Here is a 56234-nt window from a genome sequence, read left to right on the forward strand (position 1 = left end):
CGCCAGCGGTGCGCTGTGGATCAGGTGGTAACGGTCGAAACGGTACTTGTCGAATTTGTGCAAATACACGTTGTTCAGGCTGGCGCCGCTGTACAGCACGCTGTCGTCGATCACAAAGCCCTTGAGGTGCAACACGCCGAACAGTTCGCGGGTCTGCACCGGCACGCCGTAGACCGGCACCTCGGTGGCATGGCTTTGGGTCATGGCCTGGTACCAGGCGCTGTTGCCCGGCTGTTTACCGGCGCCGATCAGCCCGCGCTGGGCGCGCAGCCAATCGACCAGCACCACGATGTCCAGCTCCGGGCGTGCGGCCTTGGCGGCGTGCAAGGCGTCGTAGATCTCCTGCCCCGCCTCGTCCTGCTGCAAGTACAGCGCGACGATATAGATGCGTTGGGTGGCCTGGGAAATTTTCTCCAGCAGGCAACGACGAAACGCCGCGGCGCCGGACAGCACCTCAATCGCCTCGGTGGAGAGTGGGAAACTGCGCAGTTTGGGCAACAGGGAACGTTTGAAGAACGACGGCATAAGGCTCGCAATGGGTCGAATCCGAAGAGGCCCAGAGCTTACACCATGGGGGTGCTCAGGTCTCGTGGCCAGTCAGTGAAAAACCTTGTTGCGAAAGAAGAACGATCGTTCTACTGTATGGCACATGAACGATATTACCCGCAACATTATCCTCGACGTCACCGAGAAGCTGATCTATCGCCACGGCATCGCCGCCACTGGCATGGACTTCCTGGTGAAAACCGCCGGTGTCTCCCGAAAGAGCATCTACCGCTATTTCGCCAATAAGGACGAACTGGTGATCGCGGCCCTGCAACGTCGCGACGCGCGCTGGATGCACTGGCTGCGGGCCGAGGTGGAACGCCGTGAAGACAGCGGCGAGCGCCTGCTCGCAGTGTTCGACGCGCTCAAGGCCTGGTTCGGTTCGGCGGACTTTCGCGGCTGCGCATTCATCAACACCAGCGGCGAAACCGGCGACCCGCAAGCCCCGGTACGCCTGCTGGCGAAGGCGCATAAACACAAACTCTTCGAGTACCTGCTCGAACTGTGTCAAGCCCATGGCACGCCCGAGCCGCAACGGCAGGCCGCGCAACTGCTGATCCTGATCGATGGCGCCATTACCGTGGCCCTGGTGACGGGCGATGCAATCGCGGCGGATACGGCGCAATCCATGGCACGAACGCTATTGGGACTTTAAACCCACAGGCATCGCAACTTTCGATCAACCCTTATTGTTTTAAGGAGCCGCCCAATGTCATCCCCTGCAGAAACCCGCCCACCTCTGCCGCCGTTTACCCGCGAGTCGGCCATCGAAAAAGTCCGCCTGGCCGAAGACGGCTGGAACTCCCGCGACCCGCATCGGGTGTCCCTGGCCTACACCCTGGACACCAAGTGGCGTAACCGCGCTGAATTCGCCTACAACCGCGAACAAGCCAAAGACTTCCTCAGCCGCAAATGGGCCAAGGAGTTGGATTACCGGTTGATCAAGGAATTGTGGGCGTTCAGCGATAACCGTATCGCGGTGCGCTATGCCTATGAGTGGCACGACGACTCGGGTAACTGGTTCCGTTCCTACGGCAACGAAAACTGGGAATTTGACCAGCACGGCCTGATGGCCAACCGTTTTGCCTGCATCAACGACATGCCGATCAAGGACAGCGAGCGCAAGTTCCATTGGCCGTTGGGACGGCGTCCGGACGATCATCCGGGGCTGTCGGAGTTGGGACTCTAGCCTGTAGCCGCAAGCGTGAAGCTTGCGGCTTATTGCTCAATCCTGGTTCAGACCCACTCGGTACAACACCCCATCATCCTCATCGGTCAATACATACAAAAAGCCATCCGGCCCTTGCCGCACGTCGCGAATCCGCGCATTCAAGCCGCCGAGCAAGCGCTCTTCATGGATCGCCTTGTCGCCGTCGAACTGCAGGCGAATCAGCTCCCGGCTGGCCAGTGCGCCAATGAACAGATTGTGCTGCCATGCCTGGAAACGGTCGGCATCGTAGAATGCCATGCCACTGATCGCCGGGGATTTCTCCCACACATGGTGCGGCGCCACAGTACCGTCCACCACCTTGCCCTTGGCCTCGGGGATCGGTGTCAGCGAATAGTTGATGCCATGAGTCGCCATGGGCCAGCCGTAGTTCTTGCCGCGTTCGATGATGTTGATTTCATCTCCGCCACGCGGCCCGTGCTCGTTTTCCCAGAGCGTGCCGTTCCACGGGTTCAACGCCAGCCCCTGCGGATTGCGCTGGCCGTAGGACCAGATTTCGGGGCGCACGCCCGGCTGCCCGACAAAGGGGTTGTCATCCGGCACGCGGCCGTCCGGGTAGATCCGCACCACCTTGCCTTGCAGCTTGTCCAGGTCCTGGGCGGTGGGTCGGTCGTTGTTTTCACCCAGGGTGACGAACAGGTAGCCGTCGCGATCAAAGGCCAGGCGCGAGCCGAAATGATTGCCGGTGGAGAGCTTGGGCTCCTGGCGCAGGATCACCTTGAAGTCGCGCAAACCGCTCAGGTCATCCGCCAACCGCCCGCGACCGACCGCAGTGCCGGCTGTGCCGCCCTTGCCGCCGCCTTCGGCATATGACAGGTACACCAGGCGGTCCTGTTTGAAGTCCGGCGACAGCACCACATCGAGCAAACCACCCTGGCCCTTGGCCCAGACCTCAGGCACGCCGGTCAGCGGCGCCGACAATTTGCCATCCGGGCTGACGACCCGCAGGTGGCCGGGACGCTCGGTGACGAGGTAGCCCTGTTTGTCCGGTAAAAACGCCACGGCCCACGGATGATCCAGGCCTTTGGCGATCGGCGTGGCGCTGATGCTGCCTTGTTCGCTGGGAAACTGCTGGGCTTCGGCGGCATACAGCGTTGTCAGCGGCAATAAGGCGCTTGCGCAACACGCGGCAAGCAGGGTTTTGCGTAGAGACATAAGACGGGGTCCTTACCGGCGCTCAAGGCCGGCGATTGCCGTTGGCGTCAACCGTGGGGGCTTTGGTTTCCGTCGCCGGGCGGCTAGGCGCAGCCTGGCGTTGCGGATAGCGATTGCCGATGCCGCCGTTTTCCAGGGTCGGCGTGCGCGTGGTCGGCCCGGTCTGGATGCCGCGAATCGCCGGCGCATTGGGCTGGGTGCCCTGCATACTGTTGGGATTGGCCCGGTGGATCGGGCTATTGTTGGCGTCATTGCTGCCGGGCAGGTTTTGCGCCTGGGCACTGGCGCAAAGCGCCAGGCCTAGCGCCAATGCTGCAAGGTGTCGAACACAGGTGATCATGACAAAGCCTCTTGGGACGAGGAGTACGTGCTTTCGATACCACGCTACGCTTTGGGTTCGCCTTTGGTAACTAAATAGTTTCTCATTAGATGTAACACGTTCTGTCCGAGCATCCGCGCACCGCAACTTCCACGCCAGCGATCGCACGGATGCCAGGTGTGTAAAAAGCCAGCGAAAAGGCCTCTTGAGCCGACCAAGATAGGGAGCACGATATGGCAAAGCCCCTGAGCGAATACAACCGCAAACGCGACTTCAAGATCACCGCCGAACCTTCCGGCGCCGCATCGGGCGCGCAGCGCAATGCATCGGCGCTGACGTTCGTGATCCAGAAGCACGACGCACGCAATCTGCACTACGATTTGCGCCTTGAGCTCGATGGCGTGCTCAAGAGCTGGGCGGTGCCCAAGGGCCCCAGCCTCGACCCCAGCCAGAAACGCCTGGCGGTGCAAGTCGAAGACCACCCTTTGAGCTACGGCAGTTTCGAAGGCAGCATTCCGGCCGGCCAATACGGCGCCGGCGATGTGATCGTCTGGGACCGTGGCATTTGGCACCCCCACGACGATCCACAAACCGCCTACGCCGCCGGCAAACTGGAATTCACCCTGGCCGGCGAAAAACTCTCAGGCGATTGGGCCTTGGTACGCACCCACCTCAAAGGCAGCAGCGACAAGGAACGGTGGCTGCTGATCAAGGAAAATGACCGGCACGCCCGCCCGGCCAGCGACTACGACATCACCGAAGCCCAGCCGCAAAGCGTGCTCAGCGGTGCCTGCGTGGGGAACGCCAGGCCCACGCCTGCGCCGCAAAAGACCGCCGCGTCGGTCACCCTCGCCGGTGTGCAGATCACCCATGCCGAGCGCGTCATCGATCTCGCCAGCGGCACCCGCAAGCTGCAACTGGCGCAGTTTTACCAGAGCATCAGCGAATGGCTGCTGCCCTTCCTGCGTCACCGCCCCGTTTCCTTGCTGAGGGCGCCGGAGGGCATCGACGGCGAGCAATTTTTCCAGAAGCACTCGGAGCACCTGGCGATTCCCCATATCAAGCAACTGGACCAGCGCCTGGACCCTGACCATGCGCGCCTGATGCAGATCGACAGCCTCGCCGCCCTGATCGGTGCGGTGCAGATGGGTACCGTCGAACTGCACACCTGGGGTGCCACCTCGGACAAGATCGAAACTCCGGACCTGTTCGTCCTCGACCTCGACCCCGATCCGGCCCTGCCGTGGAAAGCCATGCTGGAGGCGGCGCAGTTGACCTTGTCGGTGCTCGACGAGTTGGGCCTGCAAGCCTTCGTCAAGACCAGCGGCGGCAAAGGCCTGCACCTGATGATCCCGCTGGCGCGCCGCGATGATTGGGCCACCGTGAAAGCCTTCGCCAAAGCGATCGCCCAGTTCATGACCCAACGCCTGCCGGAACGCTTCACCGCCACCTCCGGGCCGAAGAATCGACAGGGCAAGATCTTCATCGATTACCTGCGTAACGCGCGCGGTGCCAGTACGGTGGCGGCCTATTCAGTGCGCGCACGCCCCGGCCTGCCGGTGTCGGTGCCAGTCAGTCGCGAGGAGTTGAAGGGGTTGCGCGGCGCCCAGCAGTGGACGGTCGCCAACCTGCAACAGCGGTTGCAGGGTTTGAAGGGCGACCCGTGGGCGGGTTATGCCAACAGGCAGAGGCTCAGCAAACAGATGTGGGACACGTTGGGCGCGACGCCACCGCAGTGAGTCGCGCCACGTCGAGGTTCAGATCAGGATGAAGATCAGCGCAAGCACCGCGAAGATCGCCCACTTTTCCAGGTAGTAGCGCGTGCGGTTACGCTTCTTGAGTTCCTTGCCGCGCAGGCGGATTTTGTACAAGCGGCTAAACGCACGGTTCAGCCCGCCGGTCTTGTCGCCCGCGTCGTTCGGCGCGCCGGCGGCGGCCATCACCGTGCGGCTGAACCAGCGGTTGAACGCGGCCGCCCAGCGGTACTTCATCGGCCGCTCGACGTCACAGAACAGAATGATGCGGTTCTTCTGGGTGGCGTTTTCTGCGTAGTGGATATAGGTCTCGTCGAACATCACCGGTTCGCCGTCGCGCCAGGAGTAGTTCTCGCCGTCCACATTGATGTAGCACCCCGGATCGTTGGGGGTATCCAGGCCCAAGTGGTAGCGATAGGAACCGGCGTAAGGGTCGCGGTGGCGCACCAGCTTGGAGCCCGGCGGCAACTCGGCGAACATCGCGGCCTTGACCGAGCCGATGCTCTGCAGCAACTCGGTGGTGCGCGGGCACAGCTTCATCGCCGAGGGGTGGCTGTCGCCATACCATTTCAGGTAGAAGCGCTTCCAACCCGACTTGAAGAACGAGTTGAAACCAACGTCGTCGTATTGGTCCGAACGCTTGATCGCGCCCGCCTGCATCAGGGTATGGGCTTCCTGGCGGATTTCTTCCCAATGCTCCTGCAGTGGGCTCAGGTCCGGGAAGTCACTGGGTGAGAGATACGGTCGGCTGGGTAGCTTGGAGAACAGGTAGAGAAAGCAGTTGATCGGCGCCAGGAACGTAGAGTGATCGCTGAGCTGGCGTCTCAGTTTATGCCGAACCCGGCCACGCAGGTGGACATACGCAATAGAGGCAACGTAGAGGAAAACAATAATGAGTTTCAATGGATTTCGTCACAAGTCAGGAGAAAACAGGCTGCTCCTGCGGGCCCACGACGGCCGAGGTTGGATAGCAGCACATGAAATCACAATTCACATACAGGCGGCACGACCGGCGGATAGCCCTTCGGTTCATAACCATCGCCCGATATTTAGCCACAATTTGTAACTAAAGGTTAACTAAGAATTGTGAAAAGCTGTCCACTGATTGTAATTGGAGGGGGCACGGGGGCTTGTCATGGGACAAGCCCTTTCGCATTAAACGTTACGGCAGCGGCTGATCATCCTTGCGCTCACGCCGGGAAAAGCGCCCGTCTTACGGTTCAGTCGGCCTATTCAGCCTATGAACTCCAACAAAAAGGAATTTGTATGACATCCATTTCCGACTCGGACTACCAAGCCCTGCAGGGCGAATGGCAGCAGGTCTCGCTCGAAGACAGCGGCGTGCTCAACCCGCCCGACGCCCACAGCGCCCCCGGTGCAATCACCACCATTACCGACGACCACTTTGAAGTGCTCACCGTTGATGGCAAACGACTACTGGCCGGCCGATTCTTCCTGGACAGCACCACCCATCCCAAAAGCATCACCTGGATCGATGCCATGGGTGATGACGCGGGCAAGCTGCTGCCGGCCAGCTACCGCCTGGAAGGAGACGAGTTCGTATTCATCGCGGCGGATGAAGGCATGCCGCGACCGTGTGTATTCAGCACCGGCCCCGGGCAGACAATGCGTACATTCGTGCGTCGATCCTGAGCCCCGCGCCCATCTGAACTTGCGACGGGATTTTCACAAAGCATTCACCTTCCGGTCTATAGGGTGAAGCCTACCTACTCCAGTGAATCCCTTAGCCCGCCTCCCCCGGCGGGCTTTTTTTACGCGCAAAACAGCTCAGGGCAGGCGCTTGGTCGCCGTCAGGGTAAAACACAGCGGCAACTGGGCCGTCTGATCCTCGTACTGGTCGTAGAGTTCTTCGCGATTTGAATGCGGGTATTCTTGCAGATGAGCGATCTGCAACCGCGCCGCAATCGCTGCGCTGACCACACTGCCCAGCGTGTGTACAAACCAGTAGGACGTCGGCCCCGCGACCGCGCTCTGCCCTTCATAGACGATCGACTCTTGCAGCACAAAAGGCTCACGCTGGAAGTACGAACTGGCAGGCAGCAGCGGATTGGCTGCCAGCGGGTCGAACACTTCCAGGAACGGGTGGGTTTCGTACATCACCAGGGTGCCGCCGGGCTTCAGCGTTGTGGCGACCTGGCGCATGAACCGCGCCACATCCGGCATCCAGCCCAATACGCCGATGGTCACCAGGGCGATATCGAAGCGTGCGTGCAAGCGCTCGGGCAAATGGTGGATCTCGGTTTCGATGAATTCCGGGCTGTAGGGTGAGAGTGCCGCCAGTTCCCGAGCCTGATCGAGAAAGGCACGGGATTGGTCCACGCCGACGACCGTGCGTGCGCCCAGGCCGAATAACGACAAGCTTTCGCGGCCGTTGTTGCAACACAGTTGCACCACGTCTTTGCCGGCAACACCGACATCTTGCAACAAGGCGGTGAGAGTCGGGTCCAGGCACGAAAAACCCGGTTCGGCGACCGAGGCCAGCAGCGCCCTCCAGGTGTCCGTGTCTTTGTGCAGTTGGGCGGATTCGTCCCAGGCGTCCTTGTTGCTGGCAATCGCCTGCTGGGCTGAGGGCATGTCCATTGCGTCTCCAGAAAGTCGGTTACAGTGAGCTACGGAAAATAAGCCAATTGCCCGTCAGATGAAACCCTCGCCTGCGGCCGAACTTATCTCCCGGCCCAGGTCACCAAACCGCCGACCTCGGTCATCTTCGTACCCTCACAGGCACAGACGACGGGTCAGGTCATTCAACAACCATCGGCCTGCGTTGCCTAAATATGGGATCTAACGGACACCCCGCTGACCTTCGTGACAGCCCCCTGGTTACAGGCTTACTTCACCCCCGCCCCCCAACATTCGCCTGAAATGAAAGCGGTGTTGCAACTATCCGATGAACTTGCGGCCGAGTTGCTGGAAACCGATCACTTGGTTATTTCAACACCCGTCTACAACTATAACGTCCCTGCGGCACTCAAGGCCTGGGTCGATCATGTGGTGCGTAAAGGCCTGACCCTGGGCGTTGATGGCAAAGGACTGGTGACCGGTAAAAAAGCAACAGTGCTGCTCGCCTCGGGAGGTGTATATACCGACGACTCGCCGATTAAAGACCGTGACATTGCGACCCACTATTTGAAACTGATCCTGAACGTCCTGGGTATCACTGACATAACCTTTATCGCGGCCGGCGGCGCTAAAACCGTAGATCTCGGAGAACTCAGCATGCACGACTTTCTAGAGACATTTGATCATCAAATTCAAAAGTCGCTGGTTTAGACGGCTGTTTTCCTTAGCCATACGACTCTGCTCGATCGACTACGTGTGGTTAAACGGGGATTCACTTATGCGGCAGCAACTGAGCGGTACGCGTTTCGCTCTGCCCAAAAAGTTGCGACTCCGACTGGACCTTTTATCCGACTTGAAAATGCCGTTGATTTTCTCGCCACCGACGCACTCGGAGTGCGTGAAGCAGACGACCGACCTGCACCGTAGTGGGTTCCAACACCGAAAGTGTTGAACATCCGTCGTCGACCGCCATACAACTGTCGTCACACCTATGCGACAATATGCAGTATGTCTGGCATGAACCCCGCCTTCATTTCCCAGCAGCTCGGCCATCGTGCGCAGATGCTGCTCTCGACTTATGCGCGTTGGATCAACCCAAGCTCGGACTGGAGCGAATCGGAAGAGCTCCAGATTGGTCCCAAATTGGTCCCAGCTCAAATAAGCGCACCCTAAGCTATTGATAGGTAAAGTAATTGATCTCCACAGCTAACATCACCATGCAGTTCGGCGCCAAGCCGCTCTTCGAGAATGTCTCGGTCAAATTCGGCGCCGGTAACCGTTATGGTTTGATCGGTGCCAACGGTTGCGGCAAGTCGACCTTCATGAAAATCCTCGGTGGCGACCTGGACCCGTCCGGCGGCCAGGTCATGCTGGAACCGAATGTGCGCCTGGGTAAACTGCGCCAGGACCAGTTCGCCTACGAAGAATTCACCGTGCTCGACACCGTGATCATGGGTCACGAAGAACTGTGGAAGGTCAAGGCCGAGCGCGATCGCATCTACTCGCTGCCGGAAATGAGCGAAGACGACGGCATGGCCGTGGCCGAGCTGGAAACCGAGTTCGCCGAGATGGACGGCTACACCGCCGAATCCCGCGCCGGTGAACTGCTGCTGGGCCTGGGTATTCCCCTGGAACAGCACTTCGGCCCGATGAGCGAAGTGTCCCCCGGCTGGAAACTGCGCGTATTGCTGGCCCAGGCGCTGTTCTCCGACCCTGAAGTGCTGTTGCTCGACGAACCGACCAACCACTTGGACATCAACACCATCCGCTGGCTGGAAAACATCCTGACCCAGCGCTCCAGCCTGATGATCATCATCTCTCACGACCGTCACTTCCTGAACAGCGTATGTACCCACATGGCTGACCTGGACTACGGCGAGTTGCGCCTGTTCCCGGGCAACTACGACGAGTACATGACCGTGGCGACCCAGTCCCGCGAGCAACTGCTGTCGGACAACGCCAAGAAAAAAGCGCAGATCTCCGAACTGCAATCCTTCGTCAGCCGCTTCTCGGCCAACGCCTCGAAAGCCAAGCAGGCCACTTCCCGTGCCAAGGCGATCGACAAGATCCAGCTGGCCGAGGTCAAGCCTTCGAGCCGTGTGAGCCCGTTCATCCGTTTCGAACAAACCAAAAAGCTGCACCGCCAGGCGGTCATCGTCGATCGCATGGCCAAAGGCTTCGACGGCAAGCCGCTGTTCAAGGACTTCAGCTTTCAGGTTGAAGCCGGCGAGCGCGTGGCAATCATCGGCCCGAACGGTATCGGCAAGACCACCCTGCTGCGCACCCTGGTCAACGAACTGACGCCGGATGCCGGCAGCATCAAGTGGACCGACGCCGCCGAACTGGGCTACTACGCCCAGGACCACGCCCACGACTTCGAAGACGACATGAGCCTGTTCGACTGGATGGGCCAGTGGACACAGGGCGAGCAAGTGATCCGCGGCACCCTGGGGCGCATGCTGTTTTCCAACGACGAGATCCTCAAGTCGGTCAAGGTCATCTCCGGTGGCGAACAAGGCCGCATGCTGTTCGGCAAGCTGATCCTGCAAAAGCCGAACGTGCTGATCATGGACGAACCGACCAACCACTTGGACATGGAATCCATCGAAGCGCTGAACCTGGCACTGGAAAACTACCCGGGCACGCTGATCTTCGTCAGCCACGACCGTGAGTTCGTATCGTCCCTGGCCACCCGCATCATCGAGTTGAGCGCCAACGGCGTGATCGACTTCAGCGGCACCTATGACGACTACCTGCGCAGCCAAGGCGTGGTCTTCTAAGCACCGCGAGCAGCTGTTAGCGACAAGAAAAAGCCCCGTCCACTGCGACGGGGCTTTTTGTATCTGTCGGTCAGCCGGGTTGATAGTTAGGGTGCTTTCTTTTCCCCCGAGCCCTTGCGATGATGCCCTCACCGCCCGCCCGCGAACGAGTGCTCATGTCTGCTGCCGCCCCGAGTTCACTGTCGATCACCCTGCAGATCGTCTCGATCGTCTTCTACACCTTTATTGCCTTTATCTGCATCGGCCTGCCGATCGCGGTGATCCCAGGCTACGTACACGAGCAATTGGGTTTCAGTGCGGTGGTGGCCGGGCTGACCATCGGTTCGCAATACCTCGCCACCCTGCTCAGCCGCCCCATGGCCGGGCGCATGTCCGATAGCGTGGGCACCAAACGTGCAATCGTGCTCGGCCTGGGCGGCATCCTGGCCAGCGGCGGGCTGACGCTGCTGGCAACACTGCTGCAAAGCCTGCCGCTGTTGAGCCTGGGCATCCTGATCGTCGCTCGTTTGTTGCTCGGCGTGGCCCAGGGCCTGATTGGCGTGGGCACCATCAGTTGGTGCATGGGCCAGGTCGGCGCCGAGCATACGGGGCGCTCGATTTCCTGGAACGGCATTGCGTCCTACGGCGCCATCGCGATTGGCGCGCCGCTGGGCGTGGTAATGGTCGCCGAATACGGCTACAACAGCCTTGGCATCGCCCTGTCGGTGCTGGCGGCGCTGGGCTTGGTGCTGATCCGCAATAAACCGTCCGTGCCGGTGGTCCGCGGCGAGCGCCTGCCGTTCTGGGCGGTGTTCGGGCGTATCGCCCCGTTTGGCGCCAGCCTGTGCCTGGCGTCCATCGGCTACGGCACCCTGACCACCTTTATCACCCTGTATTACCTCAATCGCGGCTGGGCTGGCGCGGCCTATTGCCTGACGGTATTTGGCGTGTGTTTCATCGTTTCGCGCCTGGTGTTTATCTCGGCCATCAGCCGCTTTGGCGGCTTCCGCGCGGCGATTGGGTGCATGATCATCGAGACCCTGGGCCTGACGCTGTTGTGGCTCGCGCCGTCTACCGGCGTGGCATTGATCGGTGCAGGGATGACCGGCTTCGGTTTGTCGCTGGTGTACCCGGCGCTGGGCGTGGAAGCGATCAAGCAGGTGCCCAACAGCAGCCGTGGCGCGGGGCTGAGTGCCTACGCCGTGTTTTTCGACCTGGCCCTGGCGATTGCCGGGCCCTTGATGGGGGCGGTGGCGTTGAACCTCGGCTACGGCTGGATCTTCTTCTGCGCCGCACTGCTGTCGCTCAGCGCCTTGGGCGTGACTTTGCTGCTCAAACGTCGCGCTTACTGATCCGCCGTCTGCAGGCCGGCACGGGTGGATCGCCCGAGGGTGTGAGCGAAAAAGCGCCCGGCTTCGGAGGTCAGATCGCGGTGAATGCCTTCGCGGTCGACGCCATCGGCATCGGTGCAGATCGCCGGCATCAGCGCCAGTTGATCGCTGTCGCAGGGCGCCATGAACACGAAATGCCCGGCCCCGGCCAGCAATTTGAAGTCCGGCGGTTCGGGCAGCTTGCGCGCCAGGGCGGCGGCGTTCTTGTCCACCGCCACCAGCTTGTCGCCATCACCGCTATAGAGCAGCACCGGCACATGGACGTCGGCCAGGGTGTGGCGGCCGAACATCAAGCTCAGCGGTGCCATCAACATCAACGCGTGAATGCGTGGGTCGGCTTGTGGCTGCAAGTCATCACGGTCCACCACCAGCTCGCCTTTGGTGGTGCAGGCGTCGCGGTCTTCCGGACGCTCCTGGCAATAGCGGCGCAGGCGGTCGAAATCGGGCTTGGCGCCCGCCAGGATCAACGCGGTTTCGCCACCGGCCGAGTAGCCGATGACACCCACTTGGTCGACGTTGACGAACGGTGACAGCATCGAGTCGCCCAGGGTCGCGGTGATCGCTTCGGAAATCTGGATCGGCCGCCCATACAGGTTGCTCAACGTGCCCAGGCGGCTGTGATCCTTGTAGTTGTCGCCAGGGTGCAGCACCGCCACGACTACAAAGCCCTTGCGCGCCAGGGAGGTCGCCAGGTCATGCAGGGCCAGCGGCGTTCCTGTGTTGCCGTGGGACAGCATCAGCATCGGGAAACGGCCGATAGCGATCTTCGAATCTTCCGTGGCGGCCACGTGATATCCACCCACCCGGGTGGTGTGCTCAACGTCGGTGGACGGATAGAACGCGATGGCATTCATCGGCTGCAGATCCAGCGGGTCGAGAAAACTCATGCGGTGGAAGCCCACACTCCAATGCGGGTGCGGCGCAGGCGCGGCGTGCACTGAAACCAGGCCGCCAAGCAGGGAAAGAACCAAAACAGCACAAAGACGCATCATGAGGATGTCCACCTTTGCTGCGCGATAACCGGCATGTCTATTCAAGATGTCCATGGTTCAAGGTACTCGCACCGAGTGATAAACCCATGCGTGCATAACCTGGGCCAAAGTAAAGACAGCGGGCCAACGAAAAAACTCCGTACTCCGGTCGCGTTCAGGCGAGCAGAATACAGAGTTTAGGCGCCCGGCTTCAGATTGAAACCGAGCAACAGCGAATTTTACACAAGCCTTACGCGGCGGCGAACAATTGTTCGTTGATGACAACGTTGGCGTCGCTCAGGGACTTGCTGCGGAACTCATCGCCATACGCCAGGCCCTGGGCGCGGACGAATTCGATGTCGGTGATGCCGAGGAAGCCCAGCATGACTTTCAAGTATTCCTCGTGGGCCACGCCGGTTGCCTGGCCAACATGCAGGCCGCCGGACGTGGAGACGATGATGACTTTCTTGTTGCCGCACAGGCCTTCCGGGCCGGCTTCGGTGTAACGGAAGGTCTGGCCGGCCACTGCAATGCGGTCGATCCAGGCCTTGAGCTGGGACGGGATGGTGAAGTTGTACATCGGCGCGCCCAGCACCACGGCGTCGGCGGCGAGGAACTCAGCCAGGGTCGACGCGCTGAGGTCGGCTTCGTGCTGCTGCGCGGCATCGCGCAGTTCGGTCGGCGTGCCCAGCGCAGCCAGGGTGGCGCCGGAGAAGTGGTTGATGCCTTCGCTGGCCAGGTCACGGTAAGTCACTTCCACACCCGGCTCGGCCGCTTGCCAGGCCTTGACCACGCCGGCACTGAGCTGGCGCGAAGCCGAGTTGTCGCCGAGGATGCTGGAATCGATGTGCAACAGTTTCATGGGTAAGCTCCAAATAAGATCAGCGGTGCGAATTAGATGGTGTTAAGCCTACGCATGAAACCAATAGCCGATAAGGTAGTTGAAATGCGATAGTTCGTCCTACTGACAGGACAATAGGCCGAGCATGCAAGACCTCAATGACCTCTACTATTTCGCCAAAGTCGTGGAAGCCGGCGGCTTCGCGGCGGCCGGGCGCCTGCTGGGGATTCCCAAGTCACGCCTGTCGCGGCGGATCGCCGAGCTGGAAGAACGCCTTGGCGCGCGCCTGCTGCAGCGCACCACCCGGCAACTGACCCTGACCGCCGTCGGCGAGCGTTACCTGCGCCATTGCCAGGCGATGCTGCTGGAAGCGGAAATGGCCGATGAAGCCGTGGCCAGCATGTCCAGCGAACCCCGCGGGCGGCTGCGGGTCAGTTGCCCGGTGGGCATGGCCCAGCACATCCTGCCGGAGCTGGTCGCCGGGTTTCTCGCCGCCCACCCCCAGGTGCAGCTGGAAATGACCCTGGTCAACCGCCGCGTCGACCTGGTGGCCGAAGGCATTGACGTGGCGTTGCGTGTGCGCGAGCTCGGCGATGAAGACCCGCTGCTGGTCACCAAGCGCCTGCGCCAGGCCCAGACGCTGCTGGTCGCCAGCCCGGACTTCATGCGCGGCCGACAGGTCGACAACCTCGACGACCTCAAACAATTGCCGGTACTCGGCGCCCTGGAAGCCGACCGCATGGTCCACCTGCGCCTGCTCGACCCCCAAGGCAACGCCGAAGACCTGGTGATGGAAGCCCGCCTGGGCATCGATGATTTCATCGTGCGCAAAGCCAGCGCACTCAAGGGCCTGGGCTTCACCGTGCTGCCGATGATGTATTGCGAAGAAGAACTGGCCAGCGGCCAACTGGTGCAACTGCTGCCGCAATGGTCGCTGCCGGGGGGCTGGTTGCAGGCCGTGTACCCGCATCGCCGTGGCGTGCTGCCGGCGATTCGCGCGTGGATCGATTACCTGGAAGAAGGTTTTAAAAGCTGTGGAGACCGCCTGTTATGAGCATGACCGAAGAACAAGTCGCGCACTTCTGCCTGAGCCTGCCCGGCGCGCGGGAAGACTATAAATGGGGTGGCGTGCGAGTGTTTTCGATTGCCGGCAACAAGATGTTCGCCTTGCAGAACCTGCGGGGTGACTCGTTGGCGTTCAAGGTCGACAAGGAACTGTTCCTCGGCCATGTGGACCGCCCGGGCATCCACCCGGCGCCGTACCTGGCGCGCGCGCAGTGGATCATCATGAACACGCCCTACCCGCTGGGCACCGAGGAGTTGCGTGGCCTGTTGCAGCGCTCTCACCAGTTGGTGGTGAGCAAGTTGCCCAAGCGCACGCAGATCGGGTTGTTGCTAGAGGACTGACCCCAGCGTGCCGCTGAGGAACAACTGGTCAAGCCAGAACACCTGATGCAACAGCACGATTGCCCAGAACAGCACCTGATACGAGACCTTGCGCGTCTTGTGCCGGAACACCTGCTGGGCAATCAGCGCCCCCGGCCATCCGCCCGCCAGCTCGACGGCGTGCAGGATGTTTTCGGGAATGCGCCGAGCGTCGGTGCGCGCCTTGTGCTTGTCGCTCCAGTACAGCAAAAACGCAATCACGCTGACCACGCCATAGACCGCCAGCGGCAGCACGGTCTCGCCGCGATGCCACACCAATACCGAGCCCAATAACGGCGCCGCGCACAACAGCGCAAAGATCAGCGCCTTCAGGCGTGGGTGCTGAATCATCATGCCTTGGCCGCAGACCAATCGATCCAGCCGAACTGCCAGGTCGCCAGGATCAGCAAGCCGAATGCAATCCGATACCAGGCAAATGCCGCATAGCTATGGCTGGCGATGAACTTGAGCAGGCCCTTGACCGCAATCATCGCGAAGATGAACGAGGTGACAAACCCGATGGCAAACACCGGCAGGTCAGCCGGCTGGAACAGGTCGCGGTACTTGTAGCCCGAATACACCGCCGCACCGACCATGGTCGGCATGGCCAGGAAGAACGAAAACTCGGTGGCAGCCTTACGCGACAGGCCGAACAGCAGGCCGCCGATAATGGTCGAGCCCGAGCGCGAGGTGCCCGGGATCATCGCCAGGCACTGGGCAAAACCGACCTTGAGCGCGTCCTTCCAGCTGATCTCATCGACGCTCTCGGCATGCACTTCATGCTCGCGCCGCTCGGCCCACAACATCACGATGCCGCCCACCACCAACGCCGTGGCGACGGTGATCGGGTTGAACAGGTAATGGTGAATCAGGTCAGCGAAAATCACCCCCAGCACCACGGCCGGCAGGAATGCGATCAGCAGGTTGACGGTAAAGCGCTGCGCATTGCGCTGGGTCGGCAAACCGGTCACCACGTCGAGGATCTTGCGGCGAAACTCCCAGACCACCGCCAGAATCGCACCGAGCTGAATGATGATGTTGAACGCCATGGCGCGTTCGCCACCAAAGTCGAGCAAATCGGCGACGATAATCTGGTGGCCGGTACTGGAGATCGGCAAAAACTCCGTCAGCCCTTCTACCACGCCGAGTATCAACGCCTGTGCGGCGGTCCACAAATCCATACGTCCCCCAAAGGTCTTGTTCTAAGACAAGCCTCGTTAGTCTTTTTAATGGTTCACTGACGACGAGCGCACAAAAAGGCCCGGTGCTGATAATCAACGCCGGTCTGCAAAAATTCCGTGAAAAATCAGGCAGTACTCAGGTTTTTCGATTTCAGGCCGAAAGCCTATCAGACAAGGCGTAAAAGTCGATGCAGCGCCGACAATTATAAAAAGCACGGAGTGACAGGACGATGAACAGTTTACGCAATATGTCGATCAGCCGCCGTCTCTGGTTGATCCTGGTAGTTGCCGTGTTGATGCTGTTGGCCCTGGGTTTGCTGATGCTCAAACAGATCCATGACGACCTCTATGAAGCCAAAAGCCTGCAGACCCGACACGTCGTACAGACCGCCAGTGGAATCCTGACGTTTTATCACAGCCTCGAAACCAGCGGCGTCATGCCCCGTGAAGCGGCACAAAAACAAGCCCTGAGCGCGGTGCGCGGCCTGCGCTATAACAAAGACGAATATTTCTGGATCAACGACCTGACGCCGGTGATGATCATGCACCCGGCCAACCCCAAGCTCGACGGCCAGAACCTCTCGTCGATTCGCGACCCGGACGGCTTTGCGATATTCAACGAGTTCGTGAGCCTGGCCAAGGCCAAGGGTGCCGGTATCGTCAATTACCGCTGGCCGAAGCCGGGTGCCGATACGCCGATAGAAAAAACCTCGTATATCCAGTTGTTCGAACCGTGGGGCTGGATCATCGGCTCCGGCGTGTATGTGGATGACGTGCAAGCCGAATTCAACGCGCAAGTGTGGAAAGCCTCGGGTGTCGGCCTGGGCATCGCCGTGGTCATGGCCCTGCTGGTCTCGTTGATTGTGCGCAGCATCGTGCGCCCGCTGCAGGCCGCCGTGAATGCCATGGCCAGTATCGCCAGCGGCGAGAGCGACCTGACGCGCAGCCTCGACACCCATGGCCGCGACGAAGTCACTCAACTGTCCCAGCACTTCAACAGCTTCACCGCCAAGCTGCGCCACGTCGTCGGCCAGTTGCAGATGTGCGCCAATGCGCTGGGCCAGTCCTCCACTGAGCTGGGCAACAACGCCAGCCAGGCCCACGACCGCAGCCAGCAACAGTCGCAACAGATGGAACTGGTGGCCACCGCGATCAATGAAGTCACCTACGGAGTGCAGGACGTGGCCAAGAACGCCGAGCATGCCGCCAGCGAAATGCGCGATGCCCAGGCCCAGGCCGAGCAAGGCCAAGTGAACATCGACAGCAGCTTGCAGCAGATCGACCAACTGTCCACCACCATCAGCCAGGCCGTGGAAGTGATTCGCACCCTGTCGAGCGAAAGCACGCAGATCGGTGGCGTGCTCGAAGTGATCCGCTCCATCGCTGACCAGACCAACCTGCTCGCCCTCAACGCCGCCATCGAAGCCGCGCGTGCCGGTGAGCAAGGCCGCGGGTTTGCGGTGGTGGCGGACGAAGTGCGGCTGCTGGCCCAACGCACGCAGAAATCCACTGCTGAAATCCAGGTCATGATCGAGCGTCTGCAAGGTCACTCGGAAGCGGCGGTCAAGGTCATCAGCGACAGCCACAGCGCGTCGCAACTGACCATCGAACAGGCCGGCCAGGCCGGGGCCAGCCTCACTGCCATCGGCCAGGCCCTGCGCAACCTCAATGGCCTGAATGCCTCGATCGCCAGCGCCACCCTGCAACAGGCCCACGTGGTCGAGGACATCAACCAGAACGTGACCCAGGCCGCCGGGTTGTCCCACAACACGGCAGTGGCGGCCGAACAGTCCAGCGTGGCCAGCGCACACTTGCGCGGGTTGAGCGAGCAGCTCGACGGCCTGCTGCGTCAATTCAAAGTCTGACGCCACTCAAACTGTGGGAGGGGGCTTGCTCCCTCCCACATTTGCCTTCCTGTGTTTTGAAGATTGGTTACAATCCCCGCCCTTTCCCTCTCTCCCAAGGAACCACCATGTCCGGGCTTGAACTGTTCGCCGCCGCGCTGGGGGTGATCGCTGTCTGGCTGACGGTCAAACAAAACCCCTGGTGCTGGCCCATCGGCCTGGTGATGGTGCTGCTCTACACCTGGGTGTTCTACGACGTGAAACTCTATTCCGACATGCTGTTGCAGGTGGTCTACGCCGCCCTGCAAGTCTACGGCTGGTGGCAGTGGACCCGACGCGCCGGGGACATCAAGCCAGGTCGCCAAGTCACCAGCCTGGGCTGGTCCGCAATCCTTACCAGCCTGGCTATCGGCGCGGTCGGCAGCCTGTTGCTCGGCGCCGCCATGGCTCACTGGACCGACGCCGCCCAACCCTGGCTCGACGCCGCCCTCACCGGCTTCAGCCTGGTGGCGCAGATGTGGATGGCGCAAAAGCGCGTGCAGTGCTGGCCATTGTGGATTGTCGTGGATGTGATTTTCGTCGGGCTGTTCCTCTATAAAGGCCTCTACCTCACCGCCGCGCTCTATGCGCTGTTCACCGCGATCGCCGTGCAAGGCTGGCGCGAATGGCGTGCCGACGCGGCGTTGCGCGCATGAAGGTGGTGGTCCTGGCCGGCCCCGAATCCAGCGGTAAAAGCTGGTTGGCCGCGCAGTTGCAAATGCAGTTCGGCGGGCTGATGGTGGGCGAGTACGTGCGGCACTTCATCGACCACCATCAGCGCGACACCACGCTGGCCGACATCCCGGCCATCGCCCGTGGACAACTGGCCTGGGAAGATGCCGCCCGCGCCGAGCGCCCTGCGCTGCTGATCCTCGACACGCACCTGCTGACCAACAGACTCTGGAGCCAGACCCTGTTCGGCGACTATCCGACATGGCTTGACGACGAACTGCTGGCCCGCCACTACGACCTGCACCTGCTGCTGTCCCCCGACGACGTGGAATGGACCGCCGACGGCCAGCGTTGCCAGCCGGAACTGGCCGACCGCCAGGCGTTTTTCCAGCACAGCCTGGATTGGATGCAGCAGCATCGCCAGGCCCTGGTGGTGATCAGGGGAAATTGGGAAGAACGCCGCGCCAAAGCCTTCGCAGCCGTCAAACAGATACTGTAGGAGCGAGCTTGCTCGCGAAAAACGCAAGAACACCGCGTTAATCCAGAATGCCCGCGTTATCGTTGACGCTCTTCGCGAGCAAGCTCGCTCCTACAGTGAGTTGCGGCGCTTAGTAGCCCAGGGACAGGCCGGTATTGCGACGCGGGTCGTTGGCCCCATAGAAACGGTTGTTGCCGACCGGCTTGCCGTCCAGGGACGGCGCGCCCACCAGGATCGCCGCCAAGTGGTTGGCATCCTGTGGCCCGGCAAACTTGTGGCCCCAGCTCTCAAGGATCTTCTGCGTATCCGGGCTGACCGCGAAGGTCTCGAGGTTGGTGGTGTCCGGCATCCACTGCTGGTGGAAACGCGGCGCGTCGACGGCCTCCTGGATGTTCATCTTGTAATCGATGACGTTGAGAATCGTCAGCAAGGTCGCGGTAATGATGCGACTGCCGCCCGGCGTGCCGACCACCATCACCGCCTTGCCATCCTTGGTCACGATGGTCGGGCTCATCGACGACAGCGGCGCCTTGCCTGGTGCGATGGCGTTGGCTTCACCCTGGACCAGGCCGTACATGTTCGGCACGCCGACCTTGACGGTGAAATCGTCCATTTCATCGTTGAGGATCACCCCGGTCTTGCTCGCCATCACGCCGGCACCGAACCAGTCATTGAGGGTGTATGTCACCGAGACCGCGTTGCCCCACTTGTCGACGATGGAATAGTGGGTGGTGTTGTTGCCTTCATGGGGCGCTACGCCCGGTTTGATCGCCTGGGAGTCGCCGGCCTTGTTCGGCTCGATGGCGTCCCGCAGTTTCGTGGCGTAGTTTTTGTCCAGCAGGTGTTCGATCGGGTTCTTTACGAAGTCCGGATCGCCGAGGTAGCTGTTGCGATCCACATACGCGTGGCGCATGGCTTCAATCTGGTAGTGCAGGCCCTGGGCCGAGTGGTAGCCCAGGTCGGCCATCGGGTAGCCTTCGAGGATGTTCATGATCTGGCAGATCACCACGCCACCGGAGCTCGGCGGCGGTGCCGAGACCACGTGGTAGCCCCGATAGTCGCACTCGATGGGCGCCAGTTCACGGGTCTTGTACTTGTCGAGGTCGGCCTGGGTGATGATGCCCTTGCCGGCCTGGCTGGAATCCACCAACGCCTTGGCGACCCAGCCTTTATAGAAACCGTCGCTGCCCTTGGCGGAGATTTCCTTGAGGGTCTTGGCCAGGTCTTTCTGCACCAGCTTCTGGCCGACCTGCAACGGCTGGCCGTTGTGCAGGAAGATTGCGCGCAGGTCCTTGTCTTTTTCGAACTCGCCGGTGGCGGTGTGCAGCAGGTCGATATCACCCTGCTCCAGCGCGAAGCCGTTTTCCGCCAGCTTGATCGCCGGGGCAATCACCTGGGCGCGCTTGAGGGTGCCGTATTTGCTCAGGGCCAGCTCCATGCCGGACACGGTGCCGGGGACGCCGACGGCCAGGTGGCCCTTGGCGCTCAGGCCTTCGACGACGTTGCCGGCCTTGTCCAGGTACATGTCGGCGGTGGCGGCCAGCGGGGCTTTTTCGCGGAAGTCGAGGAAGGTCTTGCGCCCGTCGGCCAGTTGCACGGTCATGAAGCCGCCGCCGCCCAGGTTACCCGCCGCCGGGTACACCACTGCCAACGCGTAGCCCACGGCCACGGCGGCATCCACCGCGTTGCCGCCGGCCTTGAGCACATCTACGCCGACATGCGTGGCCAGATGCTGGGCCGTTACCACCATGCCATTTTCACCGGCCACCGGGGCCTGGGAGGCGGCTTGCACGCCGCTGACCGTCAATACCAGCGCAGTGGCAATCAAAGTACGGCTGAAGGGTTGGTATTTCATCCTTGGCTACTCGGGTTATTGAGATGCACCAAAATAGCCCGACTTGGATGCAATCCCCAGCGCAGTGGCGTTTTTATGACAGAACCTGTCGGTCACGGAACGATTCAGCGCTGGCCTCGACGGCCAATGGCGCTAGAATCGGCGCCATTCTTCACCTGACTCTCCGACACGAGCCTCCCCATGAGCTTTGATTTCGACACGATCCATCCCCGCCTCGGCACCGGCAGCACCAAGTGGAACCGTTACCCGCCCGACGTGTTGCCGATGTGGATCGCCGACATGGACATCGCCGCGCCACCCGCCGTGCTTCAAGCCCTGCACCAGCGCCTCGACCAGCAGATTCTCGGCTACAGCGTGGCCGGCCCGGACGTGCGCGCGGCCATCGTTGCCGACCTGTGGGCCAAATACGCCTGGCGCGTGCAGCCGGACGAATTGCTGTTTCTGCCCGGAGTAGAACCCGGTTTCAATATGGCGCTGCATGCCTTCGTACAGCCCGGCCAAGCGGTGGTGCTGCAAACCCCCAACTATCGGCCGATTCGCCTGGCGCCCGGAAACTGGAACCTGCCGCGCATCGAAGTGCCGTTCAAGCTGGTCAACGCGCAGTACATCACGCCGATGCCGCTGCTGCGCCAGGCGCTGACAGGGGCCGGCGCATTATTGCTGAGCAACCCGCACAACCCGGTGGGCAAAGTCTTCCCCCGCGAAGAACTGCTCGCAGTGGCCAATGCCTGCCTGGAACAGGGCGCGCTGATCATCAGCGATGAAATCCACGCCGAGCTGTGCTTCGACGGCCGTCGCCACATCCCCACCGCCAGCCTCAGCCCGGAAATCGCCCAGCGCACCATCACGCTGATGTCCGCGAGCAAGGCCTACAACGTGGCCGGCCTGAAGACCTGTTTTGCCGTAGTGCAAAACGCCGAGATGCGCGAGCGCTTCAACCAGGCGCGTTGCGGCATGGTCGACAGCGTCAGCCCCCTGGGCCTGGAAGCCACCCGCGCGGCCTACAGCCAATGCAGCGACTGGCTCGAGGCATTGCTGCAGTACTTGCAGGCCAACCGCGACTACCTGCTCGACGCGGTAACAACCCGCCTGCCCGGCGTGGTCATGCATGCGCCTCAAGGCACCTTTCTGGCGTGGCTGGATTGCAGCGCCCTGGGCCTGGACGACCCGCAACAGTTCTTCCTGGAACAGGCCAAGGTCGGTTTGAGCGCGGGGATCGAATTCGGCGATGACTGCCAGCAGTTCGTGCGCCTGAACTTCGGCTGCCCGCGGGCGTTGCTGGAAGAGGGTCTGCAGCGGATGGAACGCAGCTTGCTCACCCGTTAAAACTGACTGGCTCCTTCCCGGAGCCAGTCGTTCGATGGTGTTGGCCCACCCTTGGGCGTGCGTCAGGTTTGAGGATGACCAGTTTCAACTTTCATGCTGCTCACCTGCACAGTCCGGATGGATGAGCCCGCTTGGCGTGGCGCATTTATCACCATAGTCACACCGTCGTTGGTGATGAACATTGGTCGTGCCCGATCATCCTCCGTATCGCTGGAAAAGGCATTGTTGAAGACAAGTGCGCGGCTATTCCACGGCGTATCGCCGCTCGTATCAACGGATAAATCACCGGTGGGCGAAACACGCCAGCCAGAGTTGACCGTTGAGCGTGAACATATGGTTCTCATCATTACCCTGGATAAAACTTTGCCCTCGTTCAACCGTAGTCACATTGGAAAAAGACTGGAAATGCGCGATTTTCTTCACCCCTTCCGTATTTGATTCCTGGGTTTTTATCGAGATCGTATTCGTCTTGAAGTTAATGACGTGCCCCGCTTATCGCGGCTACTTTGTCCGCTCCATTTTCTTTATAGGGGGTCGTTAGTATGATATTATCGACTTAACTTCCCTGTATAGATGAATGCCTTGATCGGAAAACACTAGCAAAGCAAAAAGCATTCAACTGTCAGACTTATCTATTTACCGTCATTATCGTTTGATAACAATATATTTCGACTGCACGCCTGAAACTCAAACACTAAAGAATACGCGCGACCAATGCCCTTGCCCCCTTCCACCCAAGATCGGTACGCAGCTCCATACGCGGTTCAAAAACAGCGCCAACAGTAAGAAGGTCGAAACCCACAACGACACTCCCAAACTGTTTGACTACCTGCAGCGCCCCCTCACTAAGTTCCAGGCATTTATCTCATTTTATACCCTGCACCAACGCTCATAAAAACCATGCACCCTTTGAATACTCCGACAGGTTCGACTCAGCCAGGACTTCGAGTCCCTCTGCGGCGTAGTTGCCAGCCAGAACGCCGGCGACCAGAGCCTCGGCGTCAACAGCGCCGCCATCGCCAGCAAGCGGGCGCCTACAGTGAATTACGCAAGTCTTTAGAGTTTGGCGATGGAAACTTCAGTCGATTTCACAAAGGCAATCACTTCACTGCCCACCTTCAACTCCAGGTCACGCACCGAGCGCGTGGTGATCACTGAAGTAACGATGCCGGACGCGGTCTGCACGTCGATTTCCGACACCACTTCCCCCAGCAGAATCTCCTTGATCACGCCCTTGAACTGATTACGCACGTTGATCGCTTTAATGGTCATGTCGGCTTTCCTTTTGGCTGTTAGGTCGATCTGCACGAATGTGCAGAGCCTCAAAGTGCGCCACCCACAAAAACATTAAAAGGAATATATAACTATTTGTTTATTCCATATGGGCATATCAAAGCTGTTTCACCGCCAACAGTCGATCAACAGCTTGCCCTCCCCGCTACAGCTTTCTCCGCTCGAAACCACGTAAACATGCGTGGGCCGGCCTTGCAACCACGCGAAGCCGTCAGCCTGCTGGGCCCCAGTGTCTGAAACCTTCCGTCGAAACGAAACAAAACAACTGCCACATTTTTGATCGCCAGTGTCTTCAAGTGAGTGTGACCCAATACCGCGTCCGCGCCTGCACCTCGAATCCTAGACTCGAGGCCAGCAGGCTGAGGATGCGGTCGGTGTCATCCAGGCGAAAACTGCCCGTCACCCGCAACGTCTCCAGGTTCGGCGCCCAGCGCAACACGCCTGGGCGATAGCGCGCAAGCTCACGCAGGAAATCCCCCAGCGCCTGGTTCTGTGCGGTCAGCACGCCGTCGCGCCAGCCCAGTTGCAACACATCGAACGGCACCCGCGCACCGAGCCCGCCGGCGCTCAATGGCGCTTGCTGGCCGTCCTGCAACGTCGCCAGTTGCCCGTTCACGTCGCGCACCTGCACGCGGCCCTTGAGCACCGACACCCGGCAGCCGGCAGCCAGTTGGCGCACGCACACCTCGGCCTGACTGACCCGCACCTCGCCGTAGCGCGTGCGTAGCGTCATCGCGTGTGCGCCCGGCACGTTCAGTGCCAGTTCGCCGTCCACCAGCGTGATGCGCCGTTGCGCCGGGTCCACATCCACGGCCGTGGCGGTATTCAGTTGCAGGCTGCCGCCCTCGGCCAACGGCAGGCGCCTGCGCTCGCCGGTGGCGGTGTGCAGGTCGGCGCGCCAACTATCTATAGGTAACTGGCGACTGATCAACCAGGCCGTCGGCACCAGCGCCGCCACGCCCAACGCACGCTTGAGCAACGCCCGCCGCCCCACTTGCGGGCGGTCGAGGCTGGCCATCGCCAACGCCTGGGGCAGCGCGCTGAAGCGCTGGCGCAGGGCCTGGGCTTTCTGCCAAGTGTGTTCGTGCTGCGGATGACTGTCGCGCCAGTGCTGCAACGCAGCATGATCGCGTTCAGTGGCCGCCCCCGACTCCAGCAGCGCAAGCCATTGCGCGGCCGTTCGCGCAACCTCACGGTTCACAGGTCCACCAGCAGGCAATGTTCATAGGCTTGCGCCATGTAACGCTTGACCGTGCGCTCCGACACCTCAAGCCGCTCGGCAATCTCTCGATAGCCCAGGCCCTCCAGCTGACTCCAAAGAAACGCCCGGCGCACCAGTGCAGGCAAGCCGTCGAGCAATTCATCCAGGGCTTGCAGGGTTTCCAACACCAGCCAGCGCTGCTCGGGAGATGGCACGCAGGCTGGCGGCAGGTTGCCGAGTGCGGTCAGATAAGCCTGCTCAAGGCTGCGGCGCTGATGAAAATTGACCAGCAGGCGCTTGCCCACCGTCACCAGATAGGCCCGCGGTTCCTGCATCTGCGCGAGCGGCTGGGCACTGGCGAGCACCCGCACGAAAGTGTCCTGGCTCAGGTCAGCCGCATCCCAGGCATTGCCCAGGCGCCGCCGCAGCCAGCTTTCCAGCCAACTGCGATGGTCGCGATACAGGCTCGACAACGTCGGTTCGGCGGCGTGCGAAGGGACAACAGCATCATTCATGGCAAGCAACCTGCGCAGCGCGATTGAGTCTCAAATGAGATTAATTCTAATTAATATCGCGGCGAGACACCACGTTCTTTTCAACGGGGCGTTCATACGGGCATCAAAGGCCAGTGAACCCAGGCTTTGCCACCACAGGTGTGCCTGGCAGCGACCTAAAACCGCACACGTTGTCCGTTGACCATGCTGATCACACCCCATATAGTGTGCCCACACCAACAAACAACCACTACATAGTGTGCGAACTCGTAAAACGCTGACCATACTATGCGCAGTATTTCAATGCCTTGAAGCCTGCAAATCACTTATTTTTGGACGGGTTCACACACCGTCAGCACAGACCAGGAAGGAGTATTTCAATGCTGAGTTGGGATGAAGTCGACAACGAAGACACCGGTGCAGCGGTGATCAGAGGCGCCAACGCCGGCCACGCCACCGAAGCCAACATGGACCGCCTCGACGGTGCCGGCGCCGCTGCCGCCATCGAAGCCCGCGCCGTCACCGCCAACGACTCCGCCGCGATCATCCGCGCCAAGGCTGCCCTCGACAAACTCGACATCGCCGAAGGCCTCGCCGAGCTCGAAGGCGCCTCCGCCCGCGTCGCTGTCGACGAAAAGCGCATGATCAACTGCCGCGCCGACCTCAACCAGCTCGTGCCCTTCAAGTACGACTGGGCCTGGCAGAAATACCTCGACGGCTGCGCCAACCACTGGATGCCGCAAGAGGTCAACATGACCGCCGACATCGCGCTGTGGAAAAACCCCGAAGGCCTGACCGACGACGAACGCCGCATCGTCATGCGCAACCTCGGCTTCTTCTCCACCGCCGACTCGCTGGTCGCCAACAACCTGGTCCTGGCCGTGTACCGCCTGATCACCAACCCGGAGTGCCGCCAGTACATCCTGCGCCAGGCCTTCGAAGAGGCGATCCACACCCACGCCTACCAGTACTGCATCGAATCGCTGGCCATGGATGAAGGCGAAATCTTCAACATGTACCACGAGATCCCATCGGTCGCGAAAAAAGCCGCCTGGGGCCTCAAATACACGCGCTCCATCTCCGACCCGAAATTCGAAACCGGCACCGTCGACACCGACAAAGAACTGCTGCGCAACCTGGTCGCCTACTACTGCGTATTGGAAGGCATCTTCTTCTATTGCGGTTTCACCCAGATCCTCTCCATGGGCCGGCGCAACAAAATGACCGGCGTGGCCGAGCAGTTCCAGTACATCCTGCGCGACGAGTCGATGCACCTGAACTTCGGCATCGACGTGATCAACCAGATCAAAATCGAAAACCCACACCTGTGGGACGCCGAGATGAAGGAAGAAGCGACCCAGATGATCCTGCAAGGGACCCAACTGGAGATCGAATACGCGCGCGACACCATGCCACGCGGTGTACTCGGCATGAACGCGGCGATGATGGAGGACTACCTCAAGTTCATCGCTAACCGTCGTCTGTCGCAGATCGGTTTGAAGGAAGAGTATCCAGGGACGACTAACCCGTTCCCATGGATGAGCGAGATCATGGACTTGAAGAAAGAGAAGAACTTCTTTGAGACCCGTGTGATCGAGTACCAGACTGGCGGTGCGTTGAGCTGGGATTGATTGAAAAAAACGGCCCCTTCAGGGGCCGTGTTGTTTCACCTGTCGATGTTTTTTTATGCCCAATCAAACCATCAAGACCCCCTGCGTCGGCCTGTGCTCCACCGTTTACGGTGATCTGGTCTGCCGCGGGTGCAAGCGTTATCACCATGAAGTCATCCAGTGGAATGGCTACAACGCCGAGGAAAAACAGGCGGTGTGGCTGCGCCTTGAGCAACTGCTGGTGCAGGTGATGGCCTCCAAGCTGGACGTGTTCGACCCACAACGCCTGCGCCAGCAACTGGAAAGCCGCAAGATTCGCTTTATGCCGCATCAGTCGCCGTATTGCTGGGCCTACCAGTTGATTGCCCGGGGTGCGCGGGTGATTACCAGGCTGGATGCATATGGCCTGGTGTTGCTGCCGGAGTTTCGCGAGCACAGCCTGGCGGATTTGCGCGATGGAATTGATCGCGAGTTTTTCCTGCTGTCCGAGGCGCATTACCAGCGGTATATCGCCCCCGTGTTCCTGAAAGAGGCCTTTGGGCCAGCCCTGATCGCCACGCTCTAAATGATGTGGGAGGGGGCTTGCCCCGATAGCAGTGTGTCAGTCAGCTTATGGGGCACTGACCCGGCGCAATCGGGGGCAAGCCCCCTCCCACATTTAGGTCCAGGACGCTGCACGCTCCGCCTGGAGGCCATAGCGTTCAATCGCCTGCTGGCATACCTGCCGATCCAGACTGCCCTGCTCCGCCAATGCCGTTAGCGCCGCCAACACCAGGTGATGGCGATCCACCTCAAAAAAATCCCGCAACGCCGCCCGTGTATCGCTGCGCCCGAAACCGTCGGTGCCGAGCACGGTGTAGGGGGAATCCAGGTACGAAGCAATCATCTGCGGCACCGCCCGCACGTAGTCCGACACCGCAACCACCGGGGCGCCCTTGGGCAGGCAATCATTCACATGACTGACGCGCTGGATCGCCTGCGGATGCAAGCGATTCCAACGCTCCACCTCCCGCGCCTGCCGTGCCAGTTCGCTGAAGCTGGTCACGCTGTAGACCTCACTCGCCACCTGCCAATCGTCCGCCAATAGCTGCGCAGCCGCCTGGGCTTCACGCACCAGCGTACCCGAACCGAGCAGGCGCACCTGGGCGTCAGGCGCGCCCTGCAAGCGGTACATACCTTTGATGATCGCCGCTTCCACCCCCTCGGGCAGGCTCGGCTGCGGGTAGTTTTCGTTCATCAGGGTCACGTAGTAGAACTCGTCGACATCATGCTCCAGCATCTGGCGCATGCCGTGGTCGAGGATCACCGCAAACTCCCCGGCGAACGCCGGGTCGTAGGCACGGCAGTTGGGGACGCTGGCGGCGCTTAGGTGGCTGCTGCCGTCCTGATGCTGCAGGCCCTCGCCGCCAAGGGTGGTGCGGCCGGCAGTGGCGCCCAGCAGGAAGCCACGGGCGCGCTGGTCGGCGGCGGCCCAGATCAGGTCGCCCACGCGCTGAAAGCCGAACATCGAGTAATAGATGTAGAACGGCAACATGCGCAGGCCATGCACCGAATAGCTGGTGGCCGCCGCGACCCAGGAGCTGATGGCGCTGGCTTCGCTGATGCCCTCTTCGAGGATCTGCCCGTCGGTGGCTTCGCGGTAGCTGAGGATCGAGCCGATATCTTCCGGCTCGTAGCGTTGGCCGACGCTGGAGTAGATGCCGATCTGCTTGAACAGGTTGGCCATGCCGAAGGTACGCGCCTCGTCGGCGACGATCGGCACGATGCGTGGCCCCAGGTGCTTGTCCTTGAGCAGGTTGGTGAGCATACGCACGAAGGCCATGGTGGTGGACATCTCCTTACCCGCGGCAGCCGTGGCGAAGCCGGCGTAACCGGCCAGAGGCGGCACACTGACCGGCGCGGCGGCCTGGCAGCGACTGGGCACATAGCCGCCCAGGGCGTTGCGCCGTTGATGCAGGTAGCGCAACTCCAGGCTGTCAGCGGCCGGTTTGAAGAAACTCAACGACTCGGTCTGCTCATCCGTCAGCGGCAACTGGAAACGATTGCGGAAGGCGATCAGCGCCTCGCGATCGAGTTTCTTCTGCTGGTGGGTGGTCATCTTGCCCTGCCCGGCTTCGCCCATGCCGAAGCCTTTTTTGGTCTGGGCCAGGATCACCGTGGGCTTGCCCTTGACCCGCCGCGCCGCGTGGTAGGCGGCGTGGATCTTGACCATGTCGTGGCCGCCGCGCTTGAGGCGGTCGATCTGTTCGTCGCTCATGCCCTCGACCAGCCTGGCCAGGGACGCGCTCTGGCCGAAGAAGTGCTCGCGGTTGTAGGCGCCGTCCTTGGCGGCGAAGGTCTGGAACTGCCCGTCCACGGTCTGCGACAGCGTATTGACCAGGGCGCCGTCGCTGTCCTTGGCGAGCAAGGCGTCCCAGTCCGAGCCCCACACCAGCTTGATCACGTTCCAGCCGGCGCCGCCGAACAACGCCTCCAGCTCATCGATGATCCGCCCATTGCCACGCACCGGGCCGTCGAGGCGTTGCAGGTTGCAGTTGACCACCCAGGTCAGGTTGTCCAGGCCTTCGCGGGCGGCCAGGGTCAGGGCCGACATGCTTTCCGGCTCGTCCATTTCGCCGTCGCCGAATACGCCCCAGACGTGGCGCTCGGTGGTGTCCTGCAAGCCGCGGTGCTGCAGGTAACGCATAAAGCGCGCCTGGAAAATCGAGCTGATCGGGCCGATGCCCATGGAGCCGGTGGGAAACTGCCAGAAGTCCGGCATCAACCACGGGTGCGGGTAACTCGACAAACCGCGCGCGCCGACCTTGGCCCCGCCGATTTCCTGCCGGTAGTGCGCCAGGTCCTGCTCGCTCAGGCGCCCCTCCAGGAACGCCCGCGCATAAATGCCCGGCGCGGAATGCGGCTGGTAGAACACCAGGTCGCCGCCAAAGCCGTCGTGGCGGGCACGGAAAAAGTGATTGAAGCCCACTTCGAACAAATCCGCCGCGCTGGCGTAGCTGGCGATATGACCGCCGAGTTCGCCATACGCCTGGTTGGCGCGCACCACCATGGCCAGGGCGTTCCAGCGCACCAGCGAGGCCAGGCGTTCTTCGGTGGCCAGGTCGCCGGGAAACGCCGGCTGCTGCTCGACGCTGATGCTATTGATATACGGGGTGCCGTGACGGGGTTTCCAGTCGATGTGCGGGGCGCCACCTTCACGGGCCAGCACGTCGAGGATCTGCCGCGCCCGCGCCGGGCCGGCGTTGGCCACCAGCGAGGCCAGGGCGTCGCGCCACTCGTCCTGCTCGATTTGATCACCGGCGAGCTGATCCGTTGCGGTGTGATTCACTGCGCTCGCAAAACCGTTCATGGGCACCTCCAGGCTTTTTTTCCAGTTTATGTCGATGACTGAGGATTTTTTGCCTGATGTCAGGCGTACCAAAGCGTATTTTGAGCATGAATCGCTGCCAATCAGACGTTTCCCAGCACGTTGTGCTCCAACCCCCCGAAACCTCGCCATTGTGTTTAAAATGCCGCCCGCTCAACGAACGACGCTCAACGATGAACCCCGACGCCCTCGCCACACTGCACGCCCACCTGCTGACCGCCCTGGCCACGCCACCGACCGAAACCCGGCGCCTGTTCCACGGGCGCGGCCGTTGCTGGCCGGGCCTGGAGCAACTGACCGTGGACTGGCTGCAGGGCGTGGTGCTGGTCGCGCTGTTCAAGGAGCCGGAGGCGGCGCACCTGGACGCGCTGAAACAGCTGCTGGTTCAGTTCGAATGGGCGCAGTCCGGCGCCCACACGGTAGCCCTGCAGCACCGCTACCTGCCGCAAAGCACCACCGAATGGCTGGTGGGCGATGCGATCGATGAGCTGACGATTACCGAAGGCGGCCTGCGCTACCTGATCGACCTCGGTAAAAAACAGAACAGCGGGCTGTTTCTCGACATGCGCTATGGCCGCAACTGGGTGCGCGAACAGGCCAAGGGGCTGCGGGTACTCAACCTGTTCGCCTACACCTGCGGGTTTTCCGTGGCGGCCATCGAGGGCGGCGCCGAGCATGTGGTGAACCTGGACATGGCCCGCGGCGCCCTCAGCCGGGGTCGCGACAACCATCGCCTGAATGGGCATGACCTGAGCCGCGTTACCTTTCTTGGCCACGACTTGTTCAAGTCCTGGGCCAAGGTCATCCACAGCGGCCCCTATGACCTGGTGATCATCGACCCGCCGTCCTTCCAGAAAGGCAGTTTCCTGCTGACCAAGGATTACCAGCGCGTGCTGCGCCGCCTGCCGGATTTGCTCACGCCACAAGGCACGGTGCTGGCGTGCATGAATGACCCGGCGTTCGGCGAGGACTTCCTGATCGACGGCGTGACCCGCGAAGCACCGGGCCTGCACTTTGTCGAACGGCTGGAAAACCCACCGGAATTCCCGGATATCGATCGGCAAAGCGGCTTGAAAGCCTTGGTGTTCCGCCAAGGCTGATGCCGAAACGTCCGACGCTTGCTACGCTAAGCAATCACCGGGGTGGTGAACCTTATCCTCCCCTTCCCGGTCGATACCTGCATCCCCTGGCCAGACTCGACGCTGCCACAGCGTCGGCTGCCCCGTTTCACCCTTTGGAGAACCGCCCGTGATATCGACCCTGCATGTAGCCAGACTGAAAGCCTGGGGCGCCCACGGCTTCACTGCCACCGGAGTGGTGTTGGCCTTCCTGGCCACGCTGGCCTTGCTGGAGAACTCACCCAAGGCGTGCCTGCTGTGGCTGGGCCTGGCACTGGTGGTCGATGGCGTCGACGGTTCCCTGGCCCGCCGCGTGAATGTCAGCACGGTACTGCCCAGCTTTGACGGCTCGGTGCTGGACCTGGTGATCGATTACCTGACCTATGTGTTTATCCCGGCACTGTTTATCTACCGCTATATCGACCTGCCGGACTTTACCCACCTGTTCACGGTGTCGGTGATCCTGGTGTCGTCGCTGTTCTGCTTCTGCAACGTGAACATGAAAAGCAAGGACAACTACTTCGTCGGCTTCCCCGCCGCCTGGAACGTGGTGGCCCTCTGCGTGTATATCATCCAGCCCGACGCGTGGGTGACGTTGCTCACGGTGATTGGCCTGGCGCTGCTGACCGTGACGCCGATGAAGTTCCTGCACCCGTTCCGGGTCAAGCGGTTCATGCCGATCAACATCGCGGTGACCACGCTCTGGTTGCTGTGCAGCTTCTTGATGGTGGTGGATTACCCGAACACCAACCCGTGGACGTTTGGGTTGTGGTCGCTGATGTCGGCGTACTTCCTCGGGATCTGCATCTGGCGCACCGCGCTGGAGTGGCTGGGCACCCACAAATAGCCAGGCCGGCACCGTTTGAATGTGGGAGGAGGCTTGCGCCCTCCCACATTTGGATTTGCGTACACCGGGCAGGTAAGATGGCCGCCTTTCGCATAGCGCCCTGCCAACCATAAGCCCTGCCCATGCCCTTCGAACTCAGCGTAGACCTCACTACCCTCGCCATCCTGGCCGTCGTTGCGTTCATCGCCGGCTTCATCGACGCCATCGCCGGCGGTGGCGGCTTGCTCACCACCCCGGCCCTGCTCACCGCCGGCATGCCGCCCCATTTGGTACTGGGCACCAACAAACTCAGCTCCACCTTCGGCTCGGCCACCGCCAGTTTCACCTTTTACCGACGCAAGCTGTTTCACCCGCGCCAGTGGGTACATGCCATCGTCGGTACGTTTATCGGCGCCCTGGCCGGCGCCATCGTCGCCCACTACCTGCCCGCCGAAACCCTGAACAAGATGCTCCCGGTGATCGTCTTCGGTTGCGGCCTGTACCTGTTGTTCGGCGGCACGCCCAAGGCGCCGCTGGAGGGCGACGCACCGATCAAGAAGAAATGGCAGGCCACCCAAGGCTTCGGCCTGGGCTTCTACGACGGCGTGGCCGGCCCCGGCACCGGCGCGTTCTGGACGGTGAGCACGATGCTGCTGCACCCCATCGACCTGGTCAAAGCCAGCGGCGTGGCGCGCAGCATGAACTTCGTCAGCAACGCGGCAGCGCTGTCGGTGTTTATCATCAACGGTTCGGTGGACTGGATCGTCGGGCTGGCCATGGGCGTGTCGGTGATGGTGGGCGCGTTCTTTGGCGCACGCAGCGCAATCAGCGGCGGCGCCAAATTCATTCGCCCGGTGTTTATCACCGTGGTCCTCGGCCTGACGGTGCGCCTAGCCTGGCAGCACTGGTTCAGCGTGGCCTAAGCGGCGGGCCACGTAGAGGTCGATCAGGTAACGCGCAATCGAGCGTGACGCCGGCAACGGCGGCAAGTCGTGGATGTTGAACCACTGCGCGTCCTCGATCTCATCGGCCTGGGGCACGATATCGCCACCGGCGTACTCGGCATGGAAGCCCAGCATCATCGAATGGGGAAACGGCCAGCACTGGCTGCCCACGTACTGGATATTGCGGACTTCCAGCTGCACTTCTTCGTGAACTTCGCGGATCAGGCAGTCTTCGGCCGACTCACCCGGCTCGGCAAACCCCGCCAGCGTGCTGTAGACCCCGGGGACAAAGCGCGGCGACCGCGCCAGCAGGATCTCGTCGCCACGGGTCACCAGCACAATCATGCTCGGCGAGATGCGCGGGTAGCTGCGCAGGTCACAAGCCTCGCAGAACATCGCCCGCTCCCGAGGCACCTGAACCATGGCCTGGCCGCAACTGCCACAAAAACGGTGTTCCCCCGCCCAGGTGCCGATCTGCGCGGCATAGGCCAGCACTTTGTACAGCCGGTGATCGCCTTGCAGCATGAAGCCGCGCAGGCCTTGCCAACTGCATCCAGGCACGTCGCTGGCGGCATTGAGTTCGAGCAGGTACACCGGCTCGCCGTCAAGATGGCCGATACCGTGTTCGGCGAACACCGCCAGGTCCTGGCGCTTGAGCCATTCCCGCGGGAACAGCGCGCCATTGGTGTCGTGTAAAAAACCCTCGCGGCTGCGCGCGACGGCCCAGCCGCCGGGGGTTTGGTTGTCCAGCAGTGTGGTGGTAATCCAGCCTGGGGTCATATCAGTCAATCCACGAATTCGGGTTTCTGCTTGCTCATATGGGCCGCGATGGCCACGCGCAAGTCGTTGGATTGCAACATAGCGGCGTTCCAGGTGGCAACGTATTCCAGACCGTCATTGACTGTATGGTCACGCATGTAGCTGATCATGGCCTTGGTGCCGGTCACGGCAATCGGCGATTTGGCGGCGATTTCCCGAGCGATGTCCAGTACGCCGGCCAACAGGCTTTCCTGATCGGGATACACGCGATTGACCAGGCCGATACTGCGCGCTTCCTCGGCGCCGAACTGGCGACCGGTGTAGGCCAGCTCGCGCAGCATGCCATCGCCGATGATGCGCGGCAGGCGCTGCAGGGTGCCGACGTCGGCCGCCATGCCGATGTCGATTTCCTTGATGGAAAACTGCGCATCCTCGGCGGCGTAACGCATGTCGCAGGCGCTGATCAGGTCGATGGCGCCACCGATGCAGTAGCCCTGGATCGCGGCCAGCACCGGCTTGCGGCAGGTGTCGACGGCGTTGAACGAGGCTTGCAGTTCGAGGATCTTGCGCCGCAACAGGCGTGCATTACGGCCCACGTCCTTGCCAAAATCATTGGCCACCGAGGCCAGCATCATCAGGTCGATGCCGGACGAGAAATGTTTGCCGGCACCGCTGAGCACCACGGCGCGCACGGCGTCGGTGTCGTCGACCCAGCGGAAGATATCGATGATCTCGGTCCAGAACGCCGCGTTCATGGCGTTGATCTTTTCCGGGCGGTTGATCTGCACATGGGCAACGTTGCCAATGAGCTCGACGACGAAGGCTTGGTATTCGGACATGGCAGTGATCCCTGACTGGCGAGTAATAAGAGCCGAACTATAACAAGGGTGAGCCACGGCGCATCAGCCAAAAACGGGACTGCTAAAATTCATCCGGGACGGGCTGCCGGCCTTGGAAAAGGCTGGATAAAAACCGCCTCAGGCGCCATCCTTCGCGCTTTAAGCCGCTGCCGCAGCGGCGCTCGACGTTTAAAGGATACGCCCCATGCTCACCCAACCTCTGGCCCCCGCCGATTTCGACCTGATCGAAGAAACCCTGCTCAAGTACGGTGACGACCACTCGGTGCTGAACCTCGCCGAACTCGATGGTTACTTCTGCGCGCTGGTGTCCAGCCCGGCACCGGTGGATATCGCCGAGTGGTTCCCGGCGATCTGGGGCGGGCAGAACCCGCAGTGGGAAAGTGCCGAAGAAGCCAAGCAGTTCCTCGAACTGTGCGTTCGCCACATGAACGCCCGCGCCGCCCAACTGGCCACCGACGCCAAAGGTTTCCGGGCGCGCTTCGACGACACGGAGCATCAGGGCCAGACCCTGACCCTCGCCGAAGAATGGTGCTTTGGCTATATCCGTGGCGCCGCTATCGGCAACTGGCCTGAACTGCCCGCCGAACAGGCCGCACTGCTGGAGAAAATCTCCTGGTGCGCCGAACAGGACAACTTCGAACTGCCGGCGGACCTCGATGTACAGGCGCATCAGCAGCGCGTCAGCGAGATCGAACCGGCGGCGCGGGCGCTGCATGATTACTCGCTCGCCCAGCGCTAAGCCTCGACAAGCGTGACGTCTATGCCCGATTATTCGGGTCCGCCCGTCGGCCACTCCGTGCCACCTTGCCTTGAATCAGGAGCCTTGTACCTTGAGTTCGCAGAAAACCGTGACCGTTACACCGCCCACTTTCCCCCTCAATGGCAAGGTCGCGCCCCCCGGCTCCAAATCCATTACCAACCGCGCGCTGTTGCTCGCCGCCCTGGCCAAGGGCACCAGCCGCCTCAGCGGCGCGTTGAAGAGCGATGACACCCGGCACATGTCGGTGGCCCTGCGCCAGATGGGCGTGATCATCGACGAGCCGGACGACACCACCTTCGTGGTCACGGGCCAAGGCCAGCTGCAATTGCCTGCGCAGCCGCTGTTCCTCGGCAATGCCGGCACCGCGATGCGTTTTCTCACCGCCGCCGTCGCCACCGTGCAAGGCACCGTGGTGCTGGACGGCGACGACTACATGCGCAAACGCCCGATCGGCCCGCTGCTCGCCACCCTCGGCCAGAACGGCATCCAGGTCGACAGCCCGACCGGTTGCCCGCCGGTTACCGTGCATGGCGTGGGCAAGGTCCAGGCCAAGCGCTTTGAGATCGACGGCGGTCTGTCCAGCCAATACGTATCGGCCTTGCTGATGCTCGCGGCCTGCGGCGCAGCGCCGATTGAAGTGGCGCTGACTGGCAAGGACATCGGCGCCCGCGGCTATGTGGACCTGACCCTCGACTGCATGCGTGCATTCGGCGCGCAGGTCGAGGTGGTCGACGACACCACCTGGCGCGTCGCTCCCAGCGGCTACACCGCCCATGACTACCTGATCGAACCGGACGCCTCCGCCGCCACCTACCTGTGGGCGGCTGAAGTGCTGACCGGCGGGCACATCGATATCGGCGTCGCCGCACACGACTTCACCCAGCCGGACGCCAAGGCCCAGGCGCTGATCGCACAGTTCCCGAACATGCAGGCCACGGTGGTGGGTTCGCAAATGCAGGACGCGATCCCGACACTTGCCGTGCTGGCCGCGTTCAACAACAGCCCGGTGCGCTTCACCGAACTGGCCAACCTGCGGGTCAAGGAATGTGATCGCGTGCAGGCGCTGCACGACGGCCTCAACCAGATCCGCCCAGGCCTGGCCCGCATCGAAGGCGATGACCTGCTGGTGGCCAGCGATCCGGCACTGGCAGGCACGGCCTGCACTGCACTGATCGACACCCACGCCGATCACCGCATCGCCATGTGTTTCGCCCTGGCCGGGCTGAAGGTCTCGGGTATTCGTATTCAGGACCCGGACTGCGTGGCCAAGACCTATCCTGACTACTGGAAGGCACTGGGCAGCCTGGGTGTCGCCCTGCGCTACTGAGTCCGCGACGTCGAGATGGGGAGGGCTTGATCATGAACATTCGCCAACCCTGCCCGCCCGGCGCCTGTGTCTGTGACCGCGAACAGCTGCTGCAAACCCCAGGCGCCGACCTGCGCATCCTCAACCTGACGCGCCAGGAAGAAAAACGCCTGATCGAACGCCTGGAAGACCTGCAAAGCCTGCAAGACCTCGAACACATGCAGCAGCGCATGTACGCGCTATTGGGTATCCGCGTGCAGGTCGCGCCGGGGCACACCGAGGTCAAGAGCATGCGCGGGATTCAGATCGTCATCGACGAACTGCCCGGCCTGTGCCGCAAGACCCGGCAATCGATCCCGGCGGCGATTCGCCGAGGCCTGGAGAAACGACCGGAGATTGCCTACCGGCTGCTGGATGCACATGACCTGCTTGGACTCTAGTCGGTCCTTTCAGTGCATCGCCACCAAGCTGCTGCTCCAGGCCTGACGCGTGCCGCAACTAACGTAGTTACCAGATGAAATTATCGCCACCTTTCACGCCATGCCCATTAAGCACGTCTTGGTAAGTCATAGTGGGATACTTGATAAGCCTGTCCACTTGCTCGGAGTTCAAATCTTGAACTTCTCTAGGCGATATATTTGGAAACTCTTTCCCATGTGCATCCACCACTTGCTGAAAGTTCATATTGGGATATTTATCGAGCGTATTGTGTTGATCAAAGGTCAAGTTTTGCAGGTCGCCATTCGATAGATTTGGAAACGGACTGTCTTGGTCCGCATTGTTTTCCTGCTCTTGTCTCACTTGATCTTGCGTGGGTTTTCCCTGGGATGTGTCAATGGGAGGAGCAATCGGTGCGGATCCAGATACAGCAGAAATTGAAGTCATTATCAAATCTCCAGTGATTGTGAACGCCTTGATTGGTTGTCCAACGGTTTCTGGTTCCCTGCTCGCAACGAAATCATCCGGCGACCGTCTCGGTTTCGAACAGACCCTGGCCCACTGCCTTGGCGTGATCCAGATGCACCTGCACCTGGCCGCTTTCCGACTCCAGCAGCAACGCTGACGTCAGCACCTGCGCGCCACAGTAATCGAAGATCCCGTAATCGATCTGCGTGTGCATGGCCTTGGCATAACCATGGCGCTCAAACGCGCTTTGATCGGCAGCACCGAGTGCCAGCAGGTGAACCTGCAAGTGCCGCAGTTTCTTCACCACCGGAGTGTCGGGGCCGTAGTCGATCGCCCAGCCGTTGACGAACACGCGGTCGATCCACCCCTTGAGCAGGCCTGGCAGCGACCACCAGTAAATGGGGAACACCAAGACCAGGGCGTCGGCGCGATCGATGCGGGCTTGTTCGGCGGCGACGTCAGCCGGCGGTTCGGCGCGGGTGCGATGTACGCGCTGGTCGGCAGCGTTGTAGCGCGGGTCGAAGCCTTCGGCGGCAAGGTCGGCGATTTCGAACGTATGGCCAGACGCGCTAAGCCCGGCGGCAACTTGCGCGGCGAGGCTGTGGGTGAGGGATTGCGGGTCGTGATGAGCTACAACGATCAGTGCGTGCATGACAGTGACTCCCATTGGGTTTATGCTGGGCTTAAGTTACCTTTGGTAAGTTACTTTTGGTATATAAGCATGTCAAGCAGTGAATCCCCTGCCCCGCGTCGTCGCCTGTCGCGTGAAGATCGTCTGCGCCAATTGTTGGACGTGGCCTGGCAACTGGTGCGTGAAGAAGGCACCGAAGCCCTGACCCTCGGCCACCTGGCGGAACGAGCGGGCGTGACCAAGCCGGTGGTCTATGACCATTTCGTTACCCGCGCGGGGTTGCTGGCGGCGTTGTATGAGGATTTCGATGGGCGCCAGAATCAGGTGCTTGCCGACGCCCTCGAAGCCAGCAGCCCGACCCTGGAAGATCGCGCGTGGGTGATCGCCTCATCCTATGTCGACTGCGTGTTGTTGCAGGGCCGGGAAATTCCGGGGGTGATCGCGGCGCTGAGCAGCTCGCCGGAGCTGGAAAGCCTCAAGCGCAAGTACGAAGCACTCTTTCTCGATAAGTGCCGCGACGTCATGGCCCCCTTCGCGCCGGGCGGCAGCGTGTCCCAGGCCGGGCTGCGGGCCATGCTCGGGGCGGCGGAGGCCTTGTCTCATGCGGCGGCCAGCGGTGAGCTCAGCCGCGAAGAGGCGCAACAGGAGTTGCTGGCGACCATTCTGGCAATGGTCAATCGCGGGGCGCACAGCGCCCGTTGAGAGGCGTTTTTCAGCCTCGCCCCTGCACAAACAAGCGGACCTTGTGCGCCAGTTGATCCAGGTGCCGGTCACGTTGCTTCTCGGCATCCACCATGGCGCGCTTGCCATGTTTTTGCAGCAGGTAGGTATGAATCTGCCGCACTTCCAATGAGCTATAGATAGCGGCCACATCCAGCACGCCCATCAAGCCATCGGTGGCGTAGGCGCGGGTGTTCATCAGCACCTGCGTGCCGCGCGCGCCGCGCACCTGAAAGCCCATCGCCGCGAAGGCCGGCACTTTGTCCACGGCGCAGGCCAGTTCGGCGTGAGGGTAACGTGCCAGCACCTCTTGCATCATGCCCCGCGCCACGCCCTGGCGCCGGCTGCCTGCCTGTACGGCCATGAACGCCACACCGCAGGCTTCTGGGTCGTCCTTGACCGGCAAGTACAGCAAAAACCCAATGACTTTTTCCGGGTCTTGCGCAGACGTCGCGACGATCAGTTCGACCGCGATCCCCTTCGACCCGTCCAGCGCCTGCAGGTACAAATGCACCTCAAAGCCGATGGCATATTGGTAAATGTTGTAGAGCAGGTTACTCGGCGGCAGCGCGACGCTGCTGATGTCGGTGAGGTTGTCGACCACCATCTGCAGGATCTGGCTGTTGATCGGTTCGGGGCACGGCGTGGTGTAGCGGGTAAGGCTGAACATGCAAATTCCTGAGGTTTCGCGTCAAGGCAGATGGGATTGTACCTGTTGCAGCAGGTTCGGGATCGATAGGCATACCCGCCATGCTCTGCACGCCTGGCGGCTCGCATGCACATCGCCCCGGGGACGGGCCGCACTGTCATCGTCCGCACACCTCGCGCAAACATCCGCGCAACCAACGATGGGCCAGATCGGCGTCCAACCGTGGGTGCCAGAGCATTGCCACGGTAAACGCGGGTAACGCCACCGGCAGCGCAAAACAGAACAGGTCGCGCCGGTCTGGGGTATAGCGCTCGGGCACCGAGGCAATCAGGTCGGTGTTGCGTGCCAGGGCGATGGCGCTGGAAAAACTCGCGACGATGCTGCCGATCTGCCGCTTCAGGCCCTGGGCTTCAAGGACGTCGTCGATCTGGCCGCGGTCCTGGCCGCGCCGCGATACGTAAAGGTGTCGGCCCTCGGCAAACCGTGCAGCGCTGATCTCGCCTTGGCTCAGGGGATGGCCGCTGCGCACCACGCCGATCAGGCGATCGCGAAACAGCGCCTGGGTCAGCACTTCAGGGCTGGCCGTGGGGTCGACCACGCCGATGTCCAGGTCGACGCGGCCTTCGCGCAGTTGCGCAGTGTCCTTGTCGGTCTTGCTGACGAAGCGCAGGCGCACGCCGGGGGCGTCCTCGGCGAGACGGGCGAGCAACGCCGAACCGAAGCCTTCGACAAACTCCTCGCTGGTTCGCAGGGTGAAGGTGCGGACCACGTGGGCCATCTCCAGCGCCTGCGCCGGGCGCAACACCGCCTGGGCGCCCTGCACCAGTTGGCTGACCTGTTCGCGCAGTGCCAACGCCCGGGGCGTCGGCACCAGGCCACGGCCAGCGCGGACCAGCAACGGGTCGCCGGTGGTCGCACGCAAGCGCGCCAACGCCCGGCTCATGGCCGAAGGGCTCAACCGCAGGCGCTTGGCCGCACGGGCGACACTGCCTTCGGCGAGCAATACATCCAGGGTGATCAGCAAATTGAGATCGGGCATCAGTGCTCCATGGCAGGCGTTACATGCAGGTATTTAGTGCAAATCATGCGTCTTCCGCCATGTTAGGCCACGCCGTAGATTTGCGACAGTTGCGTTCATTCAAGGAATCTTCCATGCATACCTCTTCCCGTGGCGGTCTTGTCAGCCTGTGCCTGTCCATGTTGCTGGCCGCCCTTGGCACCAGCATCGCCAATGTCGGCCTGCCCAGCCTCGCGCAGGCCTTCAATGCATCCTTTCACGCGACGCAATGGGTGGTGCTCACCTACCTGCTGGCGATCACGGCAGTCATCGTCAGTGCCGGACGCCTGGGCGATCGGCTGGGGCGACGGCGGCTGTTGATCGCTGGCTTGCTGCTGTTCGCCTTGGCCGGCGGGTTATGCGGTGTCGCGCCTGGCCTGCGGTGGCTGATTGCAGCGCGCAGCCTGCAAGGTTTGGGCGCGGCGATCATGATGGCGATGACGTTAGCGATGGTCGGCGACACCGTCCCCCAAGCGCGCATTGCGCGTGTCATGGGCTTGCTCGGCACGATGTCAGCCGTCGGTACCGCCATGGGCCCCGGCGTGGGCGGCCTGTTGCTCAGTGTGTGGGGGTGGCGCGCGCTGTTTCTGGTGGGGATGCCGCTGGGCTTGCTCGCGGCCGCCCTCGCCTGGCGCTACTTGCCGGTGGATCAGCCACCCGCGCCACTGGCCAGCGGCACCGGCATTTGGCGCTCATTGCAGTCGACCTCGTTACGCGCCGGCCTGGCGATGAGTGCGTTGGTGTCGGCGGTGATCATGGCCACCTTTGTCGTCGGGCCGTTCTACTTGTCCCGAGGGCTTGGGCTCGATCCGGCCGGGATGGGCCTGGCAATGGCCGTCGGCCCTGGTGTCGCGGCGCTCACCGGCATTCCGGCCGGTCGTCTGAGCGAACGCTTTGGCAGCCACGTCATGACACTCGTGGGGCTGGCTGTCTGCGGCAGTGGCGCCCTGTCGCTGTGCCTTGCGTCCGGGCTGGTCACTTATCTTGCCTCACTGATTACGCTGACGGCGGGCTACAGCCTGTTCCAGGCCGCCAACAACACTGCGGTGATGAGCGAAGCCGATGCGGCACGCCGAGGCACGATCTCAGGCCTGCTGAACCTGTCACGCAACCTGGGGCTGATTTTCGGTGCGTCGGCATTGGGCGCGATGTTTGCCTGGACCACTCCCGATGTCACCCACGCCACGCCGCAATCCGTGGCTGACGGTCTGCACGCAACCTTTACCGCAGCATTCGCTTTGATCCTGCTCGCCAGCGCCATGGCATGGCGGCGACAGCCCGCGCGTCAGCTGGCGTGAGCTGAATATCCTCATTCATTGCGGGTTGATCATCCTCGCCATGCCAGCGCGGCGGATGGTGGCGTTTGCCTTGCATGACCAGGGCCGTGAACATCCGGCATTCAAAACCCGAGGAAAAAAGTTCGGACCAACGGGTGCATGGACGCCCCTACATCGCGCATCATGGGCACTTTCAAGTTCAAGGGTAACGTCCATGCGCGTGCTGTCATTGATGATGGGTCTGACGACGCTGGCCGCCAGCCTGGTGTTCTGCGCCAGCGCGATGGCGAATGAAGAAAGTCAGTTAGTGCAACAGATCAACGCTTACCGCAGCCAGGTGCAACGCTGCGGCGACCAAGGTTCCCAGGAACTGCCACCGCTGGCCAGCGATACACGCCTGGTGCTGCCGGCCAGTAATGTCGGCGACTTGCAGCAGGCCCTGGCCCGCGCGGCGTACCCGATGGTCAACGTGCAGGCAATCAGCCTGTCCGGGCCCAAGGATGCCCAGGCGGCCATGAAAGCCGTGCGCGAGAGTTTCTGCCGCGTGGTGCTGGACCCGCAATTCGTCGACATCGGCGTGAGCAACAGCGGCCAGGACTGGCGCATCGTGCTCGCCCGCCCACTGCTGTCCAGCGGCCTGGGCGATTGGCAGACCGAAGGCAGGCAATTGCTGAACCTGATCAACGCCGCCCGCACACAACCGCGCCAATGCGGTCCCCAGGCGTTCACCGCGACCACGCCACTGTCGTGGAACGACACCTTGGCCAGTGCCGCCAACAGCCACACACGCAACATGGCCAACGGCAATTTCTTCGACCATCTGGACCACGACGGCCGCACCCCGGGCGACCGTGCCGAGCTGGCCGGGTACAGCGCGAAGAACATCGGCGAAAACATCGCGGCCGGCCTCGACACCCCGCGCAAAGTGGTGGACGGCTGGCTCGCCAGCCCCGGCCATTGCGCCAACCTGATGAACCCGCAATTCCGTGAATTGGGCGCCGCCTACGCGATGGACCCGAAGAGCGATGCAGGCATTTATTGGATAGCGGTGTTCGGAACACAACAGTAAGTGAACACCCGCGATGAGATCTATCCCAGCGGGTGAAGCATCAAAGTGCCATCTCATGGATAATTGCGCTGAACCGGCAGCAATCATTTCTGTCTGTTGCTTATTGGCCTGACGCATCAGGCATCCAAACAGACCGTGGCAAACAAGGTGTTCACCCGATGATGAATTGGCTGCAAAGCAGCAGCGACATGGCCGAGCGGGTACGCCAGCACGACTGGGCCAGTACGCCCCTGGGTCCGCTGGAACACTGGCCGGATGTGCTCAAGACCACCGTGGCGCTGTGCTTTGCTTCAAGTTTCCCCCAAGCCATCGTGTGGGGGCCTCAATTGACGACCCTCTATAACGACGCGTTCATTCCGATACTGGGCAATAAACCCTATGCCCTGGGGCGTCCGTTCAGCGAGATCTGGAGCGAGGTCTGGGACGACATTAGCCCCATCGCCGACGCGGCTTTCCAGGGCCATGCGACCTATATCGAAAACTTCCCGCTGGTGATCGAACGCGGCGCGGCGCCGGAACAGGCGTACTTCACGTTCTGCTATAGCCCGATCCGCGACCCGCGGGGCCACGTCGTCGGCATGCTCGACACCGTGACCGAAACCACCGCCACGGTGTTCCTTTCGCGCCGCCTTGCGGTGCTGGATACCATCGGCAGCACGGTCGCCAATGCCACCGATGCCGAAGCCATCGTGACCGCCACCACGCACCTGCTGGCGCAGCACCTGCAAGTGTCCATCTGCGCCTACGCCGATATGGACGCCGATGAAGACGGCTTCACCATCCGTGACAACTGGACGGCTCCCGGCTCGCCCAGCATCGTCGGCCACTACCGCCTGCAGGCCTTCGGGCAAACCGCGGTCAAGTGCCTGCGGGCCGGTGAGCCACTGGTGATCGGCAACAACCGGCTTGAACTGCCCGCGCAGGAAGCCGCGGCGTTCCAGGCCCTGGGCATCACCGCCACGATCTGCATACCACTGATCAAACACGGTCGCCTTACGGCCTTGATGGCGGTTCACAGCACAGCAGAGCGGACCTGGTCGCCGTATGACCTGGCGCTGTTGGCCGAAGTCACCGAGCGGTCCTGGGCGCACATCGAACGGGTGCGCGCCGATGCCGCCGTGCGCCAAGGGTTGGCGGCCTTTACCGAATTGAACGCCACCCTCGAGCAGCGTGTGGAAGAACGCACCGCTGCGCTGGCCCAGGCCGAAGCGGCGTTGCGTCAATCGCAGAAACTCGAAGCCATCGGCCAATTGACCGGCGGCGTGGCCCATGACTTCAACAACCTGCTGACCATCATTCGTTCGTCGGTGGACTTTTTGCGTCAGCCCGGGCTGCCCGAAGAACGGCGCCAACGCTACATGCGCGCGGTATCCGACACCGTCGAGCGCGCCAGCAAGTTGACCAGCCAGTTACTTGCGTTCGCGCGCCGCCAACCGCTGAACCCGGAAGTCTTCGATGTGGCGCAGCGGGTCAAGGACATTGGCGAGATGCTCGAGAGTGTCACCGGTGCGCGCATTCATGTGCAGGTTCAATTGCCCGAGCGGCCGTGCCATGTCCGGGTCGACTCGAGCCAGTTCGAAACCGCGCTGATCAATATCGCACTCAACGCCCGCGATGCCATGGACGGCCAGGGCACCCTGACCCTGCGCGTGGACACGTTGGATGCGATGCCGCGCATCCGGGGCGATGCCCAAGCCTGCCAGCCGTTTGTCACGGTGGCCCTGGCCGACACCGGCAGCGGCATTCCGGGGGAAACGTTCGAGCGCATTTTCGAGCCGTTCTTTACCACCAAGGCCGTGGGCAAAGGCACGGGCCTGGGGTTGTCACAGGTGTTCGGCTTCGCCAAGCAGTCCGGTGGCAATGTCGACGTGGCCAGCCGTCTTGGCCAGGGCACGGTGTTTACCCTGTACCTGCCCGAGGTCGAGCCGGAGGACGCCCGCCACGAGCCCTCCCCTAGTGACCCGGCACCGCCCCACGACACGACCCTGCGCAACATCCTGATCGTGGAAGACAACCTGGACGTAGGCCGTTTCGCCAACCAGATCCTCCAGGACCTCGGTTACCAGACCACCTGGGCGACCGATGCCGAACAGGCGCTGGCGCTGGCCGGTCCGGATGCCGCGGCTTTCGACGCGATTTTCTCAGACGTGGTGATGCCGGGCATGACCGGCGTGGCGATGGCCAGGCTCCTGCGCCAACGTCGCGCCGACCTGCCGGTGGTACTCACCTCCGGCTACAGCGAAGAACTCGCGGAAAGCGGCTACGAAGGGTTCGAGTTCCTCGCCAAGCCCTACTCCGCCGACCAGGTGGCGCGGGTGCTGGCCAAGGCCATGTTCAAGGACTGAGCCCTACTCCGCCACGGCCACTTGATTGCGGCCGAGGGCCTTGGCGCGGTATAGCGCCTTGTCGGCGGTGTTCATCAACGCGTGCAGGTCGCCATCCAAGGTGCAGGTCGACGCCACGCCGAGACTGGCGGTCATGCCCTGCACAGGTTCGGAAGCCATGCAGGAGATGGCCTTGATCAACTGCTCAGCGATACCCCGGGCGGTTTCCAGCGAGGTATTGGGCAGCAACACCGCAAACTCCTCGCCCCCCAGGCGACCGTACACATCGGCCTGGCGAAACGACGCGGTGATCACTCCGCCGATCTGCCGCAATACCTGGTCGCCGGCCTGGTGGCCGTAGGTATCGTTGATTTCCTTGAAGTGGTCCATGTCGATCATCAACGCGCACAGCGGCTGCCGGTTGAGACGGCACTGCGCGTACAGCAATTGTGCATGTTCAAAAAACGCGCGGCGGTTCATCAGCCCGGTCAGTTCATCGGTCTGTGCGGCGCGCGCGGAAATAGTGTGGGCGCGTTCCATCTGCCTGGTCAGGCGGAAGGCTTTTTCCAGGGCGCCGGACAACTTGCGCGTGGCACTGACCACAAACGAGGAAAACACCAGCACCGCAATCGCCACGCCGACCTGCATCGACGACGGCTGAAACAGCAGCCACAGCGTACACGGCAGCAACACCAGGCCCATGGACACCATGGTCATGTAGCGATAGGCCGAATAGCACGAGACAGCACTGACGGACATGCCCACGGTAAACAACATCACCAGTACTTGGGACATCCGGTCGTCGCTGGGCATTACCGCAAAGGCACCGGCGCCCCAGATGCTCGCGGACAGTATCAAGGTGAGCCAGTAACGGCGCTCCCAGCGTTCCGGCGTGCGCTCGCTGTGGGGGCTGCGAAACCACTCGAGGAACATTTTCACCCGCAGCAGCGATGACGCCGCCAGCACCGCCAGCCATACCTGCATGACCTGGTGGTCAAAACGGTCCCAACACAGCCAGCAAAGCATCGCCGCCGCGAAATAACTGCCGAAAATGGCGGCAAATGACTGACGAAACAGCTGATGCAAACGATCGGTTCGCACCTGCCCCTCAATAACGCAATCCTGGTCTTGCTCATGCCCAAGGCCATTCATGAAAACCGCCTGATTCAACTGCCGCGACAAAGGTGCCATTGTGGCACCCTGCCACTAGCGCGGACAATAGACGCCAGCACCTTGGCGCCGTTAACTGTCTTGCGGACGCAAAATCAGCACGCCCAATGGCGGCAGATTCAACGACAGCGACACCGGTTGACCATGATGCGGTTCATCTTCGGTGAATACCCCCCCGCCATTGCCATAATTCGAACCGGCATACGTGTCCGCATCGCTGTTGATCACCTCGCTCCAACGCCCGGCGAATGGCACGCCGACCTTGTAGGCTTCACGGGGCACCGGGGTGAAGTTGGCCACCACCAGTACCGGCCTGCCGTCCTTGCTCCAGCGCAGCCAGGCGTAGACGCTGTTGATCGCATCGTCGCCGATCAGCCACTGGAAGCCTTGGGGCGCGTCGTCCTGTTCATACAGGGCCGGTTCTTCGCGGTACAGCCGATTCAAGTCACTCACCAGCTTCTGCACCCCACGGTGTTCGGGGTATTGCAGCAGGTACCAGTCCAGTTGCTGGTCGTGGTTCCACTCGCGCCATTGGCCGAACTCGCAGCCCATGAACAGCAGCTTCTTGCCCGGGTGCGTCCACATGAAACTCAGGTAGGCGCGCAGGTTGGCGAATTTCTGCCAGCGGTCGCCGGGCATCTTGTCGATCAGCGAGTGCTTGCCGTGGACCACTTCATCGTGGGAGATCGGCAGGATGAAACGCTCGGACCAGGCATACACCAGGCCAAAACTCAGTTCATTGTGATGGTGGGCGCGGTACACCGGGTCTTGCTGGATGTAATGCAGGGAATCGTTCATCCAGCCCATGTTCCACTTGTAGTTGAAGCCCAGGCCGCCCTGTTGGGTCGGCTGGCTGACGCCCGGCCAGGCCGTGGATTCTTCGGCGATCACCAGCGCGCCGGGGGCTTCGAGGGCGACCACGTCGTTCAAGTGCCGCAGGAAGTCGATGGCTTCGAGGTTCTCGCGGCCGCCATGGCGGTTGGGCACCCATTCGCCGGCCTTGCGCGAATAGTCGCGATACAGCATCGAGGCCACGGCATCGACGCGCAGGCCATCGACGTGGAAGTGTTTGAGCCAATGCAGCGCCGAGGCCAGCATAAAGCCATGTACTTCGGTGCGACCCAGGTTGTAGATCAGCGTGTCCCAATCCTGGTGGAAGCCTTCCAGCGGGTTGGCGTATTCGTACAGCGCCGTGCCATCGAATTGCGCGAGGCCGTGGGCATCGGTGGGAAAATGCGCCGGTACCCAGTCGAGGATCACGCCGATGTCGGCCTGGTGACAGGCATTGACGAACTCGGCGAATGCTTGCGGCGAACCGAAGCGCGCAGTCGGCGCGAACTGGGACAACGCTTGATAGCCCCAGGAGCCGCCGAACGGGTGTTCCATGATCGGCATCAGCTCGATATGGGTAAAGCCCAACTGTTGCACATACGGAATCAGCCGCTCGGCCAGTTCACCCCAGCCGTACTGGCGCGAAACCTCACCGGCCTCGTCCAGTTCGCACTGCCAGGAGCCCAGGTGCAACTCATAAATCGACAGCGGTGCCGTGGGCTTCTGCTTTTGCGCACGCGCCTGCATCCACGCGTGATCCTGCCAGTCGACCTGCAACGGCGACGCGACTTTCGATGCCGTGTCGGGCGGCATCTGGGTGGCCAGGGCCATCGGGTCGGCCTTGAGCGGCAAAATGCCGTGGGCCCCGAGAATCTCGTATTTGTAGGCCGCGCCCGCTTGCAAGCGTGGGATAAAGATCTCCCACACACCGGCCGGATGGCGCAGGCGCATCGGGTGGCGGCGGCCGTCCCAGATATTGAAGTCGCCGACCACCGACACGCGCCGGGCGTTCGGTGCCCACACGGCAAACCGCACGCCCTGCACGCCATCGACCGTGGTCAACTGGGCGCCCAGGCAGCTGCTGAGGTCACGGTGATTGCCTTCGGCAAACAGGTACAGGTCCATTTCCCCCAGCAGCAGTTGCTGGAAACTGTAAGGGTCTTCGGTGATCTGTTCGCCACCGGCCCATTGGATCTTCAACAGGTAGGCCTGGCGGCTGCTGAAATGCCCGATAAACAGACCCGGCACCTGGGTCGCGTCGAGGCTGCCGATCGGCTCGCCAGTGTCGCGACTCAGCAGCTGGACACTCAAGGCCTCCGGCAGGAACGCACGGACAAACTGGCCGCCCTGCTCGTCATCATGGGGCCCGAGAATCGAGAACGGATCATGGTGTTCGGCGCGCACCAGCGCTTCGACGTCCTTGGACGCCGGCATTGCTGTCAGTTTCGGCTGCAGCGGTTCTTTATTCGTAAAACTCATGACGTCTCCCCACCGCGTACAGATTTCGATCCAGGTATGAGCCCGCTGAGCAAACCGTGTAACCCCTGCAAGGGCACCGGCAGCCAGGTCGGGCGGTTTTCCGCTTCATAAGCCACTTCGTACGCGGCCTTCTCCAGGCTGAACAAGGTCAGCGCTGCGTCCTGGCCTTTGGCATCCTGCCAGTCATGCGCCAGTGTAGCCGTCGCCGCGTGATAAGCCTTGATAAATGCCAGACGCGCCTCAATCAGGTAGCGCTCGGTCACACGCTGGCGCGCCGCGTCCGCTGCGGGTGAGTGGTCCACACCTTGCACATTCAGGGCCATGGCCGCTGCGTAATCAAACGAACGCAGCACGCCGCTGACGTCTTTATACGGGCTGTGCTTGCCGCGCCGTTCGTGCAGCGGCCGCGCCGGCTCCCCTTCAAAGTCGATCAGGTAGGCGTCGCCTTTCACTACCAGCACCTGGCCCAGGTGCAAGTCACCGTGGACGCGAATGCGCAAGCCGCCCAACGTGGCCTGCGCCAACGCCCGGACCTGAGCGCCGATGGCTTTTTTCTGCTCCAACAATTCACTGACCCGCGCCTGATCGGCCGGGTTCAATTGGTTTTGATGCAGTTTGAGCAATTGCAGGGCGCGCTCGATCTGCGCCGCGATGTCCTTGGCCCAGGCCTCGGCATCCTTGGCGGTGGTGACTTCGGCTTGGAAGTCTGGGTTGGCCGTCGGCGCCGCCAGCACGCCGTGCATTTCACCCAGGCGCTGCCCGAGCAAGCCGGCAAAGTCGGCCAGCTCGCCCAAGGCGTTGTAATGCTGCTCCTGTTCGGACATCGCTTCGGCCAGTTCGTCGCGGATCGCGCGCTCCAGGTTGTTCTGGGTCCAGCCCCAGGCGTCGCCCTGGTTGCTCAGGTAGCCCTGGGCAATCATCAACAGGTTGTCCTGGCCTTGGCCGTCACGCCGAATCATCGAACCGAGCAACGGCGAAATGTTCGGGTAACCGGCTGCGGTCAGGTAGGCGCTCATCTCCAGCTCCGGATGGACCCCGGCGCTGACCTTGCGGATCAGCTTGAGCACCAGGCTCTCGCCCACCACCACCGAGCTGTTGGACTGCTCGGCGGCCAGGTAGCGCACGGGCGACTCATCGGTCAGCGCCAGCCTGGCCAGTTGCGGCGTGGCTTCAAAGCGCAGCTCGCCCTCGCTGCTGTTCAACACGGTGCCGGCCTGCAAGGCCTGGATCACCGCGCGGATAAAGTGTTCCAGGCTGAACGCATCGGTCACCAACCCCACCTGACGCACGCGCCGCACACGGGCCAGGGCCAGTTGTTGCGGCAAGGCGCTGGTGAACTGGTCTTCGCCGAGAAAGCCGAACGGCAACTGGTAACGGCTGACCTGCCCCCCGGCGCTCACCTCGATTTCGCTGAGCAGCACCGGGTGCTGCAGGTCGCCGAACCGCACGCCGTAGGCGATATGCACGCTGTCGATGGCCGTGTCCTTGCCGGCGAACCAGCGGCGCTTGGGCAGCCAGGCCGGCAGCGAGGTGTGCTCCAGGACGGCGCGACACGGTGCGTCGAGCAGCTCCTCCATGCGCTTTTTCAGAACCAGGGTGGTGAAGTCCGGCATGCTTTGCACCGGTTCCACATGCCAGCTGGGCATCTGGTTTTCCGCCGCCAGCACGAACCAATAGAAGCCATACGGCGCCAGGGTCAGCAGGAAATTCAACTGGCCGATGGGCGGGAACGCATTACCGCCGAGCATCTCCACCGGCACCATGCCGGCGAAGGCCGAGAGGTCCAACTCGGCCGCCTGGGCGCTGCGCGAGACGTTGGCCACGCACAGGATGATCTCGGTGCGGCCGTCGTCCCCGGTGAATTCACGGGTATAGGCGAGGATGCGCCGGTTGCTCGGCGAGAGCATCTTCAAGCTGCCGCGGCCGAAGGCCTTGGACTGCTTGCGCACCGCAAGCATGCGGCGGGTCCAGTTGAGCAACGAATGCGGGTCCTGGGCCTGGGTTTCGACGTTGACCGACTGATAGCCGTATTGCGCGTCCATGATCGGCGGCAGCACCAGGCTGGCCGGGTCGGCGCGGGAAAAGCCGCCGTTGCGGTCGATGGACCACTGCATCGGCGTTCGCACGCCGTCGCGGTCGCCCAGGTAGATGTTGTCGCCCATGCCGATTTCATCGCCGTAATACAGGGTCGGCGTGCCGGGCATCGACAACAGCAGGCTGTTGAGCAGTTCGACGCGGCGCCGGTCACGCTCCATCAGCGGCGCCAGGCGCCGGCGAATGCCCAGGTTGATCCGCGCGCGACGGTCGGCGGCGTAGTAGTTCCACAGGTAGTCGCGTTCTTTGTCGGTGACCATTTCCAGGGTCAGTTCATCGTGGTTGCGCAGGAAGATCGCCCATTGGCAATTGGCCGGGATTTCCGGGGTCTGGCGCAGGATGTCGGTGATCGGGAAACGGTCCTCCTGGGCCAACGCCATGTACATGCGCGGCATCAGCGGGAAGTGAAAGGCCATGTGGCATTCATCGCCGTCGTCGCCCTTTTTGTCACCGAAGTACATCTGCGTGTCTTCCGGCCACTGGTTGGCTTCGGCCAGCAGCATGCGGTCGGGGTAATGAGCGTCGATCTCGGCGCGGATCTGCTTGAGGACGTCGTGGGTTTCCGGCAGATTTTCGTTGTTGGTGCCGTCGCGCTCGATCAGGTACGGGATCGCGTCCAGGCGCAGGCCGTCGATGCCCATGTCGAGCCAGAAGCGCATAACCGACAGCACAGCTTTCATCACTTGCGGATTGTCGAAGTTGAGGTCGGGCTGGTGCGAATAGAAACGGTGCCAGAAGTACTGGCCGGCCACCGGGTCCCAGGTCCAGTTGGACTTCTCGGTATCGAGGAAGATGACGCGCGTGCCGTCGTACTTCTGATCGTCGTCGGACCACACGTAGAAGTCCCGCGCCGCCGAACCGGGCTTGGCCTTGCGTGCGCGCTGAAACCACGGGTGCTGGTCGGAGGTGTGGTTGATCACCAGTTCGGTGATCACCCGCAGCCCGCGTTGGTGGGCTTCGGCGATAAAGCGCCGGGCGTCGGCCATGGTCCCGTAGTCGCTGTGCACGCCGCGGTACTCGGCGATGTCATAACCGTCGTCGCGACGTGGCGAGGGGTAGAACGGCAGGAGCCAGATGGTGTTCACACCGAGGTCGGCGATGTAGTCGAGTTTGGCGATCAGCCCGGGAAAGTCACCGATGCCGTCGTTATTGGAGTCGAAATAGGATTTGACGTGAACCTGATAGATCACCGCGTCCTTGTACCACAGCGGGTCTTTGATAAAGGTGGCAGCCTTGGGTTTCTTCGCCATTGGAAACTCCTGAAAACTCGAGGATTCTTGCAGACTGAAGCGGGTCGAAGTGCGGGGGCTTGCGCCCGATAGCGGCAGGACAGTCACTTGATCCATAGGCTGGCATAGCGCTTTCGGGAGCAAGCCCCCGCCCACATGTCGCTCCTTAGTACGTGGTGATGCGCCAGATCCCGAACGGCATCTGCGGCTCCAGCCGCATCCATTGGGTCTTGCCGTACCATGTCCAGCGATGGCCGTTCATCAAATCTTCGCCCTGGGTGTGGGCGTCGTCCGGCAGGCCCAGCTCCCACAGCGGCAATTCGAATTGCGCTTCCTGGGCATTGAATGGGTCGAGGTTGACCGCCACCAGGATGAAATTGCTGCCGTCTTCGCTGCGCTTGCCGAAGTACAGGATGTTCTCGTTCCAGGCGTTGTAGAGCGTTAGCCCCAAATGCGTGTGCAATGCCGGGTTTTGCCGGCGGATGCGGTTGAGTTGGGCGATCTCGGCGATGATGTTGCCGGGTGCGGTGAAATCCCGGGGGCGGATCTCGTATTTTTCCGAGTCCTGGTACTCTTCCTTGCCCGGCACCGGCGCGGCTTCGCACAGTTCGAAGCCGGAATACATGCCCCACAACCCCGAGCCCATGCTCGCCAGCGCGGCGCGGATCAAGAAGCCCGGGCGCCCGGACTCATGCAGGAAAGCGGGGTTGATGTCCGGGGTGTTGACGAAGAAGTTCGGCCGGTAGCACTCGCGCCAGGGCGACTCGTTCAATTGCGCCAAGTACTCGCTCAGCTCGGCCTTGGTGTTGCGCCAGGTGAAATAGGTGTAGCTCTGGGAGTAACCGACCTTGCCCAGGCGCGCCATCATCGCCGGTGTGGTGAATGCTTCGGCGAGGAAGATCACCTCCGGGTACTTGGACCGCACATCGCTGATCAGCCATTGCCAGAATGGCAGCGGCTTGGTGTGAGGGTTATCGACGCGGAATGTCTTCACGCCCTCCTCGACCCAAGCGAGCACGATGTCACGCAGTTCGGTCCACAGGCTGGGGATCGCATCGGCGGCGTAGAAATCGACGTTGACGATGTCTTGGTACTTTTTCGGCGGGTTTTCCGCGTATTTGATCGTGCCGTCCGGGCGCCAGTTGAACCAGCCCGGGTGCTGCTTGAGCCACGGGTGGTCCTGGGAGCACTGAATGGCAAAGTCCAGGGCGACTTCCAGGCCATGGTCGGCGGCGGCCTTGACCAGGCGCCGAAAATCGTCGCGGCTGCCCAGTTGCGGATGAATCGCGTCGTGACCGCCCTCCTCGCTGCCTATCGCGTAGGGGCTGCCCGGATCGTGCTGCTCGGCCCTCAAGGCATTGTTCCTGCCCTTACGGTGGCTGCGGCCGATGGGGTGGATCGGCGGGAAGTACAGCACGTCGAACCCCATGTCATGGATCATCGACAGCCGCGAATGCACGTCGAGGAACGTACCGTGACGCGCTGGATGGTCGGTGATAGAGCGCGGAAACAGCTCATACCAACTGGCAAACTGCGCACGCTCGCGCTCCACGTCGAGCGGGTACGCGGGACTGATGCTCAAATAGGCGCGGTGATCGGCCCGGGTCATCAGGTACGCACTGTCTTCGTGCAGGAACAGCGCAACCTGCTCGGTTTCCAGCAGGCCGGAGAGCTCGTGGTGCAAGCGCATCAGGCGCTCGCGCAGCTCACTGTCACTGCGCTCGGCGGCCAGCAGCACCAGGCTGCGGCCTTCCTGCAACTCAAGGCTGACCGGCACGCCAGCCTCATGTTTCTTGCGCAGTTCGTAGCAGAAGCTGGCAAAGCTATCGATCCAGGCTTCGATGCAATATTCATGGGGCCCTTGGGCGGTGACGGTAAACGCGCCCTCCCAGCCGTCGTTGCCGATATCGGCCATGACCTCGCTGTGCCAGCTTTCATCGTGCAAGGCGCGCCAGCGGATCAGCACCGCGAGCGTGTCGTGGCCGTCGGCGAACACCTTGCTGGTGACATTGATGCGTTGGCCCACCACGGCCTTGACCGCAAATTCGCCGCCGTCGATCACCGGCATGGTGCTTTCAATCGCTATGCGAGGCAGCAACAACGCCTGGGACAGCGGCAATACACAATCGTCTGGAGTCAGTGTTTCAGCAGTCATCGAGCATCTTCCCCTTACGCCCTGTGGACGCTCTTTGCTTGATCCGAATTCTGATACGGCACCGCTCTCCCTGAGCAGGGCCACATAAGGTCCGAGCCCGGGGCCGGGTGAAAAGTTCAGGTGGATGTGCCGCCATCGACGGGGGAATCAATTCCCCCGGGCGGCTGTCCACCGATAGAGCAAAGCACAAAGGAGGCCACACCGATGAATATCCCGATCCCCGCGCAAACGCCCGATCCGAATATCGACAAGCCGACCCTGCCGCCCACCGAACCGGCTGCGCCTCCTGAGGAGGAACCGCCGCAAGACCCGCCCGTGCGGGTGGAGGAACCCTCAGCCCAATGCTATCCCCTCACCATCACCAGACGATGACAAGGAGTTCACCATGCCTGTACGTATCGAAAACCAGATCTGCTACTTCACGGTCGATGACAACGGCCAGGAACAAAGCCTGCCCGCGTCCCAGGTCACCATCAGTACCGACAGCGAAAAATCCATGTCTTTTGTGGCGCTGAACGACGATCGGATCTACATCACCGAGGTCGAGGCCGACGCGCTGACCGTCGCCGGCGCCCAGGATGGGCGCAAACACCTGAAGGCCAGCGACAGTGATTCGGTGATTTGATTGATCTGTATCAGCACACGCTGAATCGAGCTGCGCCCCAGGCGCCACGGGGTGCAGCACATTGTCGCAGCAGGGCCTTTGCAGCGCATCTGATCCGCTTTTTATCGCCACACCTGAGTCTGTTATGCAAACAGCACGACGAGCATAGTTCACCGGCCTGATGGAGGCTGATGAGCAAACGACCATGAGCGAAATGATCCCCGTCCGAACCGTGGAAATCCACGAGCCTGCGCACCCGAAGAAGGTGACGGCCAAATCCAGCGATAACCAGATCCATACCCGTAGCTTCACCGGCCTGTACCGCACCTTGCGCGTGGCTGGTGCAGGCTTTCTGTTCCTGGCGTTTTTCGGCACGGTGTGGCTGAACTGGGGCGGGCGCCAGGCCGTACTGTGGGACCTGGCCGAAAGCAAGTTCCACATATTCGGCGCCACGTTCTGGCCGCAGGACTTCATCCTGCTGTCGGCGCTGTTGATCATCTGCGCCTTCGGCCTGTTTGCGATCACCGTGTTCGCCGGCCGGGTGTGGTGCGGCTACACCTGCCCGCAAAGCTCGTTTACCTGGCTGTTCATGTGGTGCGAAAAAGTCACCGAAGGCGAGCGCAACCAGCGTATCAAGCTGCAAGCGGCACCCTGGAGCCTGAACAAACTGGCGCGGCGCTCGGCCAAACATACGCTGTGGCTGGGGATCAGCGTGCTGACCGGGTTGACCTTTGTCGGTTACTTCACACCCATTCGCCCGCTGGCCAGCGAACTGCTGACCTGGCAGATGGGCGGCGTGAGCCTGTTCTGGGTGGTGTTTTTCACCGCCGCCACTTACCTCAACGCCGGCTGGCTGCGCGAAGCGGTGTGCATGCACATGTGCCCGTATGCGCGATTCCAGAGCGTGATGTTCGACAAAGACACGCTGACCATCTCCTACGATGCGGCCCGTGGCGAACACCGCGGCCCGCGCAAGCGTGAAGCCAAACCGGCGGACGTCGGCCTCGGCGACTGCATCGATTGCCAATTGTGCGTGCAAGTGTGCCCCACCGGCATCGATATCCGCGACGGCCTGCAAATGGAATGCATCGGCTGCGCGGCGTGCATCGATGCCTGCGACTCGATCATGGACAAAAT

At 61.9% G+C, this 56234-nt stretch carries 53 protein-coding genes and 1 pseudogene (2 of these 54 cut by a window edge); 30 read left to right on the top strand and 24 right to left on the bottom strand.

Going from position 1 to position 56234, the window contains the following annotated elements; genetic code table 11:
- A protein-coding gene (gene pssA / locus MOQ67_RS17665) for a CDP-diacylglycerol--serine O-phosphatidyltransferase (protein ID WP_046486476.1) crosses the window boundary here: on the bottom strand, positions 1 to 525 show its 5' end (the start). It extends 819 nt beyond the left edge of the window; 525 of the gene's 1344 nt are visible here — the first part of the coding sequence; its start codon is at positions 523 to 525; its stop codon lies beyond the left edge, outside the window.
- Positions 526 to 649: 124 nt separating this feature from the next.
- Between pssA and MOQ67_RS17670 the strand changes: the two genes are divergently transcribed.
- Both MOQ67_RS17670 and MOQ67_RS17675 read left to right on the top strand, forming a co-directional pair.
- On the top strand, positions 650 to 1201 hold the full coding sequence (locus MOQ67_RS17670; protein ID WP_104903088.1) for a TetR/AcrR family transcriptional regulator: 552 nt from the start codon (positions 650 to 652) through the stop codon (positions 1199 to 1201).
- A 54-nt stretch (positions 1202 to 1255) separates the two neighbouring features.
- Entirely contained in the window at positions 1256 to 1735 is a 480-nt protein-coding gene (locus MOQ67_RS17675; RefSeq protein ID WP_046383231.1) for a nuclear transport factor 2 family protein, read from the top strand.
- Between the two features lie 36 nt (positions 1736 to 1771).
- On the opposite strand, the gene MOQ67_RS17680 is transcribed toward MOQ67_RS17675, so the two are convergent.
- Positions 1772 to 2929 (bottom strand): PQQ-dependent sugar dehydrogenase, encoded by a 1158-nt coding sequence (locus MOQ67_RS17680; RefSeq protein ID WP_057005535.1) that lies wholly within the window; start codon positions 2927 to 2929, stop codon positions 1772 to 1774.
- Between the two features lie 22 nt (positions 2930 to 2951).
- A complete protein-coding gene (locus MOQ67_RS17685; protein WP_017847267.1) occupies positions 2952 to 3269 on the bottom strand; it encodes a hypothetical protein in 318 nt (105 codons plus the stop codon).
- 212 nt (positions 3270 to 3481) lie between these two features.
- Between MOQ67_RS17685 and ligD the strand changes: the two genes are divergently transcribed.
- A complete protein-coding gene (gene ligD / locus MOQ67_RS17690) occupies positions 3482 to 4987 on the top strand; it encodes a DNA ligase D (protein WP_198717704.1) in 1506 nt (501 codons plus the stop codon).
- Positions 4988 to 5005: 18 nt separating this feature from the next.
- On the opposite strand, the gene lpxO is transcribed toward ligD, so the two are convergent.
- Entirely contained in the window at positions 5006 to 5905 is a 900-nt protein-coding gene (gene lpxO / locus MOQ67_RS17695; RefSeq protein ID WP_017847265.1) for a lipid A hydroxylase LpxO, read from the bottom strand.
- A 363-nt stretch (positions 5906 to 6268) separates the two neighbouring features.
- Here lpxO and MOQ67_RS17700 point away from each other — a divergent pair, with 363 nt between their 5' ends.
- Complete coding sequence (locus MOQ67_RS17700; protein ID WP_198717703.1) at positions 6269 to 6655, top strand: TIGR03067 domain-containing protein; 387 nt, start codon at positions 6269 to 6271, stop codon at positions 6653 to 6655.
- A gap of 135 nt (positions 6656 to 6790) precedes the next feature.
- Here the strand turns inward: MOQ67_RS17700 and MOQ67_RS17705 are convergent, their stop codons facing one another.
- Positions 6791 to 7603 (bottom strand): class I SAM-dependent methyltransferase, encoded by an 813-nt coding sequence (locus MOQ67_RS17705; protein ID WP_198717702.1) that lies wholly within the window; start codon positions 7601 to 7603, stop codon positions 6791 to 6793.
- Between the two features lie 192 nt (positions 7604 to 7795).
- Here MOQ67_RS17705 and MOQ67_RS17710 point away from each other — a divergent pair, with 192 nt between their 5' ends.
- From MOQ67_RS17710 to MOQ67_RS17725, 4 genes and pseudogenes are all read left to right on the top strand, one after another.
- The gene (locus tag MOQ67_RS17710) at positions 7796 to 8293 is read left to right on the top strand and encodes an FMN-dependent NADH-azoreductase (protein WP_198717706.1); all 498 of its coding nucleotides are present in this window, start codon (positions 7796 to 7798) and stop codon (positions 8291 to 8293) included.
- 145 nt (positions 8294 to 8438) lie between these two features.
- A pseudogene (locus MOQ67_RS17715) lies at positions 8439 to 8755 on the top strand (site-specific integrase); the annotation flags it as partial.
- A gap of 20 nt (positions 8756 to 8775) precedes the next feature.
- Entirely contained in the window at positions 8776 to 10362 is a 1587-nt protein-coding gene (locus tag MOQ67_RS17720; protein WP_026140064.1) for an ABC-F family ATPase, read from the top strand.
- A 155-nt stretch (positions 10363 to 10517) separates the two neighbouring features.
- Positions 10518 to 11693: an MFS transporter gene (locus MOQ67_RS17725; RefSeq protein WP_198717701.1), complete on the top strand. Its 1176-nt coding sequence runs from the start codon at positions 10518 to 10520 to the stop codon at positions 11691 to 11693.
- Here MOQ67_RS17725 and MOQ67_RS17730 read toward each other — a convergent pair.
- On the bottom strand, positions 11687 to 12724 hold the full coding sequence (locus MOQ67_RS17730; RefSeq protein WP_198717700.1) for an alpha/beta hydrolase family protein: 1038 nt from the start codon (positions 12722 to 12724) through the stop codon (positions 11687 to 11689). The two genes, MOQ67_RS17725 and MOQ67_RS17730, sit on opposite strands and share 7 nt — an antisense overlap.
- A 229-nt stretch (positions 12725 to 12953) precedes the next feature.
- Positions 12954 to 13565: an FMN-dependent NADH-azoreductase gene (locus MOQ67_RS17735; RefSeq protein ID WP_198717699.1), complete on the bottom strand. Its 612-nt coding sequence runs from the start codon at positions 13563 to 13565 to the stop codon at positions 12954 to 12956.
- A 124-nt stretch (positions 13566 to 13689) separates the two neighbouring features.
- Here MOQ67_RS17735 and MOQ67_RS17740 point away from each other — a divergent pair, with 124 nt between their 5' ends.
- Together MOQ67_RS17740 and MOQ67_RS17745 are read left to right on the top strand one after the other, a co-directional pair.
- Positions 13690 to 14598, top strand: coding sequence for a LysR substrate-binding domain-containing protein (locus MOQ67_RS17740; protein ID WP_017847256.1), 909 nt, complete (start codon positions 13690 to 13692; stop codon positions 14596 to 14598).
- Entirely contained in the window at positions 14595 to 14951 is a 357-nt protein-coding gene (locus MOQ67_RS17745; protein WP_017847255.1) for an MmcQ/YjbR family DNA-binding protein, read from the top strand. Before MOQ67_RS17740 ends, MOQ67_RS17745 begins: the two co-directional genes overlap by 4 nt.
- Here MOQ67_RS17745 and MOQ67_RS17750 read toward each other — a convergent pair.
- Positions 14940 to 15323: a DUF1294 domain-containing protein gene (locus MOQ67_RS17750; RefSeq protein WP_198717698.1), complete on the bottom strand. Its 384-nt coding sequence runs from the start codon at positions 15321 to 15323 to the stop codon at positions 14940 to 14942. The genes MOQ67_RS17745 and MOQ67_RS17750 overlap by 12 nt on opposite strands.
- Positions 15320 to 16150, bottom strand: coding sequence for an undecaprenyl-diphosphate phosphatase (locus tag MOQ67_RS17755; RefSeq protein WP_046486484.1), 831 nt, complete (start codon positions 16148 to 16150; stop codon positions 15320 to 15322). Before MOQ67_RS17755 ends, MOQ67_RS17750 begins: the two co-directional genes overlap by 4 nt.
- Before the next feature lie 230 nt (positions 16151 to 16380).
- On the opposite strand from MOQ67_RS17755, the gene MOQ67_RS17760 reads away from it, so the two are divergent.
- From MOQ67_RS17760 to MOQ67_RS17770, 3 genes are all read left to right on the top strand, one after another.
- Positions 16381 to 18015: a methyl-accepting chemotaxis protein gene (locus MOQ67_RS17760; RefSeq protein WP_102618901.1), complete on the top strand. Its 1635-nt coding sequence runs from the start codon at positions 16381 to 16383 to the stop codon at positions 18013 to 18015.
- Between the two features lie 107 nt (positions 18016 to 18122).
- Positions 18123 to 18689 (top strand): nicotinamide riboside transporter PnuC, encoded by a 567-nt coding sequence (gene pnuC / locus MOQ67_RS17765; RefSeq protein WP_017847251.1) that lies wholly within the window; start codon positions 18123 to 18125, stop codon positions 18687 to 18689.
- A complete protein-coding gene (locus tag MOQ67_RS17770; protein WP_102618900.1) occupies positions 18686 to 19204 on the top strand; it encodes an AAA family ATPase in 519 nt (172 codons plus the stop codon). The genes pnuC and MOQ67_RS17770 overlap by 4 nt, the downstream gene beginning before the upstream one ends.
- Positions 19205 to 19313: 109 nt before the next feature.
- On the opposite strand, the gene ggt is transcribed toward MOQ67_RS17770, so the two are convergent.
- Positions 19314 to 21038 carry a gamma-glutamyltransferase gene (ggt, locus tag MOQ67_RS17775; protein ID WP_017847249.1) on the bottom strand — a complete coding sequence of 575 codons (1725 nt, stop codon included), beginning with the start codon at positions 21036 to 21038 and terminating at the stop codon, positions 19314 to 19316.
- A 180-nt stretch (positions 21039 to 21218) separates the two neighbouring features.
- On the opposite strand from ggt, the gene MOQ67_RS17780 reads away from it, so the two are divergent.
- Both MOQ67_RS17780 and MOQ67_RS17785 read left to right on the top strand, forming a co-directional pair.
- Positions 21219 to 22364, top strand: coding sequence for a MalY/PatB family protein (locus MOQ67_RS17780; RefSeq protein ID WP_198717697.1), 1146 nt, complete (start codon positions 21219 to 21221; stop codon positions 22362 to 22364).
- Between the two features lie 93 nt (positions 22365 to 22457).
- A complete protein-coding gene (locus tag MOQ67_RS17785) occupies positions 22458 to 22802 on the top strand; it encodes a hypothetical protein (protein WP_198717696.1) in 345 nt (114 codons plus the stop codon).
- 618 nt (positions 22803 to 23420) lie between these two features.
- On the opposite strand, the gene MOQ67_RS17790 is transcribed toward MOQ67_RS17785, so the two are convergent.
- The 3 genes from MOQ67_RS17790 to MOQ67_RS17800 all read right to left on the bottom strand — a co-directional run bounded on the left by MOQ67_RS17790 (position 23421) and on the right by MOQ67_RS17800 (position 25373).
- Positions 23421 to 23636, bottom strand: a complete 216-nt coding sequence (locus tag MOQ67_RS17790; RefSeq protein WP_003173733.1) for a TOBE domain-containing protein — start codon at positions 23634 to 23636, stop codon at positions 23421 to 23423.
- 313 nt (positions 23637 to 23949) lie between these two features.
- Complete coding sequence (locus tag MOQ67_RS17795) at positions 23950 to 24858, bottom strand: FecR domain-containing protein (protein ID WP_104903077.1); 909 nt, start codon at positions 24856 to 24858, stop codon at positions 23950 to 23952.
- A complete protein-coding gene (locus MOQ67_RS17800; protein ID WP_017847246.1) occupies positions 24855 to 25373 on the bottom strand; it encodes a sigma-70 family RNA polymerase sigma factor in 519 nt (172 codons plus the stop codon). The genes MOQ67_RS17795 and MOQ67_RS17800 overlap by 4 nt, the downstream gene beginning before the upstream one ends.
- Positions 25374 to 25732: 359 nt before the next feature.
- On the opposite strand from MOQ67_RS17800, the gene MOQ67_RS17805 reads away from it, so the two are divergent.
- Together MOQ67_RS17805 and MOQ67_RS17810 are read left to right on the top strand one after the other, a co-directional pair.
- Positions 25733 to 26983, top strand: coding sequence for a ribonucleotide-diphosphate reductase subunit beta (locus MOQ67_RS17805; RefSeq protein ID WP_079443666.1), 1251 nt, complete (start codon positions 25733 to 25735; stop codon positions 26981 to 26983).
- 55 nt (positions 26984 to 27038) lie between these two features.
- On the top strand, positions 27039 to 27527 hold the full coding sequence (locus MOQ67_RS17810; RefSeq protein ID WP_017848468.1) for a DUF1289 domain-containing protein: 489 nt from the start codon (positions 27039 to 27041) through the stop codon (positions 27525 to 27527).
- 93 nt (positions 27528 to 27620) lie between these two features.
- Here the strand turns inward: MOQ67_RS17810 and mdeB are convergent, their stop codons facing one another.
- Positions 27621 to 30311 carry an alpha-ketoglutarate dehydrogenase gene (mdeB, locus tag MOQ67_RS17815; protein ID WP_198717832.1) on the bottom strand — a complete coding sequence of 897 codons (2691 nt, stop codon included), beginning with the start codon at positions 30309 to 30311 and terminating at the stop codon, positions 27621 to 27623.
- A gap of 191 nt (positions 30312 to 30502) precedes the next feature.
- Between mdeB and MOQ67_RS17820 the strand changes: the two genes are divergently transcribed.
- From MOQ67_RS17820 to MOQ67_RS17830, 3 genes are all read left to right on the top strand, one after another.
- A complete protein-coding gene (locus tag MOQ67_RS17820; RefSeq protein WP_169865675.1) occupies positions 30503 to 31429 on the top strand; it encodes a class I SAM-dependent methyltransferase in 927 nt (308 codons plus the stop codon).
- Between the two features lie 148 nt (positions 31430 to 31577).
- Complete coding sequence (pcsA, locus tag MOQ67_RS17825; protein ID WP_017848465.1) at positions 31578 to 32294, top strand: phosphatidylcholine synthase; 717 nt, start codon at positions 31578 to 31580, stop codon at positions 32292 to 32294.
- Between the two features lie 122 nt (positions 32295 to 32416).
- A complete protein-coding gene (locus MOQ67_RS17830) occupies positions 32417 to 33196 on the top strand; it encodes a TSUP family transporter (RefSeq protein ID WP_046383211.1) in 780 nt (259 codons plus the stop codon).
- Here the strand turns inward: MOQ67_RS17830 and nudC are convergent.
- Complete coding sequence (gene nudC, locus MOQ67_RS17835) at positions 33164 to 33997, bottom strand: NAD(+) diphosphatase (RefSeq protein WP_198717833.1); 834 nt, start codon at positions 33995 to 33997, stop codon at positions 33164 to 33166. The two genes, MOQ67_RS17830 and nudC, sit on opposite strands and share 33 nt — an antisense overlap.
- A gap of 5 nt (positions 33998 to 34002) precedes the next feature.
- Positions 34003 to 34815 carry a crotonase/enoyl-CoA hydratase family protein gene (locus MOQ67_RS17840; protein ID WP_198717834.1) on the bottom strand — a complete coding sequence of 271 codons (813 nt, stop codon included), beginning with the start codon at positions 34813 to 34815 and terminating at the stop codon, positions 34003 to 34005.
- Positions 34816 to 35020: 205 nt separating this feature from the next.
- Here MOQ67_RS17840 and MOQ67_RS17845 point away from each other — a divergent pair, with 205 nt between their 5' ends.
- From MOQ67_RS17845 to MOQ67_RS17855, 3 genes are all read left to right on the top strand, one after another.
- Positions 35021 to 35575, top strand: coding sequence for a UPF0149 family protein (locus MOQ67_RS17845; protein ID WP_017848461.1), 555 nt, complete (start codon positions 35021 to 35023; stop codon positions 35573 to 35575).
- A 91-nt stretch (positions 35576 to 35666) separates the two neighbouring features.
- On the top strand, positions 35667 to 36923 hold the full coding sequence (gene aroA / locus MOQ67_RS17850) for a 3-phosphoshikimate 1-carboxyvinyltransferase (RefSeq protein ID WP_017848460.1): 1257 nt from the start codon (positions 35667 to 35669) through the stop codon (positions 36921 to 36923).
- 32 nt (positions 36924 to 36955) lie between these two features.
- The gene (locus MOQ67_RS17855) at positions 36956 to 37342 is read left to right on the top strand and encodes a hypothetical protein (RefSeq protein WP_046383210.1); all 387 of its coding nucleotides are present in this window, start codon (positions 36956 to 36958) and stop codon (positions 37340 to 37342) included.
- Between the two features lie 67 nt (positions 37343 to 37409).
- Here MOQ67_RS17855 and MOQ67_RS17860 read toward each other — a convergent pair whose 3' ends face one another.
- Entirely contained in the window at positions 37410 to 37787 is a 378-nt protein-coding gene (locus MOQ67_RS17860) for a hypothetical protein (protein ID WP_198717835.1), read from the bottom strand.
- Positions 37788 to 37860: 73 nt separating this feature from the next.
- A complete protein-coding gene (locus MOQ67_RS17865; protein ID WP_017848457.1) occupies positions 37861 to 38460 on the bottom strand; it encodes an NAD(P)H-dependent oxidoreductase in 600 nt (199 codons plus the stop codon).
- A gap of 69 nt (positions 38461 to 38529) precedes the next feature.
- Between MOQ67_RS17865 and MOQ67_RS17870 the strand changes: the two genes are divergently transcribed.
- A complete protein-coding gene (locus MOQ67_RS17870; protein WP_046483623.1) occupies positions 38530 to 39141 on the top strand; it encodes a TetR/AcrR family transcriptional regulator in 612 nt (203 codons plus the stop codon).
- A gap of 10 nt (positions 39142 to 39151) precedes the next feature.
- Here the strand turns inward: MOQ67_RS17870 and MOQ67_RS17875 are convergent, their stop codons facing one another.
- Both MOQ67_RS17875 and MOQ67_RS17880 read right to left on the bottom strand, forming a co-directional pair.
- On the bottom strand, positions 39152 to 39829 hold the full coding sequence (locus tag MOQ67_RS17875) for a GNAT family N-acetyltransferase (protein ID WP_046383207.1): 678 nt from the start codon (positions 39827 to 39829) through the stop codon (positions 39152 to 39154).
- A 136-nt stretch (positions 39830 to 39965) separates the two neighbouring features.
- On the bottom strand, positions 39966 to 40847 hold the full coding sequence (locus MOQ67_RS17880; RefSeq protein WP_104903073.1) for a LysR family transcriptional regulator: 882 nt from the start codon (positions 40845 to 40847) through the stop codon (positions 39966 to 39968).
- A 113-nt stretch (positions 40848 to 40960) separates the two neighbouring features.
- Between MOQ67_RS17880 and MOQ67_RS17885 the strand changes: the two genes are divergently transcribed.
- The 3 genes from MOQ67_RS17885 (at position 40961) to MOQ67_RS17895 (ending at position 45556) form a co-directional block, all read left to right on the top strand.
- Positions 40961 to 42163: an MFS transporter gene (locus MOQ67_RS17885; protein ID WP_198717836.1), complete on the top strand. Its 1203-nt coding sequence runs from the start codon at positions 40961 to 40963 to the stop codon at positions 42161 to 42163.
- Positions 42164 to 42356: 193 nt separating this feature from the next.
- Positions 42357 to 43211 carry a CAP domain-containing protein gene (locus MOQ67_RS17890; protein ID WP_198717837.1) on the top strand — a complete coding sequence of 285 codons (855 nt, stop codon included), beginning with the start codon at positions 42357 to 42359 and terminating at the stop codon, positions 43209 to 43211.
- A 158-nt stretch (positions 43212 to 43369) separates the two neighbouring features.
- On the top strand, positions 43370 to 45556 hold the full coding sequence (locus MOQ67_RS17895; protein WP_198717838.1) for a GAF domain-containing protein: 2187 nt from the start codon (positions 43370 to 43372) through the stop codon (positions 45554 to 45556).
- A gap of 3 nt (positions 45557 to 45559) precedes the next feature.
- Here MOQ67_RS17895 and MOQ67_RS17900 read toward each other — a convergent pair whose 3' ends face one another.
- From MOQ67_RS17900 to MOQ67_RS17915, 4 genes are all read right to left on the bottom strand, one after another.
- On the bottom strand, positions 45560 to 46726 hold the full coding sequence (locus MOQ67_RS17900; RefSeq protein WP_104903069.1) for a GGDEF domain-containing protein: 1167 nt from the start codon (positions 46724 to 46726) through the stop codon (positions 45560 to 45562).
- 51 nt (positions 46727 to 46777) lie between these two features.
- Entirely contained in the window at positions 46778 to 49015 is a 2238-nt protein-coding gene (gene glgB, locus MOQ67_RS17905) for a 1,4-alpha-glucan branching protein GlgB (protein WP_017848449.1), read from the bottom strand.
- The gene (gene treS / locus MOQ67_RS17910; protein WP_017848448.1) at positions 49012 to 52359 is read right to left on the bottom strand and encodes a maltose alpha-D-glucosyltransferase; all 3348 of its coding nucleotides are present in this window, start codon (positions 52357 to 52359) and stop codon (positions 49012 to 49014) included. The genes glgB and treS overlap by 4 nt, the downstream gene beginning before the upstream one ends.
- Positions 52360 to 52504: 145 nt before the next feature.
- Positions 52505 to 54493: an alpha-1,4-glucan--maltose-1-phosphate maltosyltransferase gene (locus tag MOQ67_RS17915; RefSeq protein ID WP_104903067.1), complete on the bottom strand. Its 1989-nt coding sequence runs from the start codon at positions 54491 to 54493 to the stop codon at positions 52505 to 52507.
- A gap of 204 nt (positions 54494 to 54697) precedes the next feature.
- On the opposite strand from MOQ67_RS17915, the gene MOQ67_RS17920 reads away from it, so the two are divergent.
- The 3 genes from MOQ67_RS17920 to ccoG all read left to right on the top strand — a co-directional run.
- Positions 54698 to 54865: a hypothetical protein gene (locus tag MOQ67_RS17920; RefSeq protein ID WP_164887046.1), complete on the top strand. Its 168-nt coding sequence runs from the start codon at positions 54698 to 54700 to the stop codon at positions 54863 to 54865.
- 13 nt (positions 54866 to 54878) lie between these two features.
- Positions 54879 to 55118 (top strand): DUF3203 family protein, encoded by a 240-nt coding sequence (locus MOQ67_RS17925; RefSeq protein WP_046483643.1) that lies wholly within the window; start codon positions 54879 to 54881, stop codon positions 55116 to 55118.
- A 184-nt stretch (positions 55119 to 55302) separates the two neighbouring features.
- Positions 55303 to 56234 carry the 5' portion of a cytochrome c oxidase accessory protein CcoG gene (gene ccoG, locus MOQ67_RS17930; protein WP_198717839.1) on the top strand. Its footprint extends 484 nt past the window's final position, so only the first 932 of its 1416 coding nucleotides appear in the window; its start codon is at positions 55303 to 55305; its stop codon lies off the right edge, out of view.

Source organism: Pseudomonas sp. LY-1, assembly GCF_053502595.1.

Excerpts from the sequence above, each read along its gene's own strand:
- MOQ67_RS17670 (WP_104903088.1), top strand. The coding sequence starts at position 650 with ATGAACGATATTACCCGCAACATTATCCTCGACGTCACCGAGAAGCTG.
- MOQ67_RS17675 (WP_046383231.1), top strand. The coding sequence starts at position 1,256 with ATGTCATCCCCTGCAGAAACCCGCCCACCTCTGCCGCCGTTTACCCGC.
- MOQ67_RS17680 (WP_057005535.1), bottom strand. The coding sequence starts at position 2,929 with ATGTCTCTACGCAAAACCCTGCTTGCCGCGTGTTGCGCAAGCGCCTTA.
- MOQ67_RS17685 (WP_017847267.1), bottom strand. The coding sequence starts at position 3,269 with ATGATCACCTGTGTTCGACACCTTGCAGCATTGGCGCTAGGCCTGGCG.
- ligD (WP_198717704.1), top strand. The coding sequence starts at position 3,482 with ATGGCAAAGCCCCTGAGCGAATACAACCGCAAACGCGACTTCAAGATC.
- MOQ67_RS17700 (WP_198717703.1), top strand. The coding sequence starts at position 6,269 with ATGACATCCATTTCCGACTCGGACTACCAAGCCCTGCAGGGCGAATGG.
- MOQ67_RS17705 (WP_198717702.1), bottom strand. The coding sequence starts at position 7,603 with ATGGACATGCCCTCAGCCCAGCAGGCGATTGCCAGCAACAAGGACGCC.
- MOQ67_RS17725 (WP_198717701.1), top strand. The coding sequence starts at position 10,518 with ATGTCTGCTGCCGCCCCGAGTTCACTGTCGATCACCCTGCAGATCGTC.
- MOQ67_RS17730 (WP_198717700.1), bottom strand. The coding sequence starts at position 12,724 with ATGATGCGTCTTTGTGCTGTTTTGGTTCTTTCCCTGCTTGGCGGCCTG.
- MOQ67_RS17735 (WP_198717699.1), bottom strand. The coding sequence starts at position 13,565 with ATGAAACTGTTGCACATCGATTCCAGCATCCTCGGCGACAACTCGGCT.
- MOQ67_RS17740 (WP_017847256.1), top strand. The coding sequence starts at position 13,690 with ATGCAAGACCTCAATGACCTCTACTATTTCGCCAAAGTCGTGGAAGCC.
- MOQ67_RS17745 (WP_017847255.1), top strand. The coding sequence starts at position 14,595 with ATGAGCATGACCGAAGAACAAGTCGCGCACTTCTGCCTGAGCCTGCCC.
- MOQ67_RS17750 (WP_198717698.1), bottom strand. The coding sequence starts at position 15,323 with ATGATGATTCAGCACCCACGCCTGAAGGCGCTGATCTTTGCGCTGTTG.
- MOQ67_RS17755 (WP_046486484.1), bottom strand. The coding sequence starts at position 16,150 with ATGGATTTGTGGACCGCCGCACAGGCGTTGATACTCGGCGTGGTAGAA.
- MOQ67_RS17760 (WP_102618901.1), top strand. The coding sequence starts at position 16,381 with ATGAACAGTTTACGCAATATGTCGATCAGCCGCCGTCTCTGGTTGATC.
- pnuC (WP_017847251.1), top strand. The coding sequence starts at position 18,123 with ATGTCCGGGCTTGAACTGTTCGCCGCCGCGCTGGGGGTGATCGCTGTC.
- MOQ67_RS17770 (WP_102618900.1), top strand. The coding sequence starts at position 18,686 with ATGAAGGTGGTGGTCCTGGCCGGCCCCGAATCCAGCGGTAAAAGCTGG.
- ggt (WP_017847249.1), bottom strand. The coding sequence starts at position 21,038 with ATGAAATACCAACCCTTCAGCCGTACTTTGATTGCCACTGCGCTGGTA.
- MOQ67_RS17780 (WP_198717697.1), top strand. The coding sequence starts at position 21,219 with ATGAGCTTTGATTTCGACACGATCCATCCCCGCCTCGGCACCGGCAGC.
- MOQ67_RS17785 (WP_198717696.1), top strand. The coding sequence starts at position 22,458 with ATGCTGCTCACCTGCACAGTCCGGATGGATGAGCCCGCTTGGCGTGGC.
- MOQ67_RS17790 (WP_003173733.1), bottom strand. The coding sequence starts at position 23,636 with ATGACCATTAAAGCGATCAACGTGCGTAATCAGTTCAAGGGCGTGATC.
- MOQ67_RS17800 (WP_017847246.1), bottom strand. The coding sequence starts at position 25,373 with ATGAATGATGCTGTTGTCCCTTCGCACGCCGCCGAACCGACGTTGTCG.
- MOQ67_RS17805 (WP_079443666.1), top strand. The coding sequence starts at position 25,733 with ATGCTGAGTTGGGATGAAGTCGACAACGAAGACACCGGTGCAGCGGTG.
- MOQ67_RS17810 (WP_017848468.1), top strand. The coding sequence starts at position 27,039 with ATGCCCAATCAAACCATCAAGACCCCCTGCGTCGGCCTGTGCTCCACC.
- mdeB (WP_198717832.1), bottom strand. The coding sequence starts at position 30,311 with ATGAACGGTTTTGCGAGCGCAGTGAATCACACCGCAACGGATCAGCTC.
- MOQ67_RS17820 (WP_169865675.1), top strand. The coding sequence starts at position 30,503 with ATGAACCCCGACGCCCTCGCCACACTGCACGCCCACCTGCTGACCGCC.
- MOQ67_RS17830 (WP_046383211.1), top strand. The coding sequence starts at position 32,417 with ATGCCCTTCGAACTCAGCGTAGACCTCACTACCCTCGCCATCCTGGCC.
- nudC (WP_198717833.1), bottom strand. The coding sequence starts at position 33,997 with ATGACCCCAGGCTGGATTACCACCACACTGCTGGACAACCAAACCCCC.
- MOQ67_RS17840 (WP_198717834.1), bottom strand. The coding sequence starts at position 34,815 with ATGTCCGAATACCAAGCCTTCGTCGTCGAGCTCATTGGCAACGTTGCC.
- MOQ67_RS17845 (WP_017848461.1), top strand. The coding sequence starts at position 35,021 with ATGCTCACCCAACCTCTGGCCCCCGCCGATTTCGACCTGATCGAAGAA.
- MOQ67_RS17855 (WP_046383210.1), top strand. The coding sequence starts at position 36,956 with ATGAACATTCGCCAACCCTGCCCGCCCGGCGCCTGTGTCTGTGACCGC.
- MOQ67_RS17860 (WP_198717835.1), bottom strand. The coding sequence starts at position 37,787 with ATGACTTCAATTTCTGCTGTATCTGGATCCGCACCGATTGCTCCTCCC.
- MOQ67_RS17865 (WP_017848457.1), bottom strand. The coding sequence starts at position 38,460 with ATGCACGCACTGATCGTTGTAGCTCATCACGACCCGCAATCCCTCACC.
- MOQ67_RS17870 (WP_046483623.1), top strand. The coding sequence starts at position 38,530 with ATGTCAAGCAGTGAATCCCCTGCCCCGCGTCGTCGCCTGTCGCGTGAA.
- MOQ67_RS17875 (WP_046383207.1), bottom strand. The coding sequence starts at position 39,829 with ATGTTCAGCCTTACCCGCTACACCACGCCGTGCCCCGAACCGATCAAC.
- MOQ67_RS17880 (WP_104903073.1), bottom strand. The coding sequence starts at position 40,847 with ATGCCCGATCTCAATTTGCTGATCACCCTGGATGTATTGCTCGCCGAA.
- MOQ67_RS17885 (WP_198717836.1), top strand. The coding sequence starts at position 40,961 with ATGCATACCTCTTCCCGTGGCGGTCTTGTCAGCCTGTGCCTGTCCATG.
- MOQ67_RS17890 (WP_198717837.1), top strand. The coding sequence starts at position 42,357 with ATGCGCGTGCTGTCATTGATGATGGGTCTGACGACGCTGGCCGCCAGC.
- MOQ67_RS17895 (WP_198717838.1), top strand. The coding sequence starts at position 43,370 with ATGATGAATTGGCTGCAAAGCAGCAGCGACATGGCCGAGCGGGTACGC.
- MOQ67_RS17900 (WP_104903069.1), bottom strand. The coding sequence starts at position 46,726 with ATGGCACCTTTGTCGCGGCAGTTGAATCAGGCGGTTTTCATGAATGGC.
- glgB (WP_017848449.1), bottom strand. The coding sequence starts at position 49,015 with ATGAGTTTTACGAATAAAGAACCGCTGCAGCCGAAACTGACAGCAATG.
- treS (WP_017848448.1), bottom strand. The coding sequence starts at position 52,359 with ATGGCGAAGAAACCCAAGGCTGCCACCTTTATCAAAGACCCGCTGTGG.
- MOQ67_RS17915 (WP_104903067.1), bottom strand. The coding sequence starts at position 54,493 with ATGACTGCTGAAACACTGACTCCAGACGATTGTGTATTGCCGCTGTCC.
- MOQ67_RS17920 (WP_164887046.1), top strand. The coding sequence starts at position 54,698 with ATGAATATCCCGATCCCCGCGCAAACGCCCGATCCGAATATCGACAAG.
- MOQ67_RS17925 (WP_046483643.1), top strand. The coding sequence starts at position 54,879 with ATGCCTGTACGTATCGAAAACCAGATCTGCTACTTCACGGTCGATGAC.